At 69.0% G+C, this 46,452-nt stretch carries 47 protein-coding genes and 1 pseudogene; 26 read left to right on the top strand and 22 right to left on the bottom strand.

Annotated elements, in window-relative coordinates; translation table 11 throughout:
• From AX692_RS08900 to AX692_RS08890, 3 genes are all read right to left on the bottom strand, one after another.
• Positions 1-238, bottom strand: a 238-nt coding sequence (locus AX692_RS08900) for a Smr/MutS family protein (protein WP_230961049.1), incomplete at its 3' end; no start/stop codon positions are given.
• Positions 239-444: 206 nt separating this feature from the next.
• A complete protein-coding gene (locus AX692_RS08895) occupies positions 445-1,623 on the bottom strand; it encodes a murein transglycosylase A (protein ID WP_073975620.1) in 1,179 nt (392 codons plus the stop codon).
• A gap of 42 nt (positions 1,624-1,665) precedes the next feature.
• On the bottom strand, positions 1,666-2,319 hold the full coding sequence (locus AX692_RS08890; protein ID WP_073975621.1) for a Tim44/TimA family putative adaptor protein: 654 nt from the start codon (positions 2,317-2,319) through the stop codon (positions 1,666-1,668).
• 255 nt (positions 2,320-2,574) lie between these two features.
• On the opposite strand from AX692_RS08890, the gene secB reads away from it, so the two are divergent.
• From secB to AX692_RS08870, 4 genes are all read left to right on the top strand, one after another.
• The gene (gene secB / locus AX692_RS08885) at positions 2,575-3,120 is read left to right on the top strand and encodes a protein-export chaperone SecB (RefSeq protein ID WP_073975619.1); all 546 of its coding nucleotides are present in this window, start codon (positions 2,575-2,577) and stop codon (positions 3,118-3,120) included.
• Between the two features lie 27 nt (positions 3,121-3,147).
• Complete coding sequence (gene murJ / locus AX692_RS08880; RefSeq protein ID WP_073977107.1) at positions 3,148-4,725, top strand: murein biosynthesis integral membrane protein MurJ; 1,578 nt, start codon at positions 3,148-3,150, stop codon at positions 4,723-4,725.
• 1 nt (position 4,726) lies between these two features.
• On the top strand, positions 4,727-5,746 hold the full coding sequence (gene trpS / locus AX692_RS08875; RefSeq protein WP_073973604.1) for a tryptophan--tRNA ligase: 1,020 nt from the start codon (positions 4,727-4,729) through the stop codon (positions 5,744-5,746).
• Between the two features lie 138 nt (positions 5,747-5,884).
• Positions 5,885-6,550, top strand: coding sequence for a DUF4136 domain-containing protein (locus AX692_RS08870; RefSeq protein WP_073977639.1), 666 nt, complete (start codon positions 5,885-5,887; stop codon positions 6,548-6,550).
• A 95-nt stretch (positions 6,551-6,645) separates the two neighbouring features.
• Here AX692_RS08870 and AX692_RS08865 read toward each other — a convergent pair whose 3' ends face one another.
• The 6 genes from AX692_RS08865 to AX692_RS08840 form a co-directional block, all read right to left on the bottom strand.
• Entirely contained in the window at positions 6,646-6,903 is a 258-nt protein-coding gene (locus AX692_RS08865; protein ID WP_073974757.1) for a YjhX family toxin, read from the bottom strand.
• A 186-nt stretch (positions 6,904-7,089) separates the two neighbouring features.
• The gene (gene dut, locus AX692_RS08860; protein WP_073974758.1) at positions 7,090-7,542 is read right to left on the bottom strand and encodes a dUTP diphosphatase; all 453 of its coding nucleotides are present in this window, start codon (positions 7,540-7,542) and stop codon (positions 7,090-7,092) included.
• The gene (locus AX692_RS08855) at positions 7,539-9,227 is read right to left on the bottom strand and encodes a bifunctional phosphopantothenoylcysteine decarboxylase/phosphopantothenate synthase (RefSeq protein WP_073974782.1); all 1,689 of its coding nucleotides are present in this window, start codon (positions 9,225-9,227) and stop codon (positions 7,539-7,541) included. The genes dut and AX692_RS08855 overlap by 4 nt, the downstream gene beginning before the upstream one ends.
• Positions 9,228-9,301: 74 nt before the next feature.
• Positions 9,302-10,417, bottom strand: coding sequence for a hypothetical protein (locus AX692_RS08850; RefSeq protein ID WP_073974759.1), 1,116 nt, complete (start codon positions 10,415-10,417; stop codon positions 9,302-9,304).
• Between the two features lie 23 nt (positions 10,418-10,440).
• Entirely contained in the window at positions 10,441-11,997 is a 1,557-nt protein-coding gene (gene ubiB, locus AX692_RS08845; RefSeq protein WP_073974760.1) for a 2-polyprenylphenol 6-hydroxylase, read from the bottom strand.
• A 4-nt stretch (positions 11,998-12,001) separates the two neighbouring features.
• Positions 12,002-12,757, bottom strand: a complete 756-nt coding sequence (locus AX692_RS08840) for a class I SAM-dependent methyltransferase (protein WP_073974761.1) — start codon at positions 12,755-12,757, stop codon at positions 12,002-12,004.
• Positions 12,758-12,815: 58 nt separating this feature from the next.
• Here AX692_RS08840 and mutM point away from each other — a divergent pair, with 58 nt between their 5' ends.
• The 6 genes from mutM to AX692_RS08810 all read left to right on the top strand — a co-directional run bounded on the left by mutM (position 12,816) and on the right by AX692_RS08810 (position 17,726).
• Entirely contained in the window at positions 12,816-13,631 is an 816-nt protein-coding gene (gene mutM / locus AX692_RS08835; RefSeq protein ID WP_073974762.1) for a bifunctional DNA-formamidopyrimidine glycosylase/DNA-(apurinic or apyrimidinic site) lyase, read from the top strand.
• A 150-nt stretch (positions 13,632-13,781) separates the two neighbouring features.
• Positions 13,782-14,042: a 30S ribosomal protein S20 gene (gene rpsT, locus AX692_RS08830; RefSeq protein ID WP_017665476.1), complete on the top strand. Its 261-nt coding sequence runs from the start codon at positions 13,782-13,784 to the stop codon at positions 14,040-14,042.
• Positions 14,043-14,568: 526 nt separating this feature from the next.
• The gene (gene dnaA, locus AX692_RS08825; protein ID WP_073974783.1) at positions 14,569-15,972 is read left to right on the top strand and encodes a chromosomal replication initiator protein DnaA; all 1,404 of its coding nucleotides are present in this window, start codon (positions 14,569-14,571) and stop codon (positions 15,970-15,972) included.
• 111 nt (positions 15,973-16,083) lie between these two features.
• Positions 16,084-16,515: a DUF983 domain-containing protein gene (locus AX692_RS08820; RefSeq protein ID WP_073974763.1), complete on the top strand. Its 432-nt coding sequence runs from the start codon at positions 16,084-16,086 to the stop codon at positions 16,513-16,515.
• Positions 16,512-17,279, top strand: coding sequence for a HesA/MoeB/ThiF family protein (locus AX692_RS08815; RefSeq protein ID WP_196489963.1), 768 nt, complete (start codon positions 16,512-16,514; stop codon positions 17,277-17,279). The genes AX692_RS08820 and AX692_RS08815 overlap by 4 nt, the downstream gene beginning before the upstream one ends.
• A gap of 111 nt (positions 17,280-17,390) precedes the next feature.
• Positions 17,391-17,726, top strand: a complete 336-nt coding sequence (locus AX692_RS08810; RefSeq protein ID WP_073974764.1) for a hypothetical protein — start codon at positions 17,391-17,393, stop codon at positions 17,724-17,726.
• On the opposite strand, the gene AX692_RS08805 is transcribed toward AX692_RS08810, so the two are convergent.
• A complete protein-coding gene (locus AX692_RS08805) occupies positions 17,707-18,417 on the bottom strand; it encodes an NAD-dependent deacylase (RefSeq protein WP_073974785.1) in 711 nt (236 codons plus the stop codon). The two genes, AX692_RS08810 and AX692_RS08805, sit on opposite strands and share 20 nt — an antisense overlap.
• Positions 18,418-18,450: 33 nt before the next feature.
• Here AX692_RS08805 and dapB point away from each other — a divergent pair, with 33 nt between their 5' ends.
• The 5 genes from dapB (at position 18,451) to AX692_RS08780 (ending at position 22,126) form a co-directional block, all read left to right on the top strand.
• The gene (gene dapB, locus AX692_RS08800; RefSeq protein WP_073974765.1) at positions 18,451-19,185 is read left to right on the top strand and encodes a 4-hydroxy-tetrahydrodipicolinate reductase; all 735 of its coding nucleotides are present in this window, start codon (positions 18,451-18,453) and stop codon (positions 19,183-19,185) included.
• 70 nt (positions 19,186-19,255) lie between these two features.
• Entirely contained in the window at positions 19,256-20,446 is a 1,191-nt protein-coding gene (locus AX692_RS08795; protein WP_230959672.1) for a M48 family metalloprotease, read from the top strand.
• Entirely contained in the window at positions 20,443-20,958 is a 516-nt protein-coding gene (locus AX692_RS08790; RefSeq protein ID WP_073974766.1) for a hypothetical protein, read from the top strand. The genes AX692_RS08795 and AX692_RS08790 overlap by 4 nt, the downstream gene beginning before the upstream one ends.
• Positions 20,959-20,985: 27 nt before the next feature.
• On the top strand, positions 20,986-21,657 hold the full coding sequence (gene nth, locus AX692_RS08785; RefSeq protein WP_073974767.1) for an endonuclease III: 672 nt from the start codon (positions 20,986-20,988) through the stop codon (positions 21,655-21,657).
• A 55-nt stretch (positions 21,658-21,712) separates the two neighbouring features.
• The gene (locus AX692_RS08780; protein ID WP_073974768.1) at positions 21,713-22,126 is read left to right on the top strand and encodes a hypothetical protein; all 414 of its coding nucleotides are present in this window, start codon (positions 21,713-21,715) and stop codon (positions 22,124-22,126) included.
• 25 nt (positions 22,127-22,151) lie between these two features.
• Here the strand turns inward: AX692_RS08780 and AX692_RS08775 are convergent, their stop codons facing one another.
• Genes AX692_RS08775 through dapE form a run of 4 tightly spaced genes read right to left on the bottom strand, consistent with a single transcriptional unit; the run spans position 22,152 to position 26,344 of the window.
• Complete coding sequence (locus AX692_RS08775; RefSeq protein ID WP_073974769.1) at positions 22,152-22,550, bottom strand: aldehyde-activating protein; 399 nt, start codon at positions 22,548-22,550, stop codon at positions 22,152-22,154.
• Positions 22,551-22,563: 13 nt separating this feature from the next.
• Positions 22,564-23,898, bottom strand: a complete 1,335-nt coding sequence (locus AX692_RS08770) for a dicarboxylate/amino acid:cation symporter (RefSeq protein WP_073974770.1) — start codon at positions 23,896-23,898, stop codon at positions 22,564-22,566.
• 51 nt (positions 23,899-23,949) lie between these two features.
• Positions 23,950-25,185: a dicarboxylate/amino acid:cation symporter gene (locus AX692_RS08765; RefSeq protein ID WP_073974771.1), complete on the bottom strand. Its 1,236-nt coding sequence runs from the start codon at positions 25,183-25,185 to the stop codon at positions 23,950-23,952.
• 4 nt (positions 25,186-25,189) lie between these two features.
• Entirely contained in the window at positions 25,190-26,344 is a 1,155-nt protein-coding gene (gene dapE / locus AX692_RS08760; RefSeq protein ID WP_073974787.1) for a succinyl-diaminopimelate desuccinylase, read from the bottom strand.
• A 29-nt stretch (positions 26,345-26,373) separates the two neighbouring features.
• Here dapE and AX692_RS08755 point away from each other — a divergent pair, with 29 nt between their 5' ends.
• A complete protein-coding gene (locus AX692_RS08755) occupies positions 26,374-26,841 on the top strand; it encodes a cupin domain-containing protein (RefSeq protein ID WP_073974772.1) in 468 nt (155 codons plus the stop codon).
• Here AX692_RS08755 and AX692_RS08750 read toward each other — a convergent pair.
• Positions 26,838-27,725, bottom strand: coding sequence for a S1/P1 nuclease (locus AX692_RS08750; protein WP_073974773.1), 888 nt, complete (start codon positions 27,723-27,725; stop codon positions 26,838-26,840). The genes AX692_RS08755 and AX692_RS08750 overlap by 4 nt on opposite strands.
• Positions 27,725-28,387: a glutathione S-transferase family protein gene (locus tag AX692_RS08745; RefSeq protein ID WP_073974788.1), complete on the bottom strand. Its 663-nt coding sequence runs from the start codon at positions 28,385-28,387 to the stop codon at positions 27,725-27,727. Before AX692_RS08745 ends, AX692_RS08750 begins: the two co-directional genes overlap by 1 nt.
• Positions 28,388-28,498: 111 nt before the next feature.
• Here AX692_RS08745 and AX692_RS08740 point away from each other — a divergent pair, with 111 nt between their 5' ends.
• The 8 genes from AX692_RS08740 to AX692_RS08710 all read left to right on the top strand — a co-directional run bounded on the left by AX692_RS08740 (position 28,499) and on the right by AX692_RS08710 (position 39,806).
• On the top strand, positions 28,499-28,918 hold the full coding sequence (locus AX692_RS08740; RefSeq protein WP_073974774.1) for a VOC family protein: 420 nt from the start codon (positions 28,499-28,501) through the stop codon (positions 28,916-28,918).
• A gap of 393 nt (positions 28,919-29,311) precedes the next feature.
• Positions 29,312-30,223, top strand: a complete 912-nt coding sequence (locus tag AX692_RS08735) for a DUF11 domain-containing protein (RefSeq protein WP_230959811.1) — start codon at positions 29,312-29,314, stop codon at positions 30,221-30,223.
• A gap of 13 nt (positions 30,224-30,236) precedes the next feature.
• Positions 30,237-30,782: a hypothetical protein gene (locus tag AX692_RS08730; RefSeq protein WP_230959671.1), complete on the top strand. Its 546-nt coding sequence runs from the start codon at positions 30,237-30,239 to the stop codon at positions 30,780-30,782.
• A 71-nt stretch (positions 30,783-30,853) separates the two neighbouring features.
• Entirely contained in the window at positions 30,854-31,903 is a 1,050-nt protein-coding gene (locus AX692_RS08725; RefSeq protein WP_073974776.1) for a DUF11 domain-containing protein, read from the top strand.
• A 46-nt stretch (positions 31,904-31,949) separates the two neighbouring features.
• The gene (locus tag AX692_RS08720; RefSeq protein WP_230959813.1) at positions 31,950-35,513 is read left to right on the top strand and encodes a DUF11 domain-containing protein; all 3,564 of its coding nucleotides are present in this window, start codon (positions 31,950-31,952) and stop codon (positions 35,511-35,513) included.
• 132 nt (positions 35,514-35,645) lie between these two features.
• Positions 35,646-37,088, top strand: coding sequence for a hypothetical protein (locus AX692_RS20520; RefSeq protein WP_230959815.1), 1,443 nt, complete (start codon positions 35,646-35,648; stop codon positions 37,086-37,088).
• Positions 37,089-37,171: 83 nt separating this feature from the next.
• Positions 37,172-39,028, top strand: coding sequence for a CshA/CshB family fibrillar adhesin-related protein (locus AX692_RS08715; protein WP_073974777.1), 1,857 nt, complete (start codon positions 37,172-37,174; stop codon positions 39,026-39,028).
• Between the two features lie 55 nt (positions 39,029-39,083).
• Positions 39,084-39,806, top strand: coding sequence for a thermonuclease family protein (locus tag AX692_RS08710; protein WP_073974778.1), 723 nt, complete (start codon positions 39,084-39,086; stop codon positions 39,804-39,806).
• Positions 39,807-39,810: 4 nt separating this feature from the next.
• On the opposite strand, the gene yihA is transcribed toward AX692_RS08710, so the two are convergent.
• From yihA to AX692_RS20740, 6 genes are all read right to left on the bottom strand, one after another.
• A complete protein-coding gene (gene yihA / locus AX692_RS08705; RefSeq protein ID WP_073974779.1) occupies positions 39,811-40,491 on the bottom strand; it encodes a ribosome biogenesis GTP-binding protein YihA/YsxC in 681 nt (226 codons plus the stop codon).
• Positions 40,492-40,500: 9 nt separating this feature from the next.
• A complete protein-coding gene (yidC, locus tag AX692_RS08700; RefSeq protein ID WP_073974780.1) occupies positions 40,501-42,303 on the bottom strand; it encodes a membrane protein insertase YidC in 1,803 nt (600 codons plus the stop codon).
• Positions 42,304-42,400: 97 nt separating this feature from the next.
• Positions 42,401-42,610, bottom strand: coding sequence for a membrane protein insertion efficiency factor YidD (gene yidD, locus AX692_RS08695; RefSeq protein ID WP_081095222.1), 210 nt, complete (start codon positions 42,608-42,610; stop codon positions 42,401-42,403).
• Positions 42,607-42,981 carry a ribonuclease P protein component gene (gene rnpA, locus AX692_RS08690; RefSeq protein ID WP_073974781.1) on the bottom strand — a complete coding sequence of 125 codons (375 nt, stop codon included), beginning with the start codon at positions 42,979-42,981 and terminating at the stop codon, positions 42,607-42,609. The genes yidD and rnpA overlap by 4 nt, the downstream gene beginning before the upstream one ends.
• 127 nt (positions 42,982-43,108) lie before the next feature.
• The gene (rpmH, locus tag AX692_RS08685) at positions 43,109-43,243 is read right to left on the bottom strand and encodes a 50S ribosomal protein L34 (protein ID WP_026092078.1); all 135 of its coding nucleotides are present in this window, start codon (positions 43,241-43,243) and stop codon (positions 43,109-43,111) included.
• 75 nt (positions 43,244-43,318) lie between these two features.
• Positions 43,319-44,329: a hypothetical protein gene (locus AX692_RS20740; RefSeq protein WP_073977235.1), complete on the bottom strand. Its 1,011-nt coding sequence runs from the start codon at positions 44,327-44,329 to the stop codon at positions 43,319-43,321.
• Between the two features lie 192 nt (positions 44,330-44,521).
• Here AX692_RS20740 and AX692_RS08675 point away from each other — a divergent pair, with 192 nt between their 5' ends.
• Positions 44,522-46,012: a YifB family Mg chelatase-like AAA ATPase gene (locus tag AX692_RS08675; protein WP_073974317.1), complete on the top strand. Its 1,491-nt coding sequence runs from the start codon at positions 44,522-44,524 to the stop codon at positions 46,010-46,012.
• 76 nt (positions 46,013-46,088) lie between these two features.
• A pseudogene (locus AX692_RS08670) lies at positions 46,089-46,452 on the top strand (hypothetical protein); the annotation flags it as partial.

Here is a 46,452-nt window from a genome sequence, read left to right as displayed (position 1 = left end):
CGACGGGCCGTTCGCGCCCCGCCACCACCAGCACCACCCGTGCCCCCATTGCCCGCGCCTGATCGAGCGCGGTCATGATCCGGTCATAGGCAGTGTCGAGCGTGTGGCCGTGGAGATCGAGCGTCAGATCGGGCTCCACCCTCCCGCCCTTCACCCGCCGGTCCCAGTGGGAATCGAGGCCGACCTCCCCCACCGGGGGAGTGGGTCCGCCGGGCGCAGCCCGGGGGTGGAGGGGCACGCGCGGTGCTCCGAAAGGCTTGGGAGGTTTGGCGACCTTGGCCGGTGCCTTCGGAACAGCCGCGGGTGCCCCTCCACCAACCTTCGGTTGGTCCCCTTCCGCGTTCCGGGGAGGAACCGGCCGCTTCTTGCCCGGCAGCGGCTTCACGCTGGCGGCAAGGTGCGCCCAGGCCGCCTGCTCGCCGATCGAAAGACCGCGCGGCGCTCTCATCGCCTTGCCGAGAGCCTTGCCGCGGCCTCCTTGGGGAGCAGCACATAGGCGCGCCCGCGCCCGCTCATCCCGCCTGCGATCCGGCGCGCATCCTCGCCCGCGCCCCAGAAGGTGTCGAACCGGTTCGCGCCCTTGATCGCACCGCCGGTGTCCTGCGCCACCCACAAGCCGTTCGCCTCGGGCCGGTCGAGATCGAGCCACACCGGCGCGCCCAGCGGCACATAGGCCGGGTCCGCTGCAACGGAGCTTTCGCGCCGCACCGGCACGCCCAGCGCGCCCAAGGGCCCATCGCCCTTCACCTCGGTGAAGAACACCCAGCTCTTGTTCTCGCGCATCAGCGCGCGGCCTTCCGCCGGGTTCTCGCGGATATAGGCCATGATGCCCTGCATCGAGCCCGAATACTGCCCCGGCCCACTCCCCAGCAGGCCGCGCTCGCGCATTACCCCGCCAATGCCGACATATTCGCGCCCGTTCTTCCCGGCATAGCCGATGCGGATCACCTCGCCTTCGGGGGTGATGAGCCGCCCGGAACCCTGGATCTGGAGAAAGAAGAATTCGACCGGATCGGCGGCCCAGGCGATCACCGGCGCCTTGCCTGCGAGCGCCCCGTCCTCGATCGCCGCGCGGTCGTGGTAGAGCACGAAGCGGCCCTGCTCGTCATAGCGCCCGAGCGGCGGGCGGCCGGTGCGCTCGGAGGGCTTCACGTCGTCGGGCCAGCCGCGCACCAGATCGGAAGGCATGGCATAGACCGGCACCTCGTAGCCGGGGCGACGGGTGCGGCTGCCGGCGATCTCGGGTTCGAAATAGCCGGTGGCGAAAGCCTTGCCGTCGCCGACCTGCACGGGGGTGAATTCCTCGGCGAAGAACGCCCGCGCGCGCGACGGCGGCGCGACGCGCGCGCGCTCACAGACCCCTGCCCAATCCTCGCGGCGGGTCAGCCCGCTTGCATCCTCCCGGGCGAGCAGCCGGGGGCACGATTCGATGAAGCTCGCCAGCGCCCCGCGGGCATCGGCATCGGCAAGGGCGAGCCCGGCAAGCGCGGGCCCGAGCGCGACGCCCGCCATCACCGCATTGGCCGCGGCCGGCGCGACGGGGGTGCTCACCGCGGGCTGAGGCACCACCCGCCCGCAAGCCGCCAGCAGCAGCAGCAAGGCCACGGCAGGCAGCATGCGCATCGGTCAGCTCCTCATCGGGGCGGGCCGCCTGCGGCCGCGCATTCAGCCTTCGTCGGTCTCGTCGAGCAGCCAGTTGGGATCACGCGCGGTGACATTGCGCGAGAAGGTCCACACGTCGCGGCTCTCGATCGCATCGTCGAGCGATCCGGCAATCACGGTGCCATCCCGGTCGCGGGTCACGGCGGCGATGTCGGCCACGAACAGCAGCGCGATGCGCGCCATCCGGCCATCGAGCGCGGCCGAGTGGATGCGCACTTCCTCGATCCGGATCAGCTTGTTGTCCATCCGCTCGCCCGCCGCCTCGCGCGCGTCGATCGCGGCGATGAAACCGGCGTAGACATCATCGTCGCACAGCTCGCGCAGGGTCTCGCGGTCACCCTTCCAGAAGGCTTCGAGGATCATGCGGTAGGCACCGCGCGCGCCGTCGAGGAACTGCGCGAGGTTGAACTTGCTGTCGGCCGCGGCGATTTCGCGCAGCGCGCGCTCGACCGCGGGCATCACGCCTTCGAGCTCCACGGCGCGCGGGGCAGGAACGGCGGCGGGAATCGCGGCCGGGCGAACCGCGGGAGGCTCGTCCGCTTCGAACCGCTGCGGCACCGGCTCCTCTTCCTGCTCGGCGCGCCGGCCGAGCACCGAATAGAGGCGCAGGCCGAGAAACGCGGCCACCATGGCGAGGAGAACGATTTCGAGCACTATCACAATCCGATCGTCGCATCTGGCGGGGGCCGGGGGTCGCCGCGCCGCCGTGAGGAACAACACCCTGCCTTAAATAGGGAGTCATTACAATTCGCCAACGCCCGATAGGTTGCGGCGCGGGGCAAAGCAATTCGCGCAAGGCGCGCGGTTGCGGCGGCCCCGCGCCCCTGCTAGGCGCGCCCGCAGACCGCCCGCGCACGGCGCTCGTGCAGCGGACGCACCACCGATTACTCATTTTGAAAGACTGGCAAGACCATGGCCGAAGAAGAAGGCGTCCTCACCAACCTCGACACCACCGGCGGCGCGGGCCCGCAGCCCAATGGCGAGGACACCTCGCCCGCGGTCGGGATCATCACCCAGTACGTGAAGGATCTCTCGGTCGAGAACCCGGCCGCGCCCGACGTCTACCAGTGGCCCGAGCCGCCGCAGATCGACGTGCAGTTCAACATCGGCGCAGAGAAGGTCAGCCCCGACGTGCACGAAGTGACGCTCAAGCTGACCCTCACCGCCGCCTCGCAGCGCGGCACGATGTACATCGTCGACCTCGCCTATTGCGGGCTTGTCGGCATGCGCAACGTGCCCGAGGAGCAGGGCCACGCCTTCCTCTATGCCGAAGCGCCGCGCCTCTTGTTCCCCTTCGCCCGCCGCGTCGTCGCCGATGCCGTGCGCGATGCGGGCTTCCCGCCGCTGATGGTCGATCCGGTCGATTTCAACGGGATCTACGCCCAGCAGCTCGCCGCGCGCCGGGCCGAGGAGGCCGCCGGCGGCGAACCGATCAAGCCGGTCACGGGCAACGCCTGACCCTGACGCCCTGGTGGGGGTCCGGCCATGAGCCTTCTCAGGAACGTCGGAACGATCGGCGGGCTGACGCTGGTGAGCCGCCTCGCCGGGATGGCGCGCGAGATGATATTCGCGCGCGTGCTCGGCGCCAATGCGGTGACCGATGCGTGGTTTCAGGCCTTCATCATCCCCAACGTGTTCCGCCGGCTGTTTGCCGAGGGGGCGTTTTCGGCGGCCTTCGTGCCGATGTTCTCGAAGCGCCTCCACGGCGCGGCGACGCCCGAGGAGGGACTTGAGGACGCGCGCGCATTCAGCGCCGATGTGCTGAGCGTCTTCCTGCCCGTGCTGATCGCGCTGGTGGCGCTGTTCGAGCTTGCGATGCCCGCGGTGATCTGGCTGCTGTCGGAAAAGTCGCTCGATCCGCAGACCTTTGCGCTCAGCGTCGATTTTGCGCGGATCATGTTCCCCTACATCGTCCTCGTCAGCCTGGTGACGCTGTTCACCGGCATGCTCAACAGCGTCTCGCGGTTTGCGCCCGGGGCGAGCTTTCCGATCATTCTCAACCTCGTGCTGATCGCGGCGCTGCTGATCGGCGAGCGCTGGATGGCGGCGGGGGCGAGCCTTGAGGAGGTGGCCTATGCGATCGCCTGGGCGGTGACGCTGGGCGGGGTCTGCCAGTTCGCCTGGCTCTACCATTGGACCCGCGCCGAAGGGTTTCGCCCGAGGCTGGCGTGGCCGCGGCTCACCCCCGAGGTCAAGCGGCTCGGCATCATCGCGCTGCCCGCCGCGATCGGGGGCGGGGCCTACCAGATCAACACGCTCGTCCAGCTCTATTTCCTCAACCAGATCGGCGAGGGCGCAGTCAGCTACATGAACTACGCCGATCGGCTCAACCAGCTCCCGCTCGGCATCATCGGGATCGCGCTTTCGACCGCGATCCTGCCGACGCTCTCCAAATTCGTGGGCAGCGACAACCGCGAGGGCGCAAGCCGGGTCCAGTCCGATGCGATCGAGCTCGCAATGCTGCTGACCCTGCCCGCCACGGTCGCGCTGGCGGTGTGCGCGGAAGCGTTCGTGACGATGATCTTTGCCGGCGGACGGTTCGGCCTTGCGGATGCGGCGGCGACGGGCGCGGTGCTGGCCGCGCTTGTCATGGGCTTGCCGGCCTATGTGCTGGTCAAGGTGCTGGTGCCCAATTTCTATGCGCGCGCCGATACGAAGACGCCGGTGATCGCTGCGTTCATCTCGCTGGGCGTGTTCGTCGCCGCCAGCATTCTGCTCCTCGCAAGCATGGGCGTCGTCGGCGTCGCGCTTGCCAGCGTGATCGGGGCATGGATCAATCTCGTGTTCCTGCTCCTCGTCCTCGCCTGGCGCGGCCATTACCGCATTCCGCCGGTGCTTGTCCTGAGGATCGGGCGCCAGGCGATTGCCGCTGCCGCAATGGGCGCGGCCTTGTTCTACGCGCAAGGGATGCTAACCGATTGGTTCGCGGCCGGGCTGTTCGCCCGCCTCGGCGCGCTCATCGCCTTGGTTGCGGCCGCGGGGATCGTCTATTTCGGCCTTGCCTTTGCGATCGGCGCGCTCGACCGCCAACGCATCGCGGCCCTGACAAAGAGAGCAAACTGACATGCGCGTCGTCTCCGGCATCCAGCCCACCGGCAAGCCCCATCTCGGCAACTACCTGGGGGCGATCCGCAACTACGTGAAGTTGCAGGACGACGCCCACGCCGTGGGCGGCGAGTGCCTGATCTTCATCGCCGATCTCCACGCGCTCTCGATGCCGCACGATCCGGCCGAGCTCAAATCCTCCACGCTCGAACTGGTGGCGACGCTGGTCGCCTGCGGCCTCGATCCCGACAAGGCGATCCTGTTCAACCAGGCGCAGGTGCCCCAGCACCCCGAGCTGCAATGGCTCCTCAACGGCACGGCCCGGATGGGCTGGCTGAACCGCATGACCCAGTGGAAGGACAAGGCCGGCAAGAACCGCGAAGGCCAGTCGGTCGCGCTCTTCACCTATCCCGTGCTGCAAGCCGCCGACGTGCTCCTGTATCAGGCGACCCACGTGCCGGTGGGCGAGGACCAGAAGCAGCACCTGGAGCTTGCCCGCGACATCGCGCAGAAGTTCAACAACGACTTCGGCACCGAGGACGCGCCGATCTTCACCCTGCCCGAGCCGATCATCCCGGCCGAGGCCGCGCGGATCATGAGCCTGCGCGACGGCGCGGCGAAGATGTCGAAGTCCGATCCCAGCGACATGAGCCGCATCAACCTCTCCGACGATGCCGACACCATGGCGCAGAAGGTGAAGAAGGCGAAGACCGATCCCGAGCCCCTGCCTTCGGAGGAAGCCGGCCTCGCCGAGCGGCCCGAGGCGCGCAATCTCGTCGGCATCTATGCCGCGCTCGCCGGGCAGACGCAGGGCGAGGTGCTGGCGCAATATGGCGGACAGGGCTTCGGCGCCTTCAAGCCCGCGCTGGCCGATCTGCTGGTGGCCAGGCTCGGGCCGATCCGCGACCGCTTCGTCGAGCTGAAGGATGATCGCGAGGCCCTCGATGCGATCCTCGCGCGCGGCGCGGCCCGGGCGCGCGAGCGCGGCACGCCGACGCTCGATGCGGCCTACAAGGCGCTGGGGCTGGTGCGCCACTAAGCAGTTGCGACGAACCGCTTGCTGGCAGCGACGAGCGTTCAATTGCGGTTCATTGGCGCGTAATATGGTATCGCGCGTACAGGCCGTTGCTGCCATAGCCAATGGCCACCAGACAGAGGTTGTGCCATCATGCCTGCGATGCTTTCGATGAAGACCTTCACCCGTGCGGCCCTGCCCGTGGCGCTTGCGCTCGGGCTTTCGGCCTGCGCCACCAACACCTTCAAGGCGGATGTCTCGCGCTTCGCGGTGCCGCTGCCTGCGCCCCAGGGCCAGACCTTCGCGGTCGTGGCGGAAGATCCCAAGCTGGCGGGCGGCCTCGAATTCGCGACCTATGCCAATGCCGTCGCCGCCGAGCTGACACAGCTCGGCTATGCCCAGGCCGCCTCGCCCGATAGCGCCGACATGCTGGTGCGCTTCGACTACCGCGTCGATGGCGGGCGCGAGCGCGTGCGCACCTCGCCCGGGGTTGGCGGCTATGGCGCATTCGGCCCGTGGGGCCGGTGGGGCGGCTGGGGCGGCGGGTTCGGTGCCTGGGGCTACGGCTTCAACGATCCGTTCTTCGGCGGCCCCGACGTGCGCAGCTACACCATCTACACCAGCGGGGTCGACGTGAAGATCGACCGCCGCGCCGATGGCCAGCGCCTGTTCGAGGGCAAGGCCGAAGCCGTGTCGCGCTCGAACCGCCTGCCGCGCCTCGTGCCCAACCTGGTGGACGCGCTGTTCACCGATTTCCCGGGCAATTCGGGCGAAACCGTGCGCATCACCATCCGTGACGACGAAAAGACCGTGCGCCCCACCGATTGATGGTGTAAGGGCGGACTCAAGAGACCCTTGGACGGGACGAGAAGGCGGCGCAGGGGATCGCGCCGCCTTTTTTGTTGCCTGACTTGAGGGCGCCCTCAGCGGTTGTCGAGCTGCGACCTGACCGCTGCCAGCCCTTCACGCGTGATGCGATAGGGCTGCCCTTCGCGGCTTCGAATCAGCCGGCGTTTTCGTAGTCGTTCGAACACAGAAAGGCTGCAATCGACGAGGCGACAGCCGTCGCGGTTGAAGCAGTCGACTTCGATGACTTTGCCATGCGCGTCGCGCCGATAGCAGATCGACCCGCCCTGCGCGAGTACGTGCAGCACACGCTGCTCGTGTTTCGAAATGTTCACGGGAATTGTCCTGAGAAGATATGCTGACAGGCGCCGCGGCAAGCCTTGCTTGCGGCGGCGACACGATCAGCCTTGCGCGGAATCAGACCGCGCAAAGGCTCGTCAGCGGATCACATTCTCGGACATGAAGCTTCCAATAGGTCGGACAGCAGGAAGTTTGCGGCGCGCGGAACGCGGCGTCAAGCCTCAGAGCTTCGCATGCCCCCCGGTCGAACCAAAACCGCCCGCGCCCCGCTCCGTCGCGTCCAGCTCCGCGACCTCGTCCCACGTCGCCTGCACCACCGGCGCGAGCACCAGCTGCGCCACGCGGTCGCCGCGGGCAATCGCGAAGGGCTCGCTGCCCAAGTTGATGAGGATCACCTTCAGCTCGCCGCGATAGTCGCTGTCGATCGTGCCGGGGGTGTTGGGCACCGAGATGCCGTGCTTCAGCGCCAGCCCCGAGCGCGGGCGGACCTGGATTTCGTAGCCGTCGGGGATCGCCATCGACAGGCCCGTCGCGACCGCATGTCGTGCCCCGGGGGCCAGCGTCACGTCCTCGGCGCTCACCACGTCCATTCCCGCCGCGCCGCTGGTGGCATAGGCCGGGAGCGGCAGGCCCTCGCCGTGGGGCAGGCGCTTGACTTCGACCCTGATTGTCACTCCGCCGCCTCGGCGTGGAGCGCGGCCACGATCCGCTCCACCAGCGCCATCGCCACGGCGGCCTTGGGCATCTCGTCGAGCACCTCGATCCCCTCGCCGCTGACGATCGTCACGCGGTTGCTGTCGCCGCCCATCACGCCTGAACCGGGTGGGCCCGAGACGTCGTTGGCGACGATCCAGTCCGCGCCCTTGCGCTTGCGCTTGGCCTTGGCGTGTTCGAGCACATTGTCGGTTTCCGCCGCAAAGCCGATCACCAGTTCGGGCCGCCGGGGCGCGCTTGCGACATTGGTAAGGATGTCGGGGTTCTCGGTCAGCATCAGCGCGGGCGGGGCATCGCCGCGCTTCTTGATCTTCTGTCCGCGATATTCCTTGGGTCGCCAGTCGGCCACCGCGGCGACCATCACCGCGACATCGGCGGGCAGCGCGCGCTTGACCGCCTCGGCCATCTGGGTGGCGCTCTCGACATCGATGCGGGCAACGCCCGCCGGAGTCTTCAAGGCGACCGGCCCGGCCACCAGCGTCACGCGCGCGCCCATCGCGGCTGCCGCGGCGGCGATCGCGAAGCCCTGCTTGCCGCTCGAGCGGTTGGCGATGTAGCGCACCGGATCGATCGCCTCCCAGGTCGGCCCGGCGGTGACCAGCACATGGCGGCCATGGAGCGGGCGGTGCGCGGGCGCGAGGCCGAAGTCCGCGCCCTCGGGCACCTCGCCGAGGTCGGCCTCGACCTCCTCGGGCACCTCGGGGGCACCGGGCACGGGGGGCGCCTTGCGCGGATCGATCAGGTGGCCGAGCGCGCTGGTGTCCATCGGCGGCGCGGCCCCGGCCTTGCCCTTGCGGGCGAGCAGCGGTCCGGAAAAATCGGGCTTGAATTCGGGCGCGGGCTCTTCGGGCAGGAGTTCTTCGGGCAGATCTTCGGGCAGATCCTCGAACTCGGCCTCGATTTCCGCGTGGGTGCGCTTGGCGGTCGAGCGCGGGATGATGCGCGAGAAAAAGCCGCTGAGCTTGCCTTCGGGCAGGGCGGCGCTGGCATCGGCCTCGCCCTCCTCCTCGGGCTCGAGCGCCTCGACCTCGATCAGCGGCGCGGCCCCGGGGGCTGGCGCTTCGGGCACCACCACGCCGAACTGCGCGGCGATCGCGCGCCAGATCGCCTCGGGCTCGGGCAGGCGGCCATAGCCGAACTCGCCGCAGGCCATCGCGCCCTTGTCGGGGTGGAGCACGGTGACGCCCGCCGCCTTGAGCAGGCCGATGTTGCGCTGGGTCGCCTCGTGCTCCCACATCCGCACGTTCATCGCGGGCACGGCCATCACCGGCTTGTCGGTGGCGAGGATCAAGGTGGTCGCGAGGTCATCGGCGATCCCTGTCGCCATCTTGGCGAGCAGATCCGCGGTCGCCGGGCACACCACCACAAGATCGGCCTCGCGGCTCAGCTGGATATGCCCCATCTCCGCCTCGTTCTTGAGGTCGAAGAGATTGGTGTAGACCTGGTTCTCGGAGAGCGCGGCGAGCGACATCGGGGTGACGAACTGCTGCCCGCCCCGGGTCAGCACGCAGGTCACCTCCCCGCCGCCCCTGCGGATCAGGCGCACCAGCTCGCAGGCCTTGTAGGCCGCGATCCCGCCGCCCACGACCAGCAGGATGCGCGGGGCAAAACCCGCTGCCGCTCCTGTCGCCGCCACGTCGCTCATCTCGCCAATCGCCTCTCGCACCGCTGTCGGGGTCTTGCGCACATAATGCACCCGCCAGCAATCGCAAAGCTTGGTTAAATTTGCTTTGCCGTCCGGGCCGCCAGCCGCCCGAAAAGTTCGCCGATCGCGCGCGGGGCGAAGGCGAGGCCGGCGGCATAGGCGGGGAGCGCGAGCTCGACCCAGTAGTAATTGGCGGGCCGTGCGAACAGCGCCATCCCCGTGGCAAGACCGGTGAACCACAGGAGCGCGAACAGCCCCGTGCGTCCGCCCAGCCCCGCCCAGCCGACGAGCGGCAGCACCGCCAGCGGGGCGGCGAGCAGCGGCGGGAGATGCCGCAGGCCGGTCAGTTCGAGCAGCCCCGCGAGCGGCACCCCGTATCCGGCCAGCGCGTTCCACCCCTGCGAGGCAAGGTCGCCCGGCAGTCGCAGGACATCGACCGCGCGGGCGTGCGCGGCCAGCCCGGCCACGAACAGCGCCAGCAGGGCGGCGAGCGCGAGCGCCTCTCCCTTGCGGCGCCCGGCGAGGGCGAAAGCGAGCCACAGCAGCACGAAGGGCGCGGCAAGCTCGCGCACCGCCAGCGCGGCGGCAGCGGCGAGGAAGGCGGGCCACCAGCGATGCGGGCGATAGGCGAAGAGCGCAAGGCTCAGCAGCACCCCGGCGATGAAGTCATGATCGTACCCCGCGAGCCGCGAGAGCGCCGCGCCGCCGCCCGCAGCAAGCAGCGCGGCAGCGATGATCCGCTCCTCGATGCTCGCCAGCGGCAGCCTGCGCCAGACCAGCGCAGCGATGGCGCCCGCAGCAAGCACCAGAGCCAGCCAGCGCACCCCGTGTGTGCCGATCGCTGCCTGCAGCCATGCCAGCGTCGGCAGGCGGATGGTGACGAAGGGCCGGGTCGGGTAGCCGCTCGCCCGGTGCTCGGCGAGCGCGGCGGCGTGGTAGCCCTCGCCGGCGGCCACGCGCGCGGCGACGCGCGCATAGAGCGCCATGTCGCCCTTGGCGCGCGCGTTTGCGGCAGGCGCGGAAGACTGAGCGGAGGCGATGCTTCGCGGAGCCGGGGCGTCGCCCGCCGCGCTCGGGGCGATTGCGACCGCGGCGCCCACGGCGAGGGCCAGCGCCAACACCAGCACCAGCGCCGCCCCCCAGCGGGGCAGATGCGGGAACGGCCGGCCCAGCGCCTCCCACCGCTCCATGAGCGATGGCCGCGCGGGGCCCCTCATCCGATCCAGCCGAGCGCCTGCGCCGCCCACAAGGCGCCCGCACCCGCAAGGCCTGCGACGAGGTAGCCGAGCACGCCCGGCCCCTCGCGCCGCTCGATGATCAGCGGGATCTCGGGCAGCGGTGGCGGTTCGGGGGCGCCGCCCTTGGGCGGGAACTTCTCCTCGAGCCGCCGGATCAGGCCGGGCAGGCGCAGCAGCGTTTCGGCATCGGTCTTGAGGCGGTCCGCCAGCGCCGCCTCCGGCCCCAGCTCGTCCCTTATCCACTCCCGCACATAGGGTGCTGCGGTGTCCCACATGTTGATGTCGGGGTTGAGCTGGGTCGCGATCCCTTCGACCATCACCATGGTCTTCTGCAGCAGCAGCAGGTGCGGCTGGGTCTGCATGTCGAAATCGCGGGTGATGGCGAAGAGCCCGTCGAGCATCTGCCCGACCGAGAGCTCCTTGACCGGCTTGCCGCGCATCGGCTCGCCCACGGCGCGCAGCGCGGTCGCGAATTCGCCGACCGAGTGGTAGGACGGCACATATTGCGCCTCGAAATGGATTTCCGCGACGCGCTGGTAATTGCCCGTCGTCAGCCCGTAGAGGATCTCCGCGAGCCATTGCCGCGCGCGGCGGTCGATCCGGCCCATGATCCCGAAATCGATCGCGACGATGGTGCCGTCGTCCTCGATGAAGAGGTTGCCCTGGTGCATGTCGGCATGGAAGAACCCCGCGCTGATCGCCTGGGTGAGGAAGCTGATCACCAGCCGCTCGGAGATTGCGGCAAGGTCGTGGCCGCGCGCGCGCAATTCGTCGAGGCGGCTGATCTTGATCCCGTCGATCCATTCGACCGTCAGCACCCGGCCATTGGTGCGGTCCCAGTCGATCGCGGGGATGCGGTAGCCGGGGACGCCCGCCATCTGCTCGGCGAGTTCGGAGGCGCTGGCGGCCTCGCGGCGCAGATCGAGCTCGGAATTGGTCCAGCGTTTGAAGTTGGCGATGGTGAGCCGCGGGCGCAGGCGCGCGGCCTCCCCGCCCATCGCCTCGACATGGGCGGCGGCCCATTCGTAGGTCTGGATGTCGCGCGCGAATTTCTCGCGGATGCCGGGGCGCAGCACCTTGATCGCGACCTTGCGGCCATCGGTGGTGACGCCCTTGTGCACCTGCGCGATGCTGGCGGCGCCGACCGGCTCGGGGTCGATTTCGGCGAAGAGGTTCTCGAGCGGCTGGCCGAAGCTCGATTCGATCGCCGCCCGGATCTGCGCGAAGGGCACCGGCGGGAGCGAATCCTGCAAGGACAGCAGATTGTTCGCCGCCTCATCGCCGACCAGATCGGGGCGGGTCGCGAGGCTCTGCCCGAGCTTGATCGCCGCCGGACCGATGGCGCGGAAGGCCCCGGCATAGTCGCGCGGCCCCGCCTTGCCGGTCAGCGTCGCGAGCCGCGCCAGCCGCACCAGATTGCGCAGCGCCATCGGCGCGTTGGGATCATTCTCGATCCCCACCAGCGCGCGGCGACGCGCGAGGGTCACGCCCCAGCGCGCGAGGCGGGAGAGGTGGACGACAGACGCGGTCACTGGATCAGATCTTCCACCCCGAGTGGATCGCCACGAGCCCGCCCATGATCGGCTCGACCTTGGTATTCGCGAAACCCGCCTTGCGGATCATCGCCTCGAAGGCGGGCATCGGGGGGAAGCGGCGGATCGATTCGGCGAGGTAGCGGTAGGAATCCGCGTCGCCCGCAATCGCCTGCCCCATGCGCGGCAGGAGATGCTCCGAATAGATATCGTAGGCCTCCTTCAGCCCCGACCACTCGACCGTGGAGAATTCGAGGCAGAAGAACCGCCCGCCCGGGCGCAGCACGCGCAGCGCTTCGGCCAGCGCCTTGTCGATGTGCGTCACGTTCCGGATGCCGAAGGCGATGGTGTAGGCATCGAAGGTGTTGCTGGCGAAGCTCACGCTTTCCGCATTCTGGCAGGTGAAGACGAGCGCGCCGTCCTCTTCATCGAACCCGCGCTCCAAAGCGCGCTCGGCGCCGACATCGAGCATGTCCTGGTTGATATCGGCCACCGTGATGTGCGCGCCGCGCTCGGCCATGCGGAAGGCGATGTCGCCGGTGCCGCCCGCCATGTCGAGGATCTGCTCGCCCGGCTGCGGCTTCACCCGGCGCACGAAGCGGTCCTTCCACAGCCGGTGCATGCCGCCCGACATGGCATCGTTCATGATGTCGTACTTGCGCGCGACGCTGGAGAAGACCTCGCCGACCTTGCGGGTCTTTTCCTGCGGGGTGACCTGCTGGTAGCCGAAGGAGACGGTTTCGTCGGTGTTGTCGCTCATGCCCGGTTCCCTAGAGGGGAATTGCTGCCGAGGCAAAGGGTGTTACAGGCGCAGGATCATGCCGGAATTACCTGAGGTAGAAACCACCGTGCGCGGGCTCGCCGCCTTTCTTGAAGGCGAGCGGATCACGCGCGTGACGCTCAACCGCGCCGACCTGCGCCGCCCCTTCCCGGCCGATCTGGTGCAGGTGATGACCGGCGCGAGGGTCAGCGCTCTGGGCCGCCGCGCGAAATATGGCCTCATGCACCTCGACCGTGGTTCGACGATGATCTTCCACCTCGGCATGAGCGGGCGCTGGCGGATCGATCCCGAGACGCCCGACACCCACGATCACCTGCTGCTCGAAACCGCCTCGCATCGCTTCGCGCTGTGCGATCCGCGGCGGTTCGGCTCGGTCGACCTGGTGGAGACCGACGCGCTCGACGCCTGGCCGCAATTTGCAGCCCTCGGGCCGGAACCGCTCGGCCCGGGGCTGACGGCGGCGCACCTGAAGACAGCGCTCAGCGGCAAGACCCAGTCGATCAAGCTGTGCCTGCTCGAGCAGCGGATCGTGGCGGGGCTCGGCAATATCTATGTGTGCGAGGCGCTGTGGCGGGCGGGCATCAGGCCGACGAAGCAGGCAGGCAAGGTGACGGGGCCGCAGCTCGCCCGGCTGGTGCCCGCGATCGTCGCGGTGCTCGAAGCCTCGATCCGCGACGGCGGCTCGACCTTGCGCGACTATGCCCGCCCCGACGGCGAGCTCGGCTATTTCGCCAGCAGCTTCGATGTCTACGGGCGCGAGGGGCAGGCGTGCCGCAGGGACGATGGCGGCGTCATCCAGCGGATCGCGCAGGGAGGCAGGAGCACCTGGTTCTGCCCGCTCTGCCAGAGGTAGGCGAGAATCGTTGACCTTCCGGGCATGTCCGACTATGTGCGCCGCTTTCCGGCGGTCGGACCATGAGTCTGCTCGCCCCTTTCGAGCACACCCACGGATTTCCTTTCGGCCGCCCCGGCGGCCCGAACCCAACGCGAGACAGACACGAATATGGCCAATACGCCGCAAGCCAAGAAGCGCATCATCCGCAACGCGAACCGCGCCGCCATCAATGGCGCGCGCGTGAGCCGCATCCGCAGCTTCATCAAGAAGGTCGAAGCGGCCTGCGAAGCGGGCGACAAGGAAGCCGCGGCTGCCGCGCTCAAGGCGGCCCAGCCCGAAATGGCCCGCGGAGTCGCGCGCGGCGTGCTCCACAAGAACACCGTGGCGCGCAAGATGTCGCGCCTGACCAAGCGAGTCGCCACGCTCTGATTCGAATCGCCTGCCATTCCGTCTTCCGCGATCTACGCGGGACTACGGAGTGGAGTGGCCGCTACAAACCGACGGGCCGCGCTCGATGAGCGCGGCCCGTTTCTTTTGCGACAATTGCGACAAGCCGCGCCCCCGTAAACGTCAGGATTCGCCGCGATTCGCATAATTCGAGGGTGACTTTCCGAGCGATTTCAGCGACTTCAACGCAAGCCTGCGGGGTAGAGGCGAGTCAACAGGATTATTTCACTTTTTTTAAAAACTCGCGCTTGCGCATCGCGCCGATGCGTTCTTTACATGAACTCCACCCGGCGCGGGACAGTCCGGGTGCTTTTACAAACTGGCCGACAGGGGGGTTCCTCGGGATTGCGATTCCGGGGGAAGGGAAAGGCATTGCCTGTCGCAATGGGATTAAATGAGTCTGCGGGGCCTCGGGATGGGCTTTGCAGGCGGTACGTGAATTGGGGATGAGCTTGTGCACAGGACTGACAAGGCGCGGACCACTGGCCGCCAGGCCGACGAACACCTGATGGAAGATGCCGAAGCCGTGAATCTCGCTGCCGACTGGTCCGATATCAGTCAGGGGCTGCGCAAGGATCTGGGGCATCAGCTCCACAGCCAGTGGATCAAGCCGATCCAGCTGGGCGCGCTGAACCGCGATTGCGGCACGCTGGACCTGTACCTGCCGACCGAATTCTCCGCCAACTGGGTGCGCGACCGCTTCCACGACCGGCTCCAGCTTGCCTGGAGCATCGCGCGCAGCGAAGTGCGCAAGGTCAACATCATGGTCCACCCGGGCCGCCGCCAGCTGCCCGACCTGCGGCTGGACGACGGCCGCCGCCCCGCCAATGACGGCGCGAGCGCGATCGCCATGGCAGCCGGCGCGCTCGGCGATGCGACCTTCACCTCCTCGGTCGGGCTCGATGCCTCGCTGACCTTCGCCGCCTTCGTGACGGGCGAGGCGAACATCCTCGCCTGCAACGCGGCGCAGCGCATGGCGGCATTGGAACAGCCGCAGTTCTCGCCGCTCTACCTCAAGGCGGCGACCGGTCAGGGCAAGACCCACCTGCTCCACGCGATCGGCCACGGCTATCTGCAGGCCCACCCGCGCGCGCGCATTTTCTACTGCTCGGCAGAGCGTTTCATGGTCGAATTCGTCCAGGCCCTGAAGTCGAGCCAGACGATCGAGTTCAAGGCGCGGCTGCGCTCCTTCGACCTGCTGCTGGTGGACGACATCCAGTTCATCATCGGCAAGGCAAGCGCGCAGGAAGAGCTGCTCTACACGATCGACGCGCTGCTGGCCGAGGGCAAGCGGCTGGTCTTCGCCGCCGACCGCGCGCCGCAAGCACTCGACGGGGTCGAACCGCGCCTGCTCAGCCGCCTGTCGATGGGCCTCGTCGCCGACATCCAGCCCGCCGATATCGAGCTGAGGAAGAAGATCCTCGTCAGCAAGCTCGCCCGATTCGCGCCGCTGAGCGTGCCCGAGGACGTGGTCGATTTCCTCGCCCGCACCATCACCCGCAACGTGCGCGAGCTGGTCGGCGGCCTCAACAAGCTGATCGCCTATGCCCAGCTGACCGGGCAGGACGTGTCGTTGCAGCTGGCCGAGGAGCAGCTCACCGACATCCTCAGCGCCAACCGCCGCCGGATCACCATCGACGAGATCCAGCGCACGGTCTGCCAGTTCTACCGCATCGACCGCGCGGAAATGAGCAGCAAGCGCCGCGCCCGCGCCGTGGTGCGTCCGCGGCAGGTGGCGATGTATCTCTCCAAGGTGCTCACGCCCCGCTCCTACCCCGAGATCGGGCGCAAGTTCGGCGGGCGCGACCACTCGACGGTGATCCACGCGGTGCGGCTGATCGAGGACCTGCGCCAGCGCGACGCCGACATGGACGGCGACGTGAGGAGCCTGCTGCGGCAGCTGGAGAGCTGACCGGCACCAGGTTAGTTCGCACATAATCCCCACAATCTGTGCACCGCTCTGTCGACAGGCCCATCCACAGGCCTGTCGACAGCGCGTCCACAGGCTGTAAACAGCCTGTCCATGCCGCACCAACGCCTTTCCCCCGAGCTTGTCGCCCTGCCGCAGGGCTGGATTTCCGCGCTGCTAAGGGGCGGCAGGGGCAAGTGCCCGCGTTGCGCGGAGGCGCCGCTGTTTCGCAAGTGGCTCAAGCCCGTGGACCGCTGCGGGCATTGCAGGCAGGACTGGTCGGTGCAGCAAGCCGATGATTTCCCCGCCTATATCGGCATCTTCGTGGTCGGGCACCTGCTGGCGCCGGTGGTGATCGCGATGATTGCGGGCGGCATGTCGGCATGGCTCACCCTTGCGATCCTCCTGCCGGTGGCGGTGGTGATGCTTCTGGTCACGCTCCAGCCGACCAAGGGCGCGGTGATCGCCTTCCTGTGGTGGCACGGCATCGGCGCCTTCAAGCAGGAGCGGCGCCCCCTGCCGCCGGAAAGCACGCCCGAGCGATGAGCTTGTCGCCTGCAAGGCTCGACCGCTTCGCCCGCCATATCGTCCTGCCCGAAGTCGGCGGCGCGGGGCAGGTGCGGCTGGCGGCGAGCAAGGTCGCGGTGATCGGCCTCGGCGGGATTGGCTCGCCCGCGCTGCAATATCTCGCCGCGAGCGGCATCGGGCGGCTGGCGCTGGTCGATGACGACGTGGTCGACCTCTCCAACCTCCAGCGCCAGACGATCTTCACCACCCGCGATGTCGGCCACGGCAAGGCGGTGTCGGCGCGGCGCTGGCTGGCGAATTTCGACGATTCGCTCGGCGTCGATGTCTCGGACGCGCGGATCACCGCCGAGAACGCCGCGAGCCTCATCGCCGGGGCCGATCTGGTGCTCGACGGCACCGACAACTTCGCCACGCGCCTCGCGGTGTCCGACGCCTGCGTCGCCGCCGGGATCCCGCTGCTCTCGGCCGCCGTGGGCCGGTTCCAGGGGCAGGTCGGGGCCTTCGCCGGGCACCTCCCCGGTGAGGCCTGCTACCGCTGCTTCGTGGGCGACGCCTTCGATGCCGAGGACTGCGACACCTGCGCCGATGACGGCATGCTCGGCGCTATGGCCGGGTGGGCGGGAGCCTTCGCCGCGCTCCAGGCGGTCAAGGTGCTGCTCGAGGGCACGGCCGCGCTGGGACAGCCCGGCTGGGGGCGGCTCCACGTGCTCGACGGGCTCGAGCCGGGGATGCGCACCATCCGCATCCACAAGGACCCTGCCTGCCGCGCCTGCGCGCGCTAGGCGCTCGGCCCGCCCTGCACAGGCCACGGGGCGGCACGAAACGCTCCGCCGGCAAGGAACATCCCCCCACCCGCTCCGGTCGCCCACCTCTCACCCAAGGAGGCTTGAGCGATGAATTTCGATTATGACACGATCATGCTGCTGGCGGTGTTCACGCTGGGCGCGGGGCTGGTGATCGGCGTGATCTCGTGGCTGCGCGCCAGACGCGCGCAGGACCATCACGAGGACGCCGCGGTCGCCGAGCGCCAGCGCCACGAGGATCCGGCCGCGCCGATCGAGGGCACGCCGGGCGACATCGACCCGACCGTATCCGACCACCGCGGCGATCCCACCGCGGCGCCCGCCCGCAGCCGTGACGGCGTGCCGGTCGCCCCGAGCGATTCGGGCCGCAGCTGGAGCAAGGAACGCGGCAACAATCCGCCGACGCCTATTCCTCCGCGCGATTGAGCACTTCCTCCACCCACGCGGGCACCAGCACGCTCGCCGGGCCGAGCCGGGTTTCATGGAACAGCCGCGAGCCCTCGGAGGGCTCGAGGTTGAGTTCGAGCGTGCGCGCCCCCGCCGCCCGTGCCTCCTGCACGAAGCCCGCCGCCGGATAGACTGCGCCGCTGGTGCCGATGCTGACGAACAGGTCGCAAGTCGCGAGCGCGGCATAGATGCGGCCCATCTCGTAGGGCATCTCGCCGAACCACACGACATCGGGGCGCAGCATCGGCGCCTGGCAGACGGGGCACGGGGGGCGTTCGATCATCGTGCCAAACCACGGCGAGCGCATCTCGCAGGCGGTGCAGAGCGCCGATTTCAGCTCGCCATGCATGTGCAGCACGCGGGCCGATCCGCCGCGTTCGTGGAGATCGTCGACGTTCTGCGTCACCAGCAGCAGCTCGCCGCGCCATTCCCGCTCCAGCCGCGCGAGCGCCGCGTGCGCCGGGTTCGGCTCGACCTGGGACAGCGCGGCGCGGCGCATGTCGTAGAAGTTTAGGACGAGGTTCGGGTTGCGGGCAAAGCCTTCGGGCGTGGCGACGTCCTCCACCCGGTGCTGCTCCCACAGGCCGCCTGCGGAACGGAAGGTGTCGATCCCGCTCTCGGCGGAAATCCCCGCTCCGGTGAGGATGACGATGCGTTCGACCTGTGCCATGAGGCCTTCAAGCATGGGGCATGGAGGCACGCAATGGCACAGCTCAAATTCGGGGTGATCGGGCACAAGGGCCGGATGGGGCGGGCGCTCGAGGCGGCGATCACCGATGCCGGGCACGCGCTGTTTGCCGGGGTGGACGCGGGCGGGAGCATCGGGCCCTTTGCCTCGCAATGCGACGTGCTGGTCGATTTCTCCGCGCCCGATGCCCTCGCGGCGAACCTCGGCGCAGCGCGCGTGGCAGGCAAGCCGATCGTGGTCGGCACCACCGGACTGGAGGAGCCGCATTTCGTGCTGCTGGCCGAGGCCGCGCGCGCGGTGCCGGTGCTGCAATCGGGCAACTTCTCCTTCGGCGTGACGCTGCTCGCGCACCTCGTGCAGGAGGCCGCAGCGCGGCTCGGGGATGATTGGGACATCGAGGTGCTGGAAATGCACCACCGCATGAAGGTCGATGCGCCCTCGGGCACCGCCAAGCTGCTGGGCGAGGCGGCGGCGAAGGGGCGCGGGATCGTGCTCGGCGACAACATGGAAAGCGGCCGCCACGGGATGACCGGCGCGCGGGCGGCGGGCGCGATCGGCTTTGCGACCCTGCGCGGCGGCACCGTGGCGGGCGAGCACTCGGTGATCTTCGCAGGGAACGAGGAGCGCCTCGTGCTGGCGCACTCGGCGGAGAACCGGATGATCTTTGCGCGCGGCGCGGTGCGCGCGGCCGCGTGGCTTACCGGGAAGCCTGCGGGCCGCTACACCATGAACGACGTGCTCGGCGTGTAATTCTTGACCAGCAAGGCGGGCGGCGTATCACCCGGCCAATACACAGACGGAAACAGGGGATCCGCACCACATGACCGCCACACTCACGCCCGCGCAGGAAGCCGCGCGGATGGTCGACAGCCTCGGGCCCGAGGCGCTCGCCAAGGCGCAGGCCTACACGACCGGGGGCCACTGGGTGCTGCTGGGCGGCGTGCTGGTCACGGTGCTGGTCGCGGTCATCATGGTGCGTCTCAGGCTGCTCGACCGGATCGCCGCGCGCTTCGCGGAGCCGCGCCGGTTCGGGCCGACGCTGGTTGTCAGCGCCGCCTTTCTGGTGATCTCGACCCTGATTGCGCTGCCCTGGACGCTCTATACCGATTGGCACCGCGAGCGCGCCTTCGGCCTCTCAAGCCAGCCGCTCGGCGATTTCCTCGGCCAGATGGCCTTGAGCGAGGCGATCAGCACGGCGCTGGGCGCGCTGTTCCTCGCCGGGGTCTATGCCCTGATCCGCAAGACCGGCAAGCGCTGGTGGATGTGGAGCGGGGGCTTCGCCGGCGGCGTGACCCTGCTGGCGCTGCTCGCCGGGCCGCCGCTGATCGAGCCGCTGTTCAACGAATACAAGCCGGTGCCGCCGGGCGAGGTGCGCACCGCGCTCGAGGAAATCGCCGAGGATGTCGACATCCCCAAGGACCGCATCTTCCTCTATGACGGCTCGCGCCAGTCCGACCGCTTCACCGCCAATGTCTCGGGGATCGGCCCCTCGGCCCGGATCGCGATTTCGGATGTGGCGCTCAAGCAGGCGAGCCTTGCCGAGGTGCGCGCGGTGACCGGCCACGAGGCGGGGCACTACAAGCTCGGCCATGTGTGGCGCTATGTGGTGATCTTCCCGTTGCTGGCGATGTTGTTCTTCTTCCTGCTCGACCGTCTGTTCGCGCCCACGGCGCGGGCGCTGGGGAGCGATGCGAGCCTCGACGAGCCGCGCGGCCTGCCGGTCTTCGCGGTCGTCGGCGCAGTGCTGGGGCTGCTCGTCACCCCGCTCACCAACACCCTCACCCGGGTGGGCGAGGCCGAGGCGGATCACTATTCGCTGGTGACGGTGAACGAGCCCGATGCGCTCGCGACGGCCTTGGTCAAGACCGCCGAATACCGCTACCCGCGCCCCTCGGCGCTCGAAGAGGCGCTGTTCTACACCCACCCCCCGGTCGAAAAGCGCGCACTGCGGGCGATGGAGTGGAAGGCGGCCCATCCGAAGGCGGAGGCCCCTTCCGCCGCGGCACCATGAGCGCAATCGATGCCGCGCAGCACGCCTGGCGGGCCGAGGGCGGGGGCGAGGATGCGGCGCGGCGGTGCCTTGCCTTCCTCGACCGGATCGGGATCGCCACCGGGCGGCTCGACGAAGGCGAGGCGCAATTGCTCGACGGGCTGGCGATCATCGGCGGCCGGCTGCTGATCGATCCCGCCGTGCCGGTCTGGCCGGGCGATCTGCTGCACGAGGCCGGTCACATCGCCGTGGCCGCCCCCGAGGATCGCGCAAGGCTCGGCCCGGTCAGCGCTGACGCCGCCGACGAGATGGCGACGATCGCCTGGTCCTATGCCGCCGCCTGCGCCTGCGGATTGCCGCTCGAACAGCTGTTCCACGAGGGCGGCTATCGCGGCGATGCGATCATGCTGCGCAAGGCCTTCGCCTCGGGCTCCCATATCGGCGCGCCGATGCTGGGCTTCTTCGGCCTGTGCGATCCCGACCGGCAGCCCGGCGATCACCCCTTTCCGGCGATGAAGCGCTGGCTGCGCTAAGGCCCTTTGCCCGATGACCCCCTGCCCATGAACAAAGACCGGATCTTCGAATTCTTCCGCCGCCTCGCCGAGGACAATCCCGCGCCCCAGACCGAGCTGGAATATGGCAATGCCTACCAGCTGCTGGTCGCCGTGGCGCTGTCCGCGCAGGCGACCGATGTCGGCGTGAACAAGGCCACGCGGGCGCTGTTCCGCAAGGTCGATACCCCGCAAGCGATGCTCGACCTGGGCGAGGAGGGGCTCAAGGAGCACATCAAGACCATCGGGCTGTTCAACTCCAAGGCCAGGAACGTCATGGCGCTCTCCCGCATTCTGGTCGAGGAGCATGGCGGACAGGTTCCGGACAATCGCGAGGCGCTGACCCGGCTCCCCGGCGTGGGGCGCAAGACCGCGAACGTGGTGCTCAATTGCTGGTTCGGGCAGGAGACCTTCGCGGTCGACACCCACATCTTCCGCGTCAGCAACCGCACCGGCATGGCCAGGGGCAAGACGCCCGAGCAGGTCGAGGCCAAGCTTGAGAAGCGCGTGCCCCAGCCCTTCCGCCGGGATTCGCACCACTGGATGATCCTCCACGGCCGTTATGTCTGCAAGGCGCGGACGCCCGAGTGCTGGCGCTGCAAGGTCGTGGACCTGTGCTCGTTCCGCAAGAAGGTGCTGGAGCCGCCCAAGGGGCGCGTAGCGGAATCCAAAGCGGATTAAGGCGCGGTTCAAGCGGGCGGGCGATGATGGCGTTTCCTTCAGGTGGAGAGAAGCCATGACCGCCCGTTTGCTCGCGCTCGCCCCCCTGCCGCTGCTGATGCTGGGCGCCTGCGCCTCCGACCCCGCCGCCGAGGCCGCGCGCACCCAGGCCGCGCTCGACGCCGCGCCCGCCGCGACCGTGAAGGGCCCCGGTCAGAACTGCATCGACCGCTCGCAGGTGCGCAACACCGTGGTGCGCTCCGACCGGGTGATCGACTTCGAGATGGTGGGCGGAAAGGTCTACCGCAGCACGCTCCCGGCGCGCTGCCCCGGCCTCGAATGGGACCGCGCGATCACCTACGAGACCTCGATCAACCAGCTGTGCACGCAGCAGATCGTCTATGCGCTCCAGAACATCGGCGGCACGCTGCAACGCGGCGCGGGGTGCTCGCTGGGCGAGTTCGTGCCGGTGGAGTATGTGAAGGAGTGACGGGAGCGGCTGCGACCGGACAGCCCTAGAGCACAGTCGCCTCGCGCACATAGTCCCATTCGCCCTGCCCGCTCCAGGCAAGACCGTCAGGATAGCGCACCTCGACCCCGGCGAGATCGACCGGGTCCGCCAGCCACATGTTGACCCCCATCATCATATTGCCGTGCTGCGCGATTGCCGCTTCGGTCATCACGAAATGGGTGGTCGCCGCGCAAGCCGGACACGCATGAACTTCGGCCGCCGCGCTCGGCTTGTCGGTGCGGCGATGGCCGCAAGTGACCCCGTCAACGGCCACCTCGCCCGGATGATAATAGCCCCAGCGCGCCACCGCGCCCGTGCAGAGCGTGCAGTTGCAATCATGAATGAAGTCGGGTTTGCGAGCGACCTCGAGCGTTACAGCGCCGCACTTGCACTTGAGCGTCATTGCACTGGTCTCCTCAGCCGCGCCCCGCGTCTTCAAAATTGCTCGGATCGAGCTCCAGCCCCGCGCGGCCGTCGGCAGCGGTATGGGCGGGAGCATGGGGGTGATCGACGTAGTCGGGCTCCTCGACCTCGAGCATCCCCTCCCACTTGGTGATCACCGCGGTCGCCACCGCGTTGCCAACGACGTTGGTCGCGGTGCGGCCCATGTCGAGGAACTGGTCGATGGCGAGGATGATCGCGACGCCCTCCACGGGAAGCCCGAACATCGCCAGCGTGCCGGTGATGACCACCAGCGACGCGCGCGGCACCGCGGCGATGCCCTTGGAGGAGATCATCAGCGTCAGCAGGATCATGATCTGCGTGCCGATAGAGAGATCGATGCCATAGGCCTGCGCGATGAAGATCGTCGCGAAGCTCATGTACATCATCGAGCCGTCGAGATTGAACGAATAGCCCAGCGGCAGCATGAAGCCCGAAATCCGGCGCGGCACGCCGAAGCGGTCGAGCTGCTCGAACAGCTTGGGGAGCGCCGCTTCCGACGAGGCGGTCGAAAAGGCGATCATCAGCGGCTGGCGGATGTAGCGGATCAGCGTCCATGTCCGGCGCCCAAGGAACACCGCGCCCGCAGAGAGCAGCAACACCCACAGCAGCACCAGCGAAAAGTAGAACTCTGTCAAGAGCGTGAGGTAGGTGCCGAGGATCGCAAGGCCACTCGCCGCGACCACGTTGGCGAGCGCGCCGAACACCGCGACGGGGGCGTAGCGCATGACGTAGCCGGTGACCTGCAGCATCATCTCCGCGAGCGCATCCGCGCCCTTGACCAGCGCATGGCCGCGCTCGCCGATGGCCGACAAGGCGACGCCCGCAAAGATCGAGAAGACGAGGATCTGCAGGATGTTGTTGGTCGCCAGCGCCTCGACCGCGTTCTTAGGGAAGATCGAGAGGATGAAGTCGGTCGCCTTCAGCTCCTTTACCTCGCCCACCGCGGCGGTGGCGGCGGCGACATCGGGGATCGGCGCGCCGATGCCGGGCTGGAAGATGTTCACCAGCACGAGGCCGAGGCCGATCGAGATCAGCGAAGCGGTGATGAACCACGTCAGCGCGCGCACGCCGATGCGGCCCAATGCGGCGCTGTCGCCCATGTGGGCGATGCCGACGACGATGGTCGAGAGCACCAGCGGGGCAACCAGCATCTTGATGAGGTTCAGGAAGATGTCGCTCATCAGCTTGAACCACGGCGCGATCTGATCCTTGATCACGTCCGCGGGCAGGCTCTGGTTGAGCACCTGGCCTACGATCACGCCCAGCACCATGCCGGCCAGGATATAGAGGGTAAGCTTGCGGTCCATCCCTGTCGGTTTCCCCTAGAATCGCAGCGCGATGCCCCGGGGAACGGCTGCTCAGATATCGTCTGCGCTGACCAGCTCGGCCGTGTCAATCTCGCCCGTCAGGCTGGCCACGGTTACCGCGACCGCGGCGTCGCCCGTTACGTTGGTGGTGGTGCGCATCATGTCCATGATCCGGTCGACCCCGGCGACGAAGGCGATGGTTTCCAGCGGCACGTCGACCGCGCCGAACACCAGCGCCATCATGATGAGGCCCGCCCCCGGGATGCCCGCCGCGCCCACTGCGCCCAGCGTGCCGAGCAGCGCGATCATGCCGTAATCGGCCCAGCTGAGGTCCACCCCGAAGATCTGCGCCCCGAACAGCGTGGCAAGGCCGAGATACATCGCCGTGCCGTTCATGTTGATCGTCGCGCCGAGGCTTATGACGAAGCTCGCCACGGAATTGGAGACGCCGAGGTTGCGCTCGGCACAGCGCAGGGTGACCGGCAGGGTGGCGTTGGAGCTGGCGGTGGAATAGCTCACCGCCATCGCATCGACGATCCCGCGGAAGAAGCCGATCAGCGGCTGGCGCGCGACCAGCTTCAGCATCCCGCCATAGATCAGCGCAATGATCAGCGCGCAGCCGAGATAGTTCAGGAACACCAGCTTGCCGAGCGCGGTCAGCGCATCGAATCCCAATGTGCCCGCCACCCAGGCCATCAGCGCGAAGACGCCGAAGGGGGTGAGTTCCATCACGATCATCGTGACCTTCTGCATCACCACGCTGCCGCTCTCGAAGATTCGCAGCACCGGCGCGCCATCCTTCTCGGCCATCAGGATGCCGATCCCGATCAGCAGCGAGAAGACGATCAGCGGCAGCACGTTGACGTCGGCCATGACCTGCACCGGGCTCTGCGGGATCATGCCGAGCACCATGTCGCGCCAGGTCGTCTCGTTGGGAGGAGGGGCCGCGCCCATATCGATCCCCGAGGTGTCGACCCCGAAGCCCGGCCCGATCACGGTGCCGAGGCCGAGGCCCAGCCACACCGAGATCTGCCCGGTCACCACGAACAGCAGCATCGCGCGCCACCCGACCGCGCCGAGCTTCCTCAGGTCGCCGATGCTGGCGACCCCGGCGACGAGGCTGAAGAAGATCAGCGGCACCACCAGCATCTTGATGAAAGCGATGAAGACATCGCCGATGATCTTTATGCTTTCCGCTTCAGGCCCCCACAATCGTCCGGCGATGATGCCGAGGATCAGGGCAGCTATCACCCGCTGCCACAGGGGAACCCGAAACCAGAACGACACAACCTTACTCCTTCAGCTCCTCGTCAAGCGCCAGCGCAGCTCGGGTGATGCGGGCATAGATGCGCGCAAGGGCGGCAAGATCGGGGATCGCAACCGCCTCGTCGCGCTTGTGCATGGTCGCATTGCACAGGCCGAACTCGATCACCGGGCAGACACTGCGAAGAAAGCGCGCATCGGAAGTCCCGCCGGTGGTGGAAAGTTCCGGCGCCACCCCGGTTTCCGCCGCGACCGCATCGCTGACCAGCCTGGAGAAGGCGCCCGGCTCGGTCAGGAAAGGCTCGCCCGAGATGACAGGCCGCGCACGGCCGCCGTGCTTTTCGGCGATGGCGTAGACCCGTTCGGACAGGCTGTGGCCGGTGTGGAGGTCGTTGAAGCGGATCGAGATGCGCGCCTCTCCACGCGCGGGGATGACGTTGTGCGCCTTGTTGAGGGCGGCGATCTCGGTGATCTCGAGGTTCGACGGCTGGAACCACCTTGTGCCGGTGTCGAGCGTCAGCGCGTCGAGTTCGGCGAGGATCGCGACCAGCCGCGGCAGCGGGTTGTCGGCGAGGTGCGGGTAGGCGACGTGGCCCTGCGTGCCCTCGACCGTGATGAAGATGTTGACCGAGCCGCGGCGGCCGATTTTGACCATGTCGCCCAGGCGGTGGACCGAGGTCGGCTCGCCGACGAGGCACAGGTCGGGCTGGATGCCCTCTGCGGCCATGTGGTCGATCAGCGCGCGGGTGCCGTGGAGCGCGGGGCCTTCCTCGTCGCCGGTGATGATGAAGCTGAGCGTGCCGGCGTCCTGCGGCACCTCGGCCACCGCGGCGACCATCGCGGCGATTGCGCCCTTCATGTCGACCGCGCCGCGCCCGTGGAGCAGCTCGCCGCGCACCTGCGGGGTGAAGGGGTCGGACGCCCAGCCATCCCCCGGCGGCACCACGTCGAGGTGCCCGGCGAAGGCGAAGTGCCGCGATCCTTCGGGGCCGGGCCGGATTGCGAAGAGGTTCTCGACCGGCGCTTCCTCCGAGCCTTCGGGCCCCTCGCCCCGGGTGAAGCGGTGGACGGCAAAGCCCAGCGGCACCAGCATCGCCTCGAGCTCGGTGAACACCGCGCCCGTTGCAGGGGTAACCGAAGGCGCGGCGATCAGGCGCTTGGCAATATCGAGCGGGTCGAGCATCATCCGAGGCCTAGCAGGAGTTGCCGCCGATGCCCAAGCTCGATCTTGCCGCGATTCCCCAGACCAATGCGACCGGATACCCCGCGCCCTTCGATGCTGCGGTGGAGGGGCGCTGGTATCGCCGCCTCGCGCCTGCCAGCGGCCTCACCCGGATGGGCGCGAGCCATGTGACGCTCTTGCCGGGCGCCTTCTCCTCGCAGCGTCACTGGCACCGTGCGGAGGACGAGCTGGTGGTGATGCTGGCGGGCGAAGCGGTGCTGATCGACGACCACGGCGAGACCCCGGTCGGTCCGGGCGACGTGCTCGCCTTCCCGGCGGGGGAGGCCAATGGACACCACCTCCACAACCGCTCGGACGCGCCTTGCGTCTTCGTCGCCATCAGCGCCGGAGACCGCCAGGCGGACAGCGGCGCGTATCACGATATCGACATGGTGTTCGACGCAGACGGCTATGCCCGCAAGGACGGCACCCGCTACGCCGCGCGCCGCACGCCCTAGCGCCGCCGCCTTCGCGGCTCGTCCGGCACCAGCGGGCCGGGCTGGAACGCCGCCTCGATCAGCCCCGCGATCCTGAGGCCCGCCTGCACCACCCGCCGCCGCGCAATCGGCACGCCGCGGACGATGTCTTCCTGGCTGAGCGCGGCCTTGGCTGGCAGGCTACCGTCGCACAGATTATCGGTGTCGAAGGCGGTGGGATAGACGAAGCTGCGCGCGATCTCCCAGCTCTCGCGGCCCCAATCGTCGGGGGTGCCGCCCGCCAGCTCGGCGCGCTCTTCCGACGTGTAGCGCCGCACCACCGGATCGGCCGGATCGCTGATCGCGCGCTCGGCGAGCGGGCCATCCCAGATCGAATGGAGGTTGAGCCCCGGCTTGATCCCGTAATCGGCCTCGCGCTCATTGCCGCCGCGATCCTCATTGTCGCCCGAATGGAGCGGCATGTGCACATCGCCCGCGAAATGCACGAGGAAGGCGAGCGCCTCGAGCCGGATCGGCGCGGGCAGGCGCTCGTCGGCGAGCACCCGCTGCGCGCGCGTGATCTGCGCGGTGACGCAATTGCCGCCGGGGCAATTGGCGCGCGGGTCGAAGGCCTTGCAGATCGGCGCGGTGCGATAGTGCCATGCGGCGGTGTAGCCCCAGCGCCACCCTTCGGCCCGCACGCAATCGGCCCAGACCGCGGCGTCCTCGAGCGTCTTCAACGCGCAGTTCGGCGTGCCGAGATCCTTCTCGCGCGCCAGCAGCCTGGCGATCTTGGCGCGCGCTTCGGGCGAGACATTGGCGAGCGCGATCGCGGCGGTCTGGCGGTGGGCATATCCGCCCCATGCCAGCGCGGGCACCGGCGCGAGCGCGAGCAGAACCGCGAAGAGACCCAGTAGACGCCGCATCACGCCACCTGCTCGAATTGTTCGATCACCCATTCCTCCTCGTCGGCCGCGCCGATCCATTCGCGCATCCAGTCATGCCCCAGCAGCGCCTCCATATAGGCCTGCGCGAAGCCGGGGACACCGATGCCGTAGGTGACGAAGCGCGTCACCACCGGGGCATAGAAGATGTCGGCCGCGCCGAAGGTGCCGAACAGGTAGGGCCCGGCGCTGCCGTGGCGCGCGCGGGCCTCGGCCCACAGAGTGAGGATGCGCACGATGTCGTGCCGGGTCTGCTCGGAGACACCCGGAAGCTCGACCCGGCGGCGCACGTTCATCGGCAGCTCGCGGCGCAGCGAGAGGTATCCCGAGTGCATTTCGGCAACCATCGCGCGCGCCATCGCGCGGGCGGCATCATCCTTGGGCCAGAACCGCTCGCGCCCGACCTTGTCGGCGCAGTATTCGAGGATCGCGAGGCTGTCCCACACCACCGCATCGCCATCCCACAGGATCGGCACCTTGCCGCTCGAGGGCTGGACCTCGTCCATCCCCTGCTTGAGGCGATCCCACTCCTCGCCCATGATCGGCACGGTGAGCTCCTCGAAGTGGAGCCCCGACTGCTTCAATGCGAGCCAGCCGCGCAGGGACCAGCTCGAGTAGTTCTTGTTGCCGATGATAAGCTTCATCTCGGTCTGCTCCACCTGCAGGACTGATCGGGGCTTGCCCTAGATATTCAGGCTGGCGCTGTCGAGGCTGAACAGTCTATTGCAAATCGACTTTCACCGGAGTTTGCGCCCATGACCCTCCCCCCCTTCCACCTCGCCTTCCCGGTCGACGATCTGGCCGCCGCGCGCCGGTTCTACGGCGAGGTGATGGGCTGCGCGGAAGGGCGTTCCTCCGAGGAGTGGGTCGATTTCGACTTCCACGGCCACCAGATCGTCGCCCACCTCGCGCCGGGCCAGGCAGGGGACCGCGCGAGCAACCATGTCGACGGCCACGGCGTGCCCGTCCCCCATTTCGGGCTGGTGCTGACGATGGCCGACTGGGAGGCGCTCGCCGAGCGGCTGCGCGCCGGGGGCTGCGACTTCGTGATCGCGCCGACGATCCGCTTCAAGGGGCAGCCGGGCGAGCAGGCGACGATGTTCCTGCGCGATCCTTCGGGCAACGCGCTCGAGTTCAAGGCCTTCGCCGACCCCGCGAGCCTATTCTCCACCTGACCCGCACCGCCGCCGACGTGCGCGCGCGCCGCGGCAAGGAACCGCTCCCCGGGCACGGGGCCGACTGACGGCGGCTTACCGCAGCCGGCGCGCCGGATCGGCTGCGCCCGCTGCCAATCGCCGTACCCGCGCCCACGCGTCGGCGCTCCGCGCGGAGCGGCCGGGAGTCGCCGCACAAAGAATTAGCTAATCACACTAACGGTTCGGATACCGGTTTGCGCCTAGGGACTTATCCGGATGGCGCGGGATCGTGATCCGGAATCGGCAAATGATGGCTAACGAAATACTAACTATTGCTCCGTAGTTCCCCTGAGCACGACCAGACATGCTCGCCTTGACGGCCCCCTCGCCTCGATCATCGCCACCGCCCTTCTGGCCGGTGCCGCCACCCCCGTGCTCGCCGCGGGCGTGACCGCCGGCACGCTGATCGAAAACACCGCCACCGCCAGTTTCGAAGAGGCGGGCACGCCGCGCAGCGTGGATTCGAACACGGTCACCGTGCGCGTCGACGAACTGCTCGATGTCACCGTGACCTCGCTCGACACCGGCCCGATCAGCGCGGCGCGCGGCGATGCGGTGCTGACCTTCGAAGTCACCAACCCGGGCAACGGCCCCGAAGCCTTCCTCCTCACCCCCGAAGCGGCGGTGGCCGGCAATGACTTCGACGTGACCATTCGCGGCCTTGCCATCGATAGCAACGGCAACGGCGTCTATGACGAGGGGGTCGACCAGATCCTCACCGGGCCGCTGACCACTCCGGTGCTGGCGCCCGATGCGCGCGTCACCGTGTTCGTGCTCGTCACCGTGCCCGACACCGCCGCCGACGGCGACACCAGCAATGTCCAGCTCACCGCGGCCGCGGCGACCGGCAACGGCGCGCCCGGCACCATCTTCGCCGGGGAAGGCGAGGGCGGCGGGGACGCGGTGGTCGGCTCGACCGGCGCGCTCGCCGATGCACGCGGCCAGCTCAACACGGCTGTCGCGAGCGTCCAGCTGGTCAAGTCGGTCACCCTGCGCGATCCCTTCGGCGGCACCAGCGCGGTGCCGGGCTCGATCGCGACCTTCACCATCGAGGCCCGCGTCAGCGGCACGGGCAGCGTCGCCAACCTCGTGGTGAGCGACGCCATCCCGGCCGGCACGACCTACGTCCCGGGCACGCTCGCGCTCGATGCCGGTGCGCTGACCGACGCGGCCGACGCCGATGCCGGCACCGCCTCGGACGCCAGCGGGATCAGCGTCACGCTCGGCAGCGTGGCGGCGGGCACCAATCGCCAGATCACCTTCGAGGTCACCGTCGACCAGTGATCCTCACAAGCACATGAACAAGAAGAATAACAATAACGTCAACACCTTACGAGTCACCGGGGAAGCAACCATGAAGTCGATCACCAAGCTGATGCTCGTCTGCGCCGCTGCGGGGTTGGTCGTGCCCGCCCTGCCGCTCGCCGCCCAAGACACGCCGCCGGCCGTCACCGTCAACGGCGACATCAAGGCGGAGAAGTCCGTCCCCGGCCCCGACGGCAAGCCTGCCGTCCAGCTGGTCGAGCCCGAGAGCTTCCTGCCCGGCGACCGGCTGCTGTTCGGTCAGAACTACACCAACAGCAGCGCCGAGGTGGTGACCAACTTCTCGATCACCAACCCGCTGCCCGAGGCCGTGCGCCTCGCGCCCGACGCCGATCCGGCGCTCGAGGTGTCGGTCGACGGCGGCAAGACCTGGGGCAGGCTCGCCGCGCTCAGCATCACCGCGGCCGACGGCACCAGCCGTCCCGCCACCCATGCCGACGTGACCCACGTGCGCTGGGTGCTCGCCACCATCGCCCCCGGCGCGTCAGGGCGGGTCTCCTTTCCCGTGATCATCCGCTGACCGGCGGGAGATAGCCGCCAAGCCCCGCGGGCGGCAACTTTGACGCGGGGCAGACACTCGGGACCATAATCATGAAGACCACCAAGCAGCTGCTGGGTGCGGTGAGCGCTGTAGCACTCGTCGCCATGTCCAGCACCCCTGCTCTGGCCGCAGGGACCAGAGCCGGGACGACCATCACCAACACCGTCACCGTTAACTACAACGTCAGCGGCAACGCGCAGAACGCGGTGCAGGCGACCGACAGCTTCACCGTCGACCAGCGCGTCAACGTGACTGTCACCGCCATCACCACGCCGGTGACGGTTTCGCCGAACCAGACCGACCGCGTGCTGGCCTTCGACGTGACCAACCTCGGCAACGCGACGGCCGACCTTGCACTGACCACGGAACTGCGTGGCGGCACGGCGGCGAACATCAGCAACATCCGCATCTACCGCGATCTCAACGGCGACCGGGTGCTGGACGCTGCGGAAATCACCGCGGGTGAGATCACCTACCTCGACGAAGTCGCCGAAGACGCGACCGTGGCGGTGCTGGTCGTGTCCGACATCGGCATCAACGCGGTGAACGGCGACACCTTCGACGTTGCGCTCACCGCGGCGGCGCACACCTCGGGCACTGCCGGCTCGCTCGGCACCCGTATCACTGCGACTGCGGGCGCGAACACCGTCAACGCGGTCGACACCGTGCTGTTCGACGGCCAGGGCGTGTCGGACGGCCTCAATGACGGCGCGTTCTCGGCCCAGGGCCGCTACAGCGTGTCGGGCGCGGTGCTGACCGTTGCCAAGGCCAGCCGTGTGGTGTCGGATCCGGTCAACGGGGCGACCAACCCCAAGGCGATCCCGGGTGCGACGATCGAGTATTGCATCACCGTGGCGAACGCCGCGGGCGCTGCAACCGCGACCGGGGTCAACCTGCTCGACGATCTCCCGGCGGACGTGGCCTATGCCTCGGGCTTCGGGATCTTCGTCGACGGCGACGCGAGCTGCGCCAACGGCACGCCGGGCGGCACCTTCGCTGCCGGAGCGGGCGTCAGCGGGCGCGACCGCATCACCGGGACGCTCAGCGACGTGGCGGCGGGGCAGACCCGTTCGCTCTACTTCCAGGTCACGATCCGCTAAGCTGATCGGGACTTAGGTCTTGCGTGGTTCCCCCTCTCTGCGGCGATTGGCAGCGGTACTGTGCGCAGTACTGCTGCCTTTCGGCCATCCGCAGGAGGGGGTTCACGCGCAACCGGCGAGCGCGGTGCGCACCGTCACCAACATCGCCGAGGCCAGCTGGGAGATGCAGGGCGCTCCCCGGCAGACCACCAGCAACGCGGTCACCTTCGACGTCACCACCCAGCCCCCCGCACCGCCCGCGATCCGCGTGTTCCGGCGCGTGCCGGGCGACGGCGGCGCCGAACTCGTCTACCGCGCGCCGCAGTGCAGCGCGGGCGGCATCTCCACCGCCGCGCTGCGCGCGACCGCGACCGCCAGCGTGACCCCGGGCGGCAACGCCGTCGCCTCCATCCCCACCTCCGTCGCCAGGGTCCAGCAGACCGACGAGCTGCGCGGGGGCGAGCCGCTGTTCTTCGAGATCACCGCCGCATCGGCCAATCGCGATCCCGCACAGATCGACACCCTGACCGTGGTGCTCACCACCCCCGAGGGCGACCGCGAGACCATGACGGTCTACGAGACCGCCCCCGACAGCGGCATCTTTGCCGGGGTGATCGGCACCGAGCGCATCCCCCCGCCGCTGGCGCAGGAGGACTGCCGCCTCAGCGTCGGCGCGGATTCGCGCATCACCATCGCCGCGATGCGCCCCGACAGCGATGCCGTGCTCGTCACGGCCGACGTCACGGTGCTGGTGGATCCCTTCGGCGTGGTGTTCGACAGCGAGACCGGCGCGCCCGTCTCCGGCGCGCGGGTCAGCCTCGTCAATGCCGACACCGGCGCGCCCGCGACCGTCTTCGCCGAGGACGGCGTCACCCCCTGGCCGTCGAGCGTCATCAGCGGCCAGCCGATCACCGACGGCAGCGGCCGCGTGGTGCAGATGGGGCCGGGGGAGTTCTGGTTCCCGCTCACCGCGCAAGGCCGGTTCCGGCTGCTGGTCGAGCCGCCCGAACCCTTCACCGCGCCCTCCATCGCCCCGCGCGACGTGCTCGCGCGCCTCACCCGGCCCGATGGGCGGCCTTACGTGATCCGCGAGGGCTCGTTCGGCGACATCTTCGTGCTCGACACCCCCGTGCCCTTCGAGGTCGACATTCCGGTCGACGGGCCCGCCGCCGATCTCGGCCTCGTCAAGACCGCCTCGCGCACCCGCGCCGAGCCGGGCGACGTGGTGTTCTACACGCTCACCGTGGGCAACACCGACCCGGCGCGCATCCGCCGCACGGTGACGATCACCGACACCCCCTCGCGCTGGCTGCGGCTGCGCCCCGACAGCCTGCGCATCAACGGCGCCCGCGCGCCGGACGCGCTCACCACCTCGCCCGATGGCCGCGTGCTGACGATCGCGCTCGGCGACATCGCGCCCGCCACCTCGGTCAAGGTCACCTACGCCATGTCGGTGCGCCCCGATGCGCCTCCGGGCCGGGTGGTCAACCTCGCGCTCGCCCGCGACGCGCTGGGCCGCGAGGTGCGCGCCGACGCCGTGATCGACATCGACCGCGATACGATTGCCGACCGCATGACCATCATCGGCCGCATCACCGACGGCCCGTGCACCCTGCCCGAGGCCGAACGCCGCGGAATCCCGGGCGTGCGAGTGATGCTCGAGGACGGCAGCTTCGCGGTCACCGATGCCGACGGGCGCTACCACTTCGAAGGCGTCGTCCCCGGCACCCACGTGGTGCAGGTCGCGCCCATGACCCTGCCCGAGGGCGGCCAGTTCGTCGATTGCACCCGGAACACCCGCAGCGCGGGCAGCGCGATCTCGCGCTTCGCGATCGGTCAGGGCGGAAGCCTGGTGGTCGCCGATTTCCACGCCGTGCTGCCCGAGGCCGCGCGCGCCAAGCTCGCCCCGCTCCCGGCCCCCGCCGTCGACGCCGACGCCCCCGTTGCCGAAGCCGCCAAGGATGCGCCGAAGGATGCGCCGAAGGATTCTGGCCCCACCGTCACCGATTATCTCGCGTTGGGCGATGGCGAGGACGGCTTCCTCGCCCCCGCCCCCGACGCCAACCCGCGCGCGCCGGCGATCAAGGTCGCGGTGCGGCATCGCCTCGGCCAGAGCGTCCAGCTGTTCGTCGACGGCAAGCCGGTCAGCCCGCTCGCCTTCGAGGGGACACAGAACCCCGAGGTCGGCCTGTGGGCGGTCAGCCAGTGGCGCGGCGTGCCGCTGCTGACCGACAAGACCGTGCTCGAGGCGCGCATCCTCAACTCCTTCGGCGAGGTCTCCAAGACCTTCACCCGCGAGGTGTTCTTCACCCGCGCGCCCGCCAGGATCGAGTTCCTGCGCGAACAGTCGAACCTCATCGCCGATGGTCGCACCCGTCCGGTGATCGCGATCCGCGTGCTCGATCGCAACAACCGGCCCTTGCGCGAAGGCATCTCGGGCAGCTTCACCCTCAACGCCCCCTACCAGAGCGCCGAGCAGATCGACCGCCAGCAGCTCAATCAGCTGACCGGCACCGCGCCGGTCAATGCGCGCTGGGTGGTGGACGGCAACGAGGGGATCGCGAAGATCGAGCTTGCCCCCACCATGGTCAGCGGTTCGCTGCGCCTCGGCTTCACCTTCGACGATGGCGAGATCACCCGCCGTCAGGAACTGGAAGCGTGGATCGAGCCGGGCGAGGTCGAATGGACCGTGATCGGCCTTGTCGAAGGGACTGTCGGCGCGCGGTCGGTGGCCGACAACATGGAACGCGCCGGCCGCTTCGACAGTGACCTTGGCGATGACGCGCGCATCGCGCTCTATGCCAAGGGCCGGGTGTTGGGCAAATACCTGCTCACCATCGCCTATGACAGCGCCAAGCAGCGCGACGACCAGCGCGTGCTCGGCGCGATCGATCCGCAGGCCTATTACACCGTGTTCGGCGATGCCTCGGCGCGCCAGTTCGACGCCGCGAGCCGCGAGAAGCTCTATGTCCGCATCGAGACCTCCGCCTTCTACGCGCTTTACGGCGACTTCCAGACCGCCTTCAACCAGACGCGCCTTGCCGCCTACAACCGCACCGCGACCGGGGTGACCGGCGAGGCGCGCGTCGGCGGGCTCAAGGCGCAAGGGTTCGCCGCGCAGATCGCCAGCCGCTTCCAGCGTCAGGAAACGCAGGGCCAGGGCATCTCCGGCCCCTACGCCCTGGAAAATCGCCGCATCCTCGCCAATTCGGAGCGCGTGACGATCGAGGTGCGCGACCGCTTCCGGCCGGAGCAGATCGTCTCGAGCCGCACGCTCACCCGCTTCACCGACTACGACATCGACCTGCTGGCGGGCACGATCCGCTTTGCCTTCCCGGTGCTGAGCCGCGACGAGAACCTCAACCCGCAGTTCATCGTCATCGAATACGAGACCGATGCCCGCGGCGAGGCCGAATGGAACGCGGGCGCGCGCGCCGACTGGACGAGCGAGGACGGCAAGATCCGCATCGGCGCGAGCGCGATCAGCGACGCCGGGCTCGAGGGCGCGGGCGGCACGGCGCAGCGCACCGATCTCGCCGCGGTCGACCTCCTCGCCAAGCTCGGCGACAGCACCGAAGTGCGCGCCGAGATCGGCCTGAGCCGCCGCGAGGGCGAGACGGCGCAGGGCTGACTGGCCGAAGTCCAGCACCAGACCGGCGATATCGACCTCATCGCCTATGCCCGCCAGATCGACGCCGATTACGGCATCGGCCAGCAGAACGCGGTCGAGCGCGGGCGGCGCAAGTTCGGGGTCGATGGCCGCGTGCTGATCACCGAGGAGCTGACTTTCACCGGCAGCCTGTGGCAGGACGACAGCCTGACCGACGCCGCGCGCCGCCGCGCCGCGCAGGGCCAGATCGCGCTGACCCGCCAGAACACCAACCTGCGGCTCGGGGTCGTCCACTTCACCGACCGCCTCGCCGATGGCAGCAGCGCCGCCTCGACCGTGCTCGAAGCGGGCGCGACCCAGCGGCTGCTCGGCAACAAGCTCGAACTCTCCGCCGGGACGGCCGTGGCGCTCGGCAAGGCCGAGAGCACCGACCTCCCCGCCCGCCACCGCCTCGGTGCGCGCTATGCGATCACGCAGGACGTACGGCTGGTGGGCACCTACGAGATCGCCGACGGCGAGCGCCTCAACGCGCGCCAGCTGCGCGGCGGAATCGAGGTCGCGCCGTGGCAGGGCGGGCAGATCACCACCACGCTGGGCGAGGAAACCATCGGCGAGAACGGCACCCGCTCCTTCGCCGCCTTCGGCCTGTCGCAGACGCTGCAACTGAGCCCGGCGCTGACCGTGGATGCCACGATCGACGGCAACCGCACCATCGGCGGCGCGCCCGCGCCCGCCAGCCTCGTCAACCCGAACCAGCCCGCGGCGAGCGGCGGCCAGCTCACCGGCGGGCTGCTGTTCGAGGACTTCACCGCCGTCACCATGGGCGCGGCCTGGCGCAAGGACCGCTGGAGCGTGACCGCACGCGGCGAATGGCGCGACGGCGAGACCACCGACCGCAAGGGCGTGCTGCTCGGCGCGATCCGCCAGCTCGGCGAGGGCAGCCTGGTCGGCTCGGGCGCGACGTGGACGCGCTCGGAGACCACCGGCGGCGCGGTCGCCGAGATCATCGATGCCAGCATCGCCTTCGCCCACCGTCCCTCGGACTCGCCGCTCGCCATGCTCGGCCGGGTCGAATATCGCAGCGACGAGGTGACCGGCGCGGTCGCCGGCGGCACCGCGTTGGGCGGCACCGCGCTCACCGTCGATGGCAACGCGGTCGCGCGCCGGCTGGTCGGCAGCCTCTCGGCCAATTTCAGCCCGCGCTCGGCAGACGACGCGGGCGCGCAGGTGCGCCGCCACGAGATCGCGCTGTTCCTCGGCGCGCGCCACAATCTCGATGCCTTCGAGGGCACCGAGTTCCAGGGCACCGCGCTGCTGGTCGGGAGCGATGCCCGCATCGGCATCGGCGGACGCATCGAGCTCGGCGCGAGCGTCACCGCGCGCGGCAATCTCGACGACAACACCATCAACTACGCCTACGGCCCGACCTTCGGCTTCGTGCCCACCGACGGCATGCTGCTGACCCTGGGATACAACATCGAAGGCTTCCGCGACGGCGACTTCGGTCCGGCGCGCAGCACCGACAAGGGCGCCTTTGCCGCGCTGCGCATGAAGTTCGACGCCGGCAACCTCGGCTTCCTCGGGCTGGGGCGCTGACCATGGCGGGCGCGGGTCTAGGGCGGTTTGCTAACCGGCCGTTTACCATGATTTCCTATGCTGGCGGAATGTTGGGAAGGTTGATGCCTGTCCGCCGGATGCTCGCGCTGCTGGTGTTGCTGTGTGCCCTTGCATGGAGCCCCGCCGCGCGCGCGCAGGATTGTGCGCAGGCCGCCACCCAGGGCACCGCGCCCGCCAGCTGGCAGACCTATTGCTGGCTCAACATGGCCAATTACGACGACGCCGCCGCGCGCTCGGCCTCGGGCCAGAACATGGCCTTCACCCTGCCCGACGGCTCGGTGCTGCGCTTCAACGCCCGCGTCACCGGCACCAACCCGGCCTATAACGACGTGCCCGCGCCCTCGTGGAGCGGCGCGGCGGTGGGCAACAGCGCCTTCATCGGCATCCCCGGCCGCCCGGTGCTCTACTCCGCGCAGGCCGGCACCAGCACGATCGCGATCACGGGCATCACCGTCACCCCTCCCGCAGGCGGGGGCGTGACGGTCTATTCCTTCGTCGTCGCCGACGGGGAATCGAGCAACGACAACGAATACATCCGCATGACCAGCAATGGCGGATCATGGCAGCTGCTCGATTCGGTGCCGCCGATCTCGGGATCGACCATGCCGCCGATCAGCGGGGTCGGCTCGGGCACGGTCAACATCACCGGTGCGCCCGGCACCGTCGGGGCCTACATCCTCGGCAGCAACAGCCCCACCAGCGTCACGGTCGAGACCCGCGCCGGCGGGCTGCAAGGGGTGATGTTCGCGATCCGCTTCGCGACCATCCGGCTCCAGACCCAGATCCTCGGCACAAGGGTCAACAGCGCCGACCAGTTCAGCTTCCAGATCGCTTCGACCGCGACCTCGGCGACGATCAGCAGCGGTACGACGAGCGGCACCGGCACCGGCCCCTTCACCACCACCCCGCTGAGCATGGCGGCGGGCATCCCGGTCACCCTGCGGCTGGCCATGGCCGCGGGCAGCGCCAGCGCGCTCTCGGCCTATGCCGCCAACCTCAGCTGCGTGAACACCGCGGGCACCACCCGCGCGGCCCTGCCCAATGCCCTTTCGACCACGAACACCAGCATCGGCCAGCTCGAATTCGGCGAGTTCCTGGTCTGCACCTTCCAGGTCGGCGCCCAGCCGCGGCTGCGCGTGCGCAAGCTGCTCGGCGGCGGCGGGCGGCGCTTCACCGGCGACCAGTTCACCGTGCGGATCATGGATGGGGGCGCGGTGTTCGCCTCTTCGACCACCACCGGCAACGGCGGGACGATCAGCGGCGGCACCGGCGACACGACGCTGCGGCAGGTCGTGAACGGCACCACCTACACGGTCGACGAGGTCGCAGCGGGCACCGCCGTCCTCGGCAACTACACCGCGACCATGGCCTGCACCAACGCCACCAGCGGATCGACCACCGTGCTGCCCACGGCCGTGGGCGGGGCGATCACGCTGCGGCCCGGGGATTCGATCACCTGCACCATCACCAACACCCGCCGCTCGATCGCCTTGCTCGAGATCAGCAAGACCAGCAGCGTCATCTCCGATCCGGTCAACGGCACCAACAACCCCAAGGCGATCCCCGGCGCGGTGGTCGAATATGCGATCACCGTGCGCAACGTGGGCGCGGGCACGGTGGATGCGAGCTCGATCGTGCTCCTCGACGTGATGCCGCCCGAAATGGCCTTCGCGGTCGGCACCCCGGTGACCTTCACCAACGGCACGCCGACGAGCGGGCTCAACACCTTCAACGCGAACACGATGGTGACCTACTCGCAGGCGAGCGGCGGCGCGGCGCCCTATACCTACACGCCGACCGGCAGCTTCGATGCCAACGTCCGCGGCATCCGCATCGCCCCCACAGGCACGATGGCCGCGGCGACAAGCGCGACCAACCGGCCAAGCTTCACGATCCGGTTCAGGGCGCAGGTGCGCTAGGCGCGGGGCAGGCGCGGTGACGGGGTCTTAACCCCGCCTCCTTTAGGGTTGCGTGATGCGCAAGCCCTTGATCCTCCTCGCTGGTGCCCTTGCCGCCACCGCGAGCCCGCCCGCCGCAGCCAATGTCCTCGCCGGCCCTGCCGAAGTGATCGACGGCGACACCATCGACATGACCGGCACCCGCATCCGCCTCGTCGGCATCGACGCGCCCGAAAGCGCGCAGCAATGCCGCCGCGATGGCGCGACGTGGGATTGCGGCAGGGATGCGGCGGCAGCGCTGCACGAAATCCTGTCCGGCGGGCCACTGGAATGCATCGCGCAAGGCACCGACCGCTACGGCCGCACGCTCGCGACCTGCCGCAATGCGCTGTTCGATCTCGGCCACGAGATGGTGCGCCGGGGCCTCGCGGTTCCGTTCGGCGATGCGCCGTCCGAATATGCCGAGGCGCGCGATCTGGCGCAGCAGTTGCGGTTCGGGATGTGGGCGGGCGAGTTCGAGGAACCGGCCGCCTGGCGCGCCGCCAACCCGCAGGCCGCACCGCGCCCGGCGCGCGTCGCGGCGGCTGAGCGCCCTGCTCGCGCGGCCTCGCAGCGCCCGGCGAGCGAAGTCCGCTACACCAATGCGCTGGGCTGCGCGATCAAGGGCAACCACAGCCGTCGCGGCGAGTTCATCTATCACTTGCCCGGCCAGCGCTATTACGATGTGACGCGCCCCGAGGCATTGTTCTGCACTGAAAGCGAGGCGGTGGCGGCTGGGTTCAGGCGGTCGAGGGAGTAGCCCCCTAACCCATCCACCCCTCACCCAGCGCGTCGGCCACCACGGCGGCGCGCAGGCGCTCGATGCCCATGCCCTTCTCGGAACTGGTGAGGTGGATTTCGGGGTGAGCGGCGACGTGCTGCTTGGCCTCGGCGGCGGTTTTCTCGGCGACTGCGGCGAGTTCGCTCGCCTTGATCTTGTCGGTCTTGGTGAGGACGATGCGGTAGGAGGCGGCAGCCTTGTCGAGCATCGTCATCATCTCGCGGTCGACCGCCTTCAGGCCATGGCGGCTGTCGACCAGCACCAGCGTGCGGGCCAGCACCTGCCGCCCGCGCAGGTAGGAATTGACCAGCGCCTTCCACTTCTCGACCACCTTGACCGGCGCCTTGGCAAAGCCGTAGCCGGGCATGTCGACCAGCCGGAACAGCGGCAGCGCGCCCTCTTCCTCGGGGCGGCCGACGTCGAAGAAGTTCAATTCCTGCGTGCGCCCCGGCGTCACCGAAGCCCGCGCGATCGCCTTGCGCCCCGTCAGCGCGTTCAGCAGCGAGGACTTGCCCACGTTCGAGCGGCCGCAGAAGGCGATCTCGGGCACCACCGGCTCGGGCAGGAATTGCAGCTGCGGGGCCGAGCGCAGGAAATCGACCGGCCCGGAAAAGAGCCGCGATGCCGCTTCCTCGCGCAGCCCCTGGAGTTCGGGATCGTCCACGCCGGTGCCCTAACCCTTCGCCGCTTTCGCCTTCTCCGCCGCCGCATTCGCTGCCTTCAGCTGCGGGTGCTTCGAATAGAGATAGCTCTGCTGGGCGACAGTGAGGATGTTCGAGGTCACCCAGTAAAGCAGCAGCCCGGCCGCGAAGGGCGCCATCACGAACATCATGATCCACGGCATAATCGCGAACATCTGCTGCTGCACCGGGTCCATCGCCGCCGGATTGAGCTTGAAGGTCAGCCACATGGTGATGCCGAGCAGCACCGCGAGCGGGCCGATGGCAAGGAAGCTCGCCTCGGGGATCGCGAAGGGCAGCAGCCCGAACAGGTTGAGGATGTGCGCCGGATCGGGCGCGGAAAGGTCGCGGATCCAGAGGAAGAAGGGCTCGTGCCGCATCTCGATCGCGAGCACCAGCACCTTGTAGAGCGCGAAGAACACCGGGATCTGGATCAGCATCGGCAGACAGCCGGACAAGGGGTTCACCTTTTCGTCCTTGTAGAGCTTCATGATCTCCTGCTGCTGGCGCTGCTTGTCGTCCTTGAAGCGCTCCTGGATCTCCTTCATCTTGGGCTGCACCGCCTTCATCGCCGCCATCGAGGCAAAGCCCTTCTGCGCGATCGGGAACATCAGCCCGCGGATGATGACGGTGAGCAGGATGATCGCGAGACCGAAATTGCCGACCACGCCATTGAGCGTGCGCAGCAGCCACAGGATCGGCTTTTCGACGATGGCGAACCAGCCCCAGCTGATCGCGAGGCCGAAATTGGTGATCCCGCCGTCTTCATAGACGTCGAGGATCTGGCTGTCCTTGGCCCCGGCAAACAGCCGCGTCTGCTGCTTCAGGCTGCCGCCGGCAGGCACGGTGGTCGGGCTGTAGATCAGGTCGGTGCGGAACAGATTGCCGCCGAGGCTGCGGAAGCCCGCATCATCGACCTTGACGTTGCCCTTCCCGTCACCGGGAACGAGCGCAGAGAGCCAGTACTGGTCGGTGAAGCCCAGCCAGTCGGGCGCGCCTTCGGGCTTGTCGGACGGAATCTCGCTGATCTCGCCGCGGGCGAACTGCGCGCGCTTGGGCGCGAAAATTTCTTCGAGCTCGGCATAGGAATGGGGGTCGTAGAGCGTTCCGTCGAACACGCCCACCGCGCCCGAGTGCGAGGCATACTGGTCGATCGTCGCGTTGGTGCTGGTGCGCTTGATCAGCGCGAAGGGCTGGATCACGGCCGGCACGGCGCTGGCATTGCTGACCGACTGGCTGGCGGTGATCATGTAATTGGCATCGACCGCGAAGGTGATGCGATAGGTGATCCCGTCCGCCCCGATGTGGGTGAGGGTCACCGGCGTTGTCGGGGTCAGCCGGGTGCCGTCGGCTTGCCACACGAGGTTCGGTGCCTGGCGGTTGCCGTTCACGACAAAGCCGAACTGGGCGAAATACTGCGACCTGGTGCCCTCGGGCGCGAAGAGGCGGACGGGGCCCGAATCCTTGTCCACCGTCTCGCGGTAGTCCTTCAGCTCGATATCGTCGATCCGCGCACCGACGAGGTTGATCGAGCCTTCGAGGCGCGGGGTGTCGATCACGACGCGGTTGCCGCCCGTCAGCGCGGTCTTGAGGTCGACCTTGCGCGCGGCCGTCTCGGTGCCGAGCCCGCCTGCGCCCTTGGCCGTGCCCGCGTCCCTGGCGGCGGCGGTCGCGGCCTTGGGGCTGGTCTGGGCGGACATCGAGGCTTCGGGGTAGAAATAGCGCAGGCCGATATCCCAGCCCAGGATCAACAGGCCCGAAAGCACCACGGCGAGCAGAAGATTGCGATTGTCCAAGTGTAAGCCCCGCATGAAAGCGATGAGTAGGTGTATTATGGGGGTAAGGCGGTGCCGTTACCAGACCCCCGGGGTTTTCGACCCTCGGTTAAGCGGCCTAGGGCACGGGGTCGTGCCCGTGACCGCCCCAGGGGTGGCAGCGCATTAGCCGCTTGAAGGCCATCCATCCACCCTTGAGTGCGCCGTATTTGCCGAGCGCCTCGATCGCGTATTGGCTGCACGAGGGATAGTAGCGGCAGGTCGGCGGCATCAGCCGCGAAGGGCCGAGTTGCCAGCCGCGCGCGATGAGGATGAGGAGCTGCTTCACCGCTTGCTCCCTCGCCGAGGCCGCCGCCCGCCTGCGGGATCGCCGCGTCCTTGTGCCGCGCGCGTGAGGACTTGGGTCAGTTCATCGGCCATGGTGTGAAAGTCCCGCTCGATCCCGCCCGCGCGGCCGATCAGCACATGATCGTGATCGGGCAGGCCCTGCGTGGGCAGAGCAGCCCGCAGCAATTCGCGGAACCGCCGCTTCATGCGGTTGCGCACGACCGCGTTGCCGATCTTCTTGGTGACGGTAATTCCGTAGCGAATGCCCTGCCCTGCGTTGGGACGGGTCAGCAGCACGAACCCCGCCCGCGCATTGCGGGTGCCCGAATTGGCCGCCAGGAAATCGGCGCGCTTGGTGAGGACGGAGATCATGCAAGGTCCGATAACGCAAACGGGCTCCCGAAGGGAGCCCGCAAGCGCGAACGCGCGCCCGCAGCGACGCGATCTTCAGATCGCGTGAGCGAGGATTTCGCAGCCCGGACGGGCTGCGGAACACAAATTACGCGCAGAGCTTCTTGCGGCCGCGCGCGCGGCGGGCACGCAGGACCTTCTGGCCGCCCGGGGTGGCCTTGCGGGCGAAGAAGCCGTGACGACGGGCGCGCACGAGATTGCTGGGCTGGAAGGTACGCTTCATATCATCCTCGAAAAGCTGACCGGCATGAAAAGCCGGGGCCCGCGGCAAGCGCGAGCCGTAAACAGACGCGGGCCGTTATGGGAAAGCGGCGAATGAGTCAAGCAGTCCCGCGCCCTGAAGTCCGTAGGCAAGCCGGGGCGCAGCCGCGGGGGCCGGGAGGGCGAAGCGCGGCAGCTGCACCGGCGCGCGCAGCGCGTCCTTGAGCGTCGCGCCCGCGCGGGCCAGCGCGAGGCGGACGGTGGTCGCGGCATCATCGTCGATGCTGCGCGCGGCGGGCGCGATCCAGCGCGCCATCTCGGCCCCCTCGAGCCATAGCGCGCCCGTGTGCGGCACCGAATTGGTCATGGCGTAGAAATCGCGCGCCTGCGCCTCGCTCATGCCCATCTCGGCGTAATAGTCGAGATAGAGGCGGTTTTCGGGGGCGTCGGGGGCGAAGTCGGCGGGCTCGCGCCCGCGCTGGTCGCGCCACGAATGCACCGCGAACAGCGCGCCCGGATCGAGCGTGCGGCGGGTGCCCGCTAGAAACAGCTCGACCGCGCCCGAGCGCGCCGAGCCGCCCGCCGGGACATGCGTGGCGAGCCCGGCGGCGCGGATCGCGCGGCCGAGGCGCAGGTTGGCGAGATCATGCGTGGTGCCCGGCGCGTCGACGAATTCGATCACCTCGAGCCCCGGGAAGGCGGCGAGCATCGCGGCGAAGGCCTGCGGCGAGCGGGCATCGGTGGGCGCGACAAGCGCGGCGCGCTTGTCGTCGATCACGCGGAAGGGCCCGAATGTGGCGAGCCCCGCGCGTCCGGCAGCAAGACGCGGGCCCGGCGCGATGAAGCGGACGGGCTGGGGTTCCTCGATGATGGTCTCGGTGATGGTGACAGCCCCGGCGCGGGTCACCGTGGCAGGCTTGGGCTCCCACGCGGCGGCGGTGACGGAGGCGGGGCTGTCCTCGACCCGTACCCATTGCCCGGTCGCCGGGTCCCATTCCTCGACCCAGCTGACGTGGCTGACCACGCGCGCGCCCGGCTGCGCCAAGAGGCCGCTGCTCGGTAGCAGCAGCGCCAAGGCGGCCAGAAGCAGGGCGAGGACGCGGTTCATCGCCGCGAATGTCGCCCGCGGGCCCTTCCGAAATCCCCAAGATTTATGCTTTAAAAGTGCCTTCGCAGCCGTGCGGAAGGGCAGGTGCAGGGGCGCTTAACCTTGCCCGGCGCGCGCGCCTATTCGCTCGACAAGTCCCTCGGATAGCTGCACAAACACGCGGGGTCTGACGACAATGCGGGGGGCTGCCAGATGGTCGCGCTGGTGAGGACGGTTGCCTATCTCGGGCTGGAGGCGCGCGAGGTCGAGGTGCAGTGCCACATCGGCCCCGGCCTGCCGCGCTTCAACGTCGTCGGCCTGCCCGACAAGGCGGTGAGCGAGAGCCGCGAGCGGGTCTATGCCGCGCTCGCCGCGATCGGCCTGGCGCTGCCGCCCAAGCGGATCACCGTCAATCTCTCGCCCGCGGACCTGCCCAAGGACGGATCGCATTTCGACCTTCCCATCGCGCTCGCGCTGCTCGCGACGATGGGCGCGACCGATGCCGAACAGCTCGGCGACTGGATCGCGGTGGGCGAGCTGGCGCTGGATGGCCGGGTGGTCGCGAGCCCCGGCGTGCTGATCGCCGCGCTCCATGCAAGCACGGTGGGCAGCGGCCTCATCTGCCCGCAGGAGCAGGGCCCCGAGGCGCGCTGGGCGAGCGGGGTGCCGGTGCTCGCCCCGCGCGATCTGACCAGCCTCTTGGGGCACCTCAAGGGCAGCCTCGTTCTCCCCGAGCCCGCGCGCGGGGCGGTGGCGGATGCACCGGGAGGCAATGACCTCAGGCAGGTGAAGGGGCAGGAGACCGCCAAGCGCGCTCTGGAGATCGCCGCCGCCGGGGGCCACAACCTGATGATGGTCGGCCCGCCGGGATCGGGCAAGAGCCTGCTCGCTTCGTGCCTCCCCGCCATTCTCCCCCCGCTGACGCCGGCGGAGGCGCTCGAGGTGTCGATGGTGCAATCAGTGGCGGGGATGCTGGAATCGGGCCGCATCAGCCGCGCCCGCCCGTTCCGCGCGCCGCACCATTCGGCGAGCATGGCCGCGCTCACCGGCGGCGGGCTGAAGGTGCGCCCGGGCGAGGTCAGCCTCGCGCATCTTGGCGTGCTGTTCCTCGACGAGCTGCCCGAATTCCAGCGCCCGGTGCTCGATTCGCTGCGCCAGCCGCTGGAGACAGGCCAGGTCGATGTCGCCCGCGCCAATGCCCACGTGACCTTCCCCGCGCGGGTCCAGCTGGTGGCGGCGATGAACCCGTGCCGCTGCGGATACGCGGGCGATCCGGCGAGGAACTGCAACAAGTATCCGCGCTGCGTGGGCGATTACCAGAGCCGCCTGTCCGGCCCCCTGCTCGATCGCATCGACCTCCACGTCCATGTCGGCGCGGTGAGCGCGCTCGACATGACCTTGCCGCCGCCCGCCGAGGGCAGCGAGGCAGTCGCCGCCCGGGTCGCCGCCGCGCGCCAGCGGGCCGTCGCACGCGGGGTCAGGTCGAACGCCGAGCTCGAGGGCGAGCAGCTCGAAGCCCATGCCACCCCTGACGAGGCGGGCCGCAAGCTGTTGCTGCAAGCCGCCGAGAAGCTGCGCCTCTCCGCGCGCGGTTACACAAGGATGCTGAGGGTCGCGCGCACCATCGCCGACCTCGCGGGGAGCGAAACCGTGGGCCGCGTCCACATCGCCGAGGCGCTATCCTACCGGCTGATGACAGGTTAAGAGGCGCTTCTCAGGGCCGCCCCCTCCCGGCCCCGGCAAAGGCGCAGCGGCGATTTACGAAGACCCTTCAGCTCTGGTGATCGAGGAGCCGCGCGGGCTTGCCCGGTGGCTGGTGGCCCTGCGCGACCTATCGCGGCGGCGCAAGCTCCAGAGCCTCGCCATCGCGCTCGCCATCGAGGGTCTGATCGTGCTGCTGCTGCTCACCTTGGGCGCGAACATCGTCGGCGAGGAGGACGCCAAGGAGGCGATCACCACCTTCAAGGCGCAGGAATTTGCCGCGCCCGAGCCCGCTGCGGAGCCCGAGGCCGAAAGCCCGCCAGCCACCGATGCGCCCGACACGCCGCAGACCGAACAGCCGGTGCCGATGTCGCCGATCCAGCCCTCGCCGCTGGTGCTGCGCCCCCAGCCCGCGCCGCCTCCTCCGCCGCCCGCGCCAAGCC

Source organism: Erythrobacter donghaensis (genome assembly GCF_001557325.1).
Taxonomy (GTDB): Bacteria; Pseudomonadota; Alphaproteobacteria; order Sphingomonadales; family Sphingomonadaceae; genus Erythrobacter; species Erythrobacter donghaensis_B.
This window is presented reverse-complemented; position numbering and strand designations above follow the sequence as displayed.

What these genes read in the sequence shown, in the direction of transcription:
- mutM (WP_073974762.1), top strand. Translation starts at nt 12,816, where the DNA reads ATGCCGGAATTACCTGAGGTAGAAACCACCGTGCGCGGGCTCGCCGCC.
- AX692_RS08815 (WP_196489963.1), top strand. Translation starts at nt 16,512, where the DNA reads ATGAGCTTGTCGCCTGCAAGGCTCGACCGCTTCGCCCGCCATATCGTC.
- AX692_RS08805 (WP_073974785.1), bottom strand. Translation starts at nt 18,417, where the DNA reads ATGGCACAGGTCGAACGCATCGTCATCCTCACCGGAGCGGGGATTTCC.
- AX692_RS08790 (WP_073974766.1), top strand. Translation starts at nt 20,443, where the DNA reads ATGAGCGCAATCGATGCCGCGCAGCACGCCTGGCGGGCCGAGGGCGGG.
- AX692_RS08740 (WP_073974774.1), top strand. Translation starts at nt 28,499, where the DNA reads ATGACCCTCCCCCCCTTCCACCTCGCCTTCCCGGTCGACGATCTGGCC.
- AX692_RS08870 (WP_073977639.1), top strand. Translation starts at nt 5,885, where the DNA reads ATGCTTTCGATGAAGACCTTCACCCGTGCGGCCCTGCCCGTGGCGCTT.
- secB (WP_073975619.1), top strand. Translation starts at nt 2,575, where the DNA reads ATGGCCGAAGAAGAAGGCGTCCTCACCAACCTCGACACCACCGGCGGC.
- AX692_RS08710 (WP_073974778.1), top strand. Translation starts at nt 39,084, where the DNA reads ATGCGCAAGCCCTTGATCCTCCTCGCTGGTGCCCTTGCCGCCACCGCG.
- AX692_RS08775 (WP_073974769.1), bottom strand. Translation starts at nt 22,550, where the DNA reads ATGACGCTCAAGTGCAAGTGCGGCGCTGTAACGCTCGAGGTCGCTCGC.
- AX692_RS08840 (WP_073974761.1), bottom strand. Translation starts at nt 12,757, where the DNA reads ATGAGCGACAACACCGACGAAACCGTCTCCTTCGGCTACCAGCAGGTC.
- AX692_RS08855 (WP_073974782.1), bottom strand. Translation starts at nt 9,227, where the DNA reads ATGAGCGACGTGGCGGCGACAGGAGCGGCAGCGGGTTTTGCCCCGCGC.
- dapB (WP_073974765.1), top strand. Translation starts at nt 18,451, where the DNA reads ATGGCACAGCTCAAATTCGGGGTGATCGGGCACAAGGGCCGGATGGGG.
- murJ (WP_073977107.1), top strand. Translation starts at nt 3,148, where the DNA reads ATGAGCCTTCTCAGGAACGTCGGAACGATCGGCGGGCTGACGCTGGTG.
- AX692_RS08770 (WP_073974770.1), bottom strand. Translation starts at nt 23,898, where the DNA reads ATGGACCGCAAGCTTACCCTCTATATCCTGGCCGGCATGGTGCTGGGC.
- dapE (WP_073974787.1), bottom strand. Translation starts at nt 26,344, where the DNA reads ATGCTCGACCCGCTCGATATTGCCAAGCGCCTGATCGCCGCGCCTTCG.
- AX692_RS08745 (WP_073974788.1), bottom strand. Translation starts at nt 28,387, where the DNA reads ATGAAGCTTATCATCGGCAACAAGAACTACTCGAGCTGGTCCCTGCGC.
- AX692_RS08780 (WP_073974768.1), top strand. Translation starts at nt 21,713, where the DNA reads ATGACCGCCCGTTTGCTCGCGCTCGCCCCCCTGCCGCTGCTGATGCTG.
- AX692_RS08675 (WP_073974317.1), top strand. Translation starts at nt 44,522, where the DNA reads ATGGTCGCGCTGGTGAGGACGGTTGCCTATCTCGGGCTGGAGGCGCGC.
- trpS (WP_073973604.1), top strand. Translation starts at nt 4,727, where the DNA reads ATGCGCGTCGTCTCCGGCATCCAGCCCACCGGCAAGCCCCATCTCGGC.
- AX692_RS08750 (WP_073974773.1), bottom strand. Translation starts at nt 27,725, where the DNA reads ATGCGGCGTCTACTGGGTCTCTTCGCGGTTCTGCTCGCGCTCGCGCCG.
- rpsT (WP_017665476.1), top strand. Translation starts at nt 13,782, where the DNA reads ATGGCCAATACGCCGCAAGCCAAGAAGCGCATCATCCGCAACGCGAAC.
- AX692_RS20740 (WP_073977235.1), bottom strand. Translation starts at nt 44,329, where the DNA reads ATGAACCGCGTCCTCGCCCTGCTTCTGGCCGCCTTGGCGCTGCTGCTA.
- AX692_RS08850 (WP_073974759.1), bottom strand. Translation starts at nt 10,417, where the DNA reads ATGGAGCGGTGGGAGGCGCTGGGCCGGCCGTTCCCGCATCTGCCCCGC.
- AX692_RS08795 (WP_230959672.1), top strand. Translation starts at nt 19,256, where the DNA reads ATGACCGCCACACTCACGCCCGCGCAGGAAGCCGCGCGGATGGTCGAC.
- AX692_RS08810 (WP_073974764.1), top strand. Translation starts at nt 17,391, where the DNA reads ATGAATTTCGATTATGACACGATCATGCTGCTGGCGGTGTTCACGCTG.
- AX692_RS08725 (WP_073974776.1), top strand. Translation starts at nt 30,854, where the DNA reads ATGAAGACCACCAAGCAGCTGCTGGGTGCGGTGAGCGCTGTAGCACTC.
- dnaA (WP_073974783.1), top strand. Translation starts at nt 14,569, where the DNA reads ATGGAAGATGCCGAAGCCGTGAATCTCGCTGCCGACTGGTCCGATATC.
- AX692_RS08895 (WP_073975620.1), bottom strand. Translation starts at nt 1,623, where the DNA reads ATGCGCATGCTGCCTGCCGTGGCCTTGCTGCTGCTGCTGGCGGCTTGC.
- rpmH (WP_026092078.1), bottom strand. Translation starts at nt 43,243, where the DNA reads ATGAAGCGTACCTTCCAGCCCAGCAATCTCGTGCGCGCCCGTCGTCAC.
- rnpA (WP_073974781.1), bottom strand. Translation starts at nt 42,981, where the DNA reads ATGATCTCCGTCCTCACCAAGCGCGCCGATTTCCTGGCGGCCAATTCG.
- AX692_RS08715 (WP_073974777.1), top strand. Translation starts at nt 37,172, where the DNA reads ATGCCTGTCCGCCGGATGCTCGCGCTGCTGGTGTTGCTGTGTGCCCTT.
- AX692_RS08730 (WP_230959671.1), top strand. Translation starts at nt 30,237, where the DNA reads ATGAACAAGAAGAATAACAATAACGTCAACACCTTACGAGTCACCGGG.
- AX692_RS08755 (WP_073974772.1), top strand. Translation starts at nt 26,374, where the DNA reads ATGCCCAAGCTCGATCTTGCCGCGATTCCCCAGACCAATGCGACCGGA.
- nth (WP_073974767.1), top strand. Translation starts at nt 20,986, where the DNA reads ATGAACAAAGACCGGATCTTCGAATTCTTCCGCCGCCTCGCCGAGGAC.
- AX692_RS08820 (WP_073974763.1), top strand. Translation starts at nt 16,084, where the DNA reads ATGCCGCACCAACGCCTTTCCCCCGAGCTTGTCGCCCTGCCGCAGGGC.